Annotated in this window: 49 protein-coding genes and 5 pseudogenes (1 of these 54 cut by a window edge); 32 read left to right on the forward strand and 22 right to left on the reverse strand. The window is 58.3% G+C overall.

Annotated elements, in window-relative coordinates:
- Positions 1–158: 158 nt before the first annotated feature.
- Complete coding sequence (locus F8N21_RS08915) at positions 159–770, reverse strand: FMN-dependent NADH-azoreductase (RefSeq protein WP_150641774.1); 612 nt, start codon at positions 768–770, stop codon at positions 159–161.
- Positions 771–900: 130 nt separating this feature from the next.
- On the opposite strand from F8N21_RS08915, the gene F8N21_RS08920 reads away from it, so the two are divergent.
- On the forward strand, positions 901–1,809 hold the full coding sequence (locus F8N21_RS08920) for a LysR substrate-binding domain-containing protein (RefSeq protein WP_150641775.1): 909 nt from the start codon (positions 901–903) through the stop codon (positions 1,807–1,809).
- Positions 1,806–2,165, forward strand: coding sequence for an MmcQ/YjbR family DNA-binding protein (locus F8N21_RS08925; RefSeq protein ID WP_150641776.1), 360 nt, complete (start codon positions 1,806–1,808; stop codon positions 2,163–2,165). Before F8N21_RS08920 ends, F8N21_RS08925 begins: the two co-directional genes overlap by 4 nt.
- On the opposite strand, the gene F8N21_RS08930 is transcribed toward F8N21_RS08925, so the two are convergent.
- Both F8N21_RS08930 and F8N21_RS08935 read right to left on the reverse strand, forming a co-directional pair.
- Entirely contained in the window at positions 2,162–2,587 is a 426-nt protein-coding gene (locus F8N21_RS08930) for a DUF1294 domain-containing protein (RefSeq protein WP_412071625.1), read from the reverse strand. The two genes, F8N21_RS08925 and F8N21_RS08930, sit on opposite strands and share 4 nt — an antisense overlap.
- Complete coding sequence (locus tag F8N21_RS08935; RefSeq protein ID WP_150641778.1) at positions 2,587–3,417, reverse strand: undecaprenyl-diphosphate phosphatase; 831 nt, start codon at positions 3,415–3,417, stop codon at positions 2,587–2,589. The genes F8N21_RS08930 and F8N21_RS08935 overlap by 1 nt, the downstream gene beginning before the upstream one ends.
- Before the next feature lie 383 nt (positions 3,418–3,800).
- Here F8N21_RS08935 and F8N21_RS31435 point away from each other — a divergent pair.
- The 11 genes and pseudogenes from F8N21_RS31435 to F8N21_RS08985 form a co-directional block, all read left to right on the forward strand.
- Positions 3,801–4,490 (forward strand): annotated as a pseudogene (locus F8N21_RS31435) (cache domain-containing protein); the annotation flags it as partial.
- 270 nt (positions 4,491–4,760) lie between these two features.
- Positions 4,761–5,345: pseudogene (locus F8N21_RS31440) on the forward strand (methyl-accepting chemotaxis protein); the annotation flags it as partial.
- 219 nt (positions 5,346–5,564) lie between these two features.
- Positions 5,565–5,735 (forward strand): annotated as a pseudogene (locus F8N21_RS08945) (LysR family transcriptional regulator); the annotation flags it as partial.
- A 135-nt stretch (positions 5,736–5,870) separates the two neighbouring features.
- Positions 5,871–6,434, forward strand: coding sequence for a nicotinamide riboside transporter PnuC (gene pnuC, locus F8N21_RS08950; RefSeq protein ID WP_150641780.1), 564 nt, complete (start codon positions 5,871–5,873; stop codon positions 6,432–6,434).
- Positions 6,431–6,955 carry an AAA family ATPase gene (locus tag F8N21_RS08955; protein ID WP_150641781.1) on the forward strand — a complete coding sequence of 175 codons (525 nt, stop codon included), beginning with the start codon at positions 6,431–6,433 and terminating at the stop codon, positions 6,953–6,955. The genes pnuC and F8N21_RS08955 overlap by 4 nt, the downstream gene beginning before the upstream one ends.
- 331 nt (positions 6,956–7,286) lie before the next feature.
- On the forward strand, positions 7,287–7,724 hold the full coding sequence (locus tag F8N21_RS08960) for a hypothetical protein (protein ID WP_150641782.1): 438 nt from the start codon (positions 7,287–7,289) through the stop codon (positions 7,722–7,724).
- Between the two features lies 1 nt (position 7,725).
- Entirely contained in the window at positions 7,726–8,298 is a 573-nt protein-coding gene (locus F8N21_RS08965) for an adhesin (protein WP_150641783.1), read from the forward strand.
- Between the two features lie 52 nt (positions 8,299–8,350).
- Positions 8,351–9,655: a heme utilization protein gene (locus F8N21_RS08970; RefSeq protein WP_150641784.1), complete on the forward strand. Its 1,305-nt coding sequence runs from the start codon at positions 8,351–8,353 to the stop codon at positions 9,653–9,655.
- Between the two features lie 62 nt (positions 9,656–9,717).
- Positions 9,718–10,398, forward strand: coding sequence for a C39 family peptidase (locus tag F8N21_RS08975; protein ID WP_150641785.1), 681 nt, complete (start codon positions 9,718–9,720; stop codon positions 10,396–10,398).
- A 33-nt stretch (positions 10,399–10,431) separates the two neighbouring features.
- Positions 10,432–11,178: a hypothetical protein gene (locus F8N21_RS08980; protein ID WP_150641786.1), complete on the forward strand. Its 747-nt coding sequence runs from the start codon at positions 10,432–10,434 to the stop codon at positions 11,176–11,178.
- Between the two features lie 46 nt (positions 11,179–11,224).
- The gene (locus F8N21_RS08985) at positions 11,225–12,505 is read left to right on the forward strand and encodes a transporter (RefSeq protein WP_150641787.1); all 1,281 of its coding nucleotides are present in this window, start codon (positions 11,225–11,227) and stop codon (positions 12,503–12,505) included.
- 69 nt (positions 12,506–12,574) lie between these two features.
- Here F8N21_RS08985 and F8N21_RS08990 read toward each other — a convergent pair whose 3' ends face one another.
- Positions 12,575–13,900 (reverse strand): sigma-54 dependent transcriptional regulator, encoded by a 1,326-nt coding sequence (locus tag F8N21_RS08990; RefSeq protein WP_150641788.1) that lies wholly within the window; start codon positions 13,898–13,900, stop codon positions 12,575–12,577.
- A gap of 354 nt (positions 13,901–14,254) precedes the next feature.
- Here F8N21_RS08990 and F8N21_RS08995 point away from each other — a divergent pair, with 354 nt between their 5' ends.
- Positions 14,255–14,524 (forward strand): hypothetical protein, encoded by a 270-nt coding sequence (locus tag F8N21_RS08995; protein WP_150641789.1) that lies wholly within the window; start codon positions 14,255–14,257, stop codon positions 14,522–14,524.
- Between the two features lie 61 nt (positions 14,525–14,585).
- On the opposite strand, the gene F8N21_RS09000 is transcribed toward F8N21_RS08995, so the two are convergent.
- Complete coding sequence (locus tag F8N21_RS09000) at positions 14,586–19,763, reverse strand: dermonecrotic toxin domain-containing protein (RefSeq protein WP_150641790.1); 5,178 nt, start codon at positions 19,761–19,763, stop codon at positions 14,586–14,588.
- Positions 19,764–20,096: 333 nt separating this feature from the next.
- Here F8N21_RS09000 and nhaB point away from each other — a divergent pair, with 333 nt between their 5' ends.
- A complete protein-coding gene (gene nhaB / locus F8N21_RS09005; RefSeq protein WP_150641791.1) occupies positions 20,097–21,599 on the forward strand; it encodes a sodium/proton antiporter NhaB in 1,503 nt (500 codons plus the stop codon).
- Positions 21,600–21,709: 110 nt separating this feature from the next.
- Here the strand turns inward: nhaB and F8N21_RS09010 are convergent, their stop codons facing one another.
- From F8N21_RS09010 to gnd, 3 genes are read right to left on the reverse strand one after another with little or no spacing between them, the layout of a single operon-like run.
- Entirely contained in the window at positions 21,710–22,540 is an 831-nt protein-coding gene (locus tag F8N21_RS09010) for an HAD family hydrolase (protein ID WP_150641792.1), read from the reverse strand.
- Entirely contained in the window at positions 22,537–24,057 is a 1,521-nt protein-coding gene (zwf, locus tag F8N21_RS09015) for a glucose-6-phosphate dehydrogenase (protein WP_150641793.1), read from the reverse strand. Before zwf ends, F8N21_RS09010 begins: the two co-directional genes overlap by 4 nt.
- The gene (gene gnd, locus F8N21_RS09020) at positions 24,054–25,034 is read right to left on the reverse strand and encodes a phosphogluconate dehydrogenase (NAD(+)-dependent, decarboxylating) (RefSeq protein ID WP_150641794.1); all 981 of its coding nucleotides are present in this window, start codon (positions 25,032–25,034) and stop codon (positions 24,054–24,056) included. Before gnd ends, zwf begins: the two co-directional genes overlap by 4 nt.
- Before the next feature lie 274 nt (positions 25,035–25,308).
- Here gnd and F8N21_RS09025 point away from each other — a divergent pair, with 274 nt between their 5' ends.
- Positions 25,309–25,494 carry a DUF6026 family protein gene (locus F8N21_RS09025; RefSeq protein ID WP_150641795.1) on the forward strand — a complete coding sequence of 62 codons (186 nt, stop codon included), beginning with the start codon at positions 25,309–25,311 and terminating at the stop codon, positions 25,492–25,494.
- Positions 25,495–25,539: 45 nt separating this feature from the next.
- Here F8N21_RS09025 and F8N21_RS09030 read toward each other — a convergent pair whose 3' ends face one another.
- The 3 genes from F8N21_RS09030 to F8N21_RS09040 are packed head-to-tail and all read right to left on the reverse strand — an operon-like array spanning position 25,540 to position 28,568.
- Positions 25,540–26,457, reverse strand: coding sequence for a hypothetical protein (locus F8N21_RS09030; RefSeq protein WP_150641796.1), 918 nt, complete (start codon positions 26,455–26,457; stop codon positions 25,540–25,542).
- Positions 26,426–27,007: a hypothetical protein gene (locus tag F8N21_RS09035; protein WP_150641797.1), complete on the reverse strand. Its 582-nt coding sequence runs from the start codon at positions 27,005–27,007 to the stop codon at positions 26,426–26,428. The genes F8N21_RS09030 and F8N21_RS09035 overlap by 32 nt, the downstream gene beginning before the upstream one ends.
- On the reverse strand, positions 26,955–28,568 hold the full coding sequence (locus tag F8N21_RS09040) for a hypothetical protein (RefSeq protein ID WP_150641798.1): 1,614 nt from the start codon (positions 28,566–28,568) through the stop codon (positions 26,955–26,957). The genes F8N21_RS09035 and F8N21_RS09040 overlap by 53 nt, the downstream gene beginning before the upstream one ends.
- A 253-nt stretch (positions 28,569–28,821) precedes the next feature.
- Between F8N21_RS09040 and F8N21_RS09045 the strand changes: the two genes are divergently transcribed.
- Positions 28,822–30,576 carry a phosphoethanolamine transferase CptA gene (locus F8N21_RS09045; protein WP_150641799.1) on the forward strand — a complete coding sequence of 585 codons (1,755 nt, stop codon included), beginning with the start codon at positions 28,822–28,824 and terminating at the stop codon, positions 30,574–30,576.
- A gap of 36 nt (positions 30,577–30,612) precedes the next feature.
- Here the strand turns inward: F8N21_RS09045 and chrA are convergent, their stop codons facing one another.
- The 4 genes from chrA to zapE form a co-directional block, all read right to left on the reverse strand.
- Positions 30,613–31,830, reverse strand: a complete 1,218-nt coding sequence (gene chrA / locus F8N21_RS09050) for a chromate efflux transporter (RefSeq protein WP_150641800.1) — start codon at positions 31,828–31,830, stop codon at positions 30,613–30,615.
- A 15-nt stretch (positions 31,831–31,845) separates the two neighbouring features.
- Complete coding sequence (locus F8N21_RS09055; RefSeq protein WP_150641801.1) at positions 31,846–32,337, reverse strand: GNAT family N-acetyltransferase; 492 nt, start codon at positions 32,335–32,337, stop codon at positions 31,846–31,848.
- Positions 32,338–32,467: 130 nt separating this feature from the next.
- Positions 32,468–33,076 (reverse strand): DinB family protein, encoded by a 609-nt coding sequence (locus tag F8N21_RS09060; RefSeq protein ID WP_150641802.1) that lies wholly within the window; start codon positions 33,074–33,076, stop codon positions 32,468–32,470.
- 19 nt (positions 33,077–33,095) lie between these two features.
- On the reverse strand, positions 33,096–34,217 hold the full coding sequence (gene zapE, locus F8N21_RS09065) for a cell division protein ZapE (RefSeq protein WP_150641803.1): 1,122 nt from the start codon (positions 34,215–34,217) through the stop codon (positions 33,096–33,098).
- A 239-nt stretch (positions 34,218–34,456) separates the two neighbouring features.
- On the opposite strand from zapE, the gene F8N21_RS09070 reads away from it, so the two are divergent.
- Positions 34,457–34,678, forward strand: coding sequence for a hypothetical protein (locus tag F8N21_RS09070; RefSeq protein WP_150641804.1), 222 nt, complete (start codon positions 34,457–34,459; stop codon positions 34,676–34,678).
- A gap of 299 nt (positions 34,679–34,977) precedes the next feature.
- On the opposite strand, the pseudogene F8N21_RS09075 reads toward F8N21_RS09070, so the two are convergent.
- Positions 34,978–35,145: pseudogene (locus F8N21_RS09075) on the reverse strand (arginase family protein); the annotation flags it as partial.
- A gap of 130 nt (positions 35,146–35,275) precedes the next feature.
- On the opposite strand from F8N21_RS09075, the gene F8N21_RS09080 reads away from it, so the two are divergent.
- The gene (locus F8N21_RS09080; RefSeq protein WP_150641805.1) at positions 35,276–35,746 is read left to right on the forward strand and encodes an LEA type 2 family protein; all 471 of its coding nucleotides are present in this window, start codon (positions 35,276–35,278) and stop codon (positions 35,744–35,746) included.
- A 252-nt stretch (positions 35,747–35,998) separates the two neighbouring features.
- Here the strand turns inward: F8N21_RS09080 and F8N21_RS09085 are convergent, their stop codons facing one another.
- Positions 35,999–36,250, reverse strand: coding sequence for a hypothetical protein (locus F8N21_RS09085; RefSeq protein WP_150641806.1), 252 nt, complete (start codon positions 36,248–36,250; stop codon positions 35,999–36,001).
- A gap of 165 nt (positions 36,251–36,415) precedes the next feature.
- Here F8N21_RS09085 and F8N21_RS09090 point away from each other — a divergent pair, with 165 nt between their 5' ends.
- Positions 36,416–36,736, forward strand: coding sequence for a DUF883 family protein (locus tag F8N21_RS09090; protein WP_150641807.1), 321 nt, complete (start codon positions 36,416–36,418; stop codon positions 36,734–36,736).
- A gap of 191 nt (positions 36,737–36,927) precedes the next feature.
- Here F8N21_RS09090 and F8N21_RS09095 read toward each other — a convergent pair whose 3' ends face one another.
- Positions 36,928–37,965, reverse strand: a complete 1,038-nt coding sequence (locus F8N21_RS09095) for an Ldh family oxidoreductase (protein WP_150641808.1) — start codon at positions 37,963–37,965, stop codon at positions 36,928–36,930.
- Positions 37,966–38,218: 253 nt separating this feature from the next.
- Between F8N21_RS09095 and F8N21_RS09100 the strand changes: the two genes are divergently transcribed.
- From F8N21_RS09100 to F8N21_RS09110, 3 genes are all read left to right on the forward strand, one after another.
- A complete protein-coding gene (locus F8N21_RS09100; RefSeq protein ID WP_150641809.1) occupies positions 38,219–38,647 on the forward strand; it encodes a hypothetical protein in 429 nt (142 codons plus the stop codon).
- A gap of 257 nt (positions 38,648–38,904) precedes the next feature.
- Positions 38,905–43,134 carry a dermonecrotic toxin domain-containing protein gene (locus tag F8N21_RS09105; RefSeq protein WP_150641810.1) on the forward strand — a complete coding sequence of 1,410 codons (4,230 nt, stop codon included), beginning with the start codon at positions 38,905–38,907 and terminating at the stop codon, positions 43,132–43,134.
- 147 nt (positions 43,135–43,281) lie between these two features.
- Positions 43,282–44,283, forward strand: a complete 1,002-nt coding sequence (locus F8N21_RS09110; RefSeq protein WP_150641811.1) for a FecR family protein — start codon at positions 43,282–43,284, stop codon at positions 44,281–44,283.
- Between the two features lie 47 nt (positions 44,284–44,330).
- On the opposite strand, the pseudogene F8N21_RS09115 reads toward F8N21_RS09110, so the two are convergent.
- A pseudogene (locus F8N21_RS09115) lies at positions 44,331–44,525 on the reverse strand (penicillin acylase family protein); the annotation flags it as partial.
- 264 nt (positions 44,526–44,789) lie between these two features.
- Here F8N21_RS09115 and F8N21_RS09120 point away from each other — a divergent pair.
- Positions 44,790–45,170 (forward strand): fe2+ zn2+ uptake regulation protein, encoded by a 381-nt coding sequence (locus F8N21_RS09120; RefSeq protein ID WP_150641812.1) that lies wholly within the window; start codon positions 44,790–44,792, stop codon positions 45,168–45,170.
- A 17-nt stretch (positions 45,171–45,187) separates the two neighbouring features.
- Here F8N21_RS09120 and F8N21_RS09125 read toward each other — a convergent pair whose 3' ends face one another.
- On the reverse strand, positions 45,188–45,379 hold the full coding sequence (locus tag F8N21_RS09125; RefSeq protein WP_150641813.1) for a hypothetical protein: 192 nt from the start codon (positions 45,377–45,379) through the stop codon (positions 45,188–45,190).
- 224 nt (positions 45,380–45,603) lie between these two features.
- Between F8N21_RS09125 and F8N21_RS09130 the strand changes: the two genes are divergently transcribed.
- From F8N21_RS09130 to F8N21_RS09140, 3 genes are all read left to right on the forward strand, one after another.
- Positions 45,604–46,053 (forward strand): SRPBCC family protein, encoded by a 450-nt coding sequence (locus F8N21_RS09130; RefSeq protein ID WP_150641814.1) that lies wholly within the window; start codon positions 45,604–45,606, stop codon positions 46,051–46,053.
- A gap of 209 nt (positions 46,054–46,262) precedes the next feature.
- On the forward strand, positions 46,263–46,709 hold the full coding sequence (locus tag F8N21_RS09135) for a DUF411 domain-containing protein (RefSeq protein ID WP_150641815.1): 447 nt from the start codon (positions 46,263–46,265) through the stop codon (positions 46,707–46,709).
- Positions 46,709–47,140 (forward strand): YqaA family protein, encoded by a 432-nt coding sequence (locus F8N21_RS09140; RefSeq protein WP_150641816.1) that lies wholly within the window; start codon positions 46,709–46,711, stop codon positions 47,138–47,140. Before F8N21_RS09135 ends, F8N21_RS09140 begins: the two co-directional genes overlap by 1 nt.
- Positions 47,141–47,272: 132 nt before the next feature.
- Here F8N21_RS09140 and F8N21_RS09145 read toward each other — a convergent pair whose 3' ends face one another.
- Positions 47,273–47,770, reverse strand: a complete 498-nt coding sequence (locus tag F8N21_RS09145; RefSeq protein WP_150641817.1) for a polysaccharide deacetylase family protein — start codon at positions 47,768–47,770, stop codon at positions 47,273–47,275.
- Between the two features lie 42 nt (positions 47,771–47,812).
- Positions 47,813–48,241, reverse strand: a complete 429-nt coding sequence (locus F8N21_RS09150) for a hypothetical protein (RefSeq protein WP_150641818.1) — start codon at positions 48,239–48,241, stop codon at positions 47,813–47,815.
- 463 nt (positions 48,242–48,704) lie between these two features.
- Here F8N21_RS09150 and F8N21_RS09155 point away from each other — a divergent pair, with 463 nt between their 5' ends.
- The 5 genes from F8N21_RS09155 to F8N21_RS09175 form a co-directional block, all read left to right on the forward strand.
- Positions 48,705–49,724, forward strand: a complete 1,020-nt coding sequence (locus tag F8N21_RS09155) for an alpha/beta fold hydrolase (protein ID WP_150641819.1) — start codon at positions 48,705–48,707, stop codon at positions 49,722–49,724.
- Between the two features lie 581 nt (positions 49,725–50,305).
- Positions 50,306–51,874, forward strand: a complete 1,569-nt coding sequence (gene glgA / locus F8N21_RS09160) for a glycogen synthase GlgA (RefSeq protein WP_150641820.1) — start codon at positions 50,306–50,308, stop codon at positions 51,872–51,874.
- Positions 51,875–51,885: 11 nt separating this feature from the next.
- Positions 51,886–53,679: a malto-oligosyltrehalose trehalohydrolase gene (gene treZ, locus F8N21_RS09165; protein ID WP_150641821.1), complete on the forward strand. Its 1,794-nt coding sequence runs from the start codon at positions 51,886–51,888 to the stop codon at positions 53,677–53,679.
- Positions 53,676–55,757: a 4-alpha-glucanotransferase gene (gene malQ, locus F8N21_RS09170; protein ID WP_150641822.1), complete on the forward strand. Its 2,082-nt coding sequence runs from the start codon at positions 53,676–53,678 to the stop codon at positions 55,755–55,757. The genes treZ and malQ overlap by 4 nt, the downstream gene beginning before the upstream one ends.
- Positions 55,754–57,247, forward strand: the 5' portion of a protein-coding gene (locus tag F8N21_RS09175) for a malto-oligosyltrehalose synthase (protein ID WP_150641823.1). It continues 1,290 nt past the right edge of the window; the window shows 1,494 of its 2,784 coding nt (coding positions 1–1,494); it begins with the start codon at positions 55,754–55,756; its stop codon lies off the right edge, out of view. The genes malQ and F8N21_RS09175 overlap by 4 nt, the downstream gene beginning before the upstream one ends.

Below are 57,247 nucleotides of genomic sequence, written 5' to 3' on the forward strand. Positions count from 1 at the left end.
CATCGCGAGCAAGCTCGCTCCCACAATTAAAAGCCAGCTCGCATAACCCGGGCCAGGTACGCCAGAAACAAAAAACTCCGTACCCTGACCATCCTTCGATGAGCAGAATACAGAGTTTAGTGCTTGTTACTGGCGCTGATTACGCCTTTACACAAGCCTTACGCGGCAGCGAACAACTGTTCGCTGATCTGCGCCCGGGCATCGCTCATGGCTTTGACCCGAACTTCGTCACCATAGGCCAGGCCATGGGCACGGACGAACTCGATGTCGGTGATGCCCATGAAGCCGAGCATGACCTTCAAATACTCTTCGTGGCCGACGCCAGTGGCCTGACCGACATGCAAACCGCCGGAAGTCGAGACCACCACGACTTTCTTGTTACCGCACAGGCCTTCAGGGCCGGCTTCGGTGTAACGGAAGGTCTGGCCGGCGACGGCGATGCGGTCGATCCAGGCTTTCAGTTGAGTCGGGATGGTGAAGTTGTACATCGGCGCGGCGATGACCACGGCGTCCGCGGCCAGGAATTCGGCCAGGGCCTGCGCGCTCAGCTCGGCTTCGTGCTGTTGCGCGGCATCGCGCAGTTCAGCGGTAGTGCCGGCGGCAATCAGGGTGTTGGCGGAAAAATGACTGATGGCATCGCTCGCCAGATCGCGGTACGTCACCACGGCTTGGGGCTCTGCGGCCTGCCAGGCTTCAACGACGCTGCGGCTGAGCTGACGGGAAGCCGAGTTGTCGCCCAGGATGCTCGAATCGATATGCAGAAGTTTCATGTGAGATCTCCAAGTGAGGATCGCCACTGGGCGATCAAAGTGAGGACAATCCTACAGATGAAAGCAATGGCTGATTAGACGGCATAAATGCGATAGTTCGTCTCACTGATAGAACAGTCGAGTATTGACCATGCAAGACCTTAATGATCTCTACTATTTCGCCAAGGTCGTCGAAGCCGGTGGCTTCGCGGCCGCCGGGCGTTTGCTGGGCATTCCGAAGTCGCGCCTGTCGCGACGGGTTGCCGAGCTCGAGGAGCGGCTCAACGCGCGCCTGCTGCAGCGAACCACCCGGCAATTGAAGCTGACCGCGGTCGGTGAACGTTACCTGCGGCACTGCCAGGCGATGTTGCTGGAGGCGGAAATGGCCGACGAAGCAGTCGCCAGCATGTCCAGTGAACCCCGCGGGCGACTGCGGGTGTCTTGCCCGGTGGGTCTGGCCCACGGGTTGCTGGCCTCGGTGATCAGCTCATTTCTGGAGAAATTCCCTCAGGTGCAGCTTGAAGCGCTGCTGCTCAATCGCCGCGTCGACCTGGTAACCGAAGGGGTCGACGTCGCCTTGCGCGTGCGCGAACTCGGTGATGAAGACCCGCTGCTGGTCACCCGGCGCCTGCGCCAGGCCCAGACCGTGATGCTGGCCAGCCCGGCGTTCCTGCGCGAACGGGAAATCAACAGCCCCGAAGATTTGAAAAATGTCCCGGTGCTGGGGGCCCTGGAGGCTGATCGCCTGGTGCATTTGCGCATGCTCGATGAGCACGGAACAGTCTCTGATCTGACCCTTGAAGCTCGCCTGGGGATTGATGATTTCAATGTGCGCAAAACCTGCGCCCTGGCCGGTCTGGGTTTTACCATCCTGCCGATGATGTATTGCGAGGAGGAGCTGGAAAACGGCCAACTGGTCCAGCTATTGCCCCAGTGGTCGCTGCCTGGCGGCTGGCTGCAAGCGGTTTACCCTCATCGGCGCGGGGTGCTGCCGGCGGTGCGCGCCTGGATTGATCATTTGGCTGAATCATTCAAAAGCTGCGGAGATCGACTGCTATGAAAGCCAGGCCCATGACTGAAGAAGACGTGGCGAACTTCTGCCTGGCGCTCCCCGGCGCCAGGGAAGACTACAAATGGGGCGGTGTGCGAGTGTTCTCGATTGCCGGGAACAAGATGTTCGCCCTGCAAAACCTGCGCGGCGAGTCGCTGGCATTCAAGGTCGACAAGGATCTGTTTCTCGGTCATGTCGACCGCCCCGGCATCCACCCCGCGCCCTACCTGGCCAGGGCGCAGTGGATCATTATGGAAACGCCCTACCCGCTGGCTGCCGAAGAGCTACAAGGCTTGCTGCAACGCTCCCACCAATTGGTGGTCAGCAAATTGCCCAAACGCGTGCAGGTCGGTTTGCTGCTCTAGAACAAGGAAAACAGCGTGGCGCCGAGGAACAACTGATCGATCCAGAACACCTGGTGCACCAGGACGATCGCCCAGAACAACAGTTGATAGGACAGCTTGCGGGTTTTGTGCCGAAACAGTTGCTGGGCCAACAACGCGCCCGGCCAGCCGCCGGCCAGTTCCACGGCATGCAGGACGTTCTCGGGCGTGCGCCAACTGTCGGCACGGGCCTTGCGCTTGTCGTGCCAGTACAGGAAGAACGCCAGCAGGCTGACGACACCGTAGGCCGCCAGGGGAATACTGGAAATCCCCCGCAGCCACAACATCGCCGAGCCGAAAGCTGGCAAGGCGCACAACGCCAGAAAAACCAGGCCTTTGAAACGCGGATGCGCAATAGCAGCCCCGGGCGGTGGCCCGGAGTTGCCGCGCGGCCGAGGCTCGATCACGCTTTGGCCGCCGCCCAGTCGACCCAACCGAACTGCCAGGTCGCCAGGATCAGCAGGCCAAAGGCGATCCGATACCAGGCAAATACCGCATAGCTGTGGCTGGCGATAAACCGCAACAGCCCCCGGACCGAAAGCATGGCGAAGATGAATGCGGTGACGAAACCAATGGCGAAGACCGGGAAGTCCTCCGGTTTGAACAGGTCGCGGTATTTATAGCCGGAGTACACCGCGGCCCCGACCATGGTCGGCATCGCCAGGAAAAATGAAAACTCCGTCGCGGTTTTACGCGAAAGGCCAAACAGCAAGCCGCCAATGATGGTCGAACCGGAGCGCGAAGTGCCGGGAATCATCGCCAGGCACTGGGCGAAGCCGACTTTCAGGGCATCTTTCCAGGTCATTTCGTCGACGCTGTGGGCATGCACTTCATGTTCGCGACGCTCGGCCCAGAGCATGACTACCCCACCCACTACCAGCGCGCTGGCTACGGTAATCGGGTTGAACAGGTACTCGTGAATCAGGTCGGCAAAGATCACCCCCAACACCACGGCCGGCAAGAACGCGATCAGCAGATTGACGGTGAAGCGCTGGGCATTGGGTTGTGTCGGCAAGCCGACGACCACATCGAAGATTTTCCGGCGAAATTCCCAGACCACCGCCAGAATCGCCCCGAGCTGGATAATGATGTTGAAGGCCATGGCCCGCTCGCCATCAAAATGCAGCAAATCCGCGACAATGATCTGGTGTCCAGTACTGGAAATCGGCAGAAACTCGGTCAGCCCCTCTACAACCCCTAAAATAAATGCCTGAACGGCCGTCCAAAGATCCATCAATCCCCCATGAAGCGATGCCTGCGGGCATGCCTCGTTAATATTTTTCCGTAGCCTTGACTGCGGTAGCGTAGTTGAGTTCCAGCGCGCTCTGAATCAACCAAAACCAATAAAAAACCCGTGAAAAATCAAGCCAGGCTCAGGTTTTCCCGCGCGCGGCCGAAATCCTATCAGACATCCCCGATTAACGCTGTCGCGTTAGTAGACTTGGGTCGGATTGGCTCACCGCATAAAGGGTGTTTCGATGCTGGCAGGTAGTTAATTAGAAGAACAAGAATCTGGAGTAACAGGTTATGAATAGCTTGCGCAGTTTGTCGATCAGCCGTCGGTTGTGGCTCATCCTGATAGTGGCTGTGCTGATGCTGACGACCTTGGGCCTATTGATGCTCAAGCAGATTCACGATGGCCTCTATCAAGCCAAGTCCGAGAAAACCCAGCATGTGGTGCAGACCGCCAATGGGGTGCTGGAGTATTACCACAGCCTCGAAACCGCTGGTACCTTGAGCCGTGACGCCGCGCAGAAACAAGCATTGAGTGCAATCCGCGGTCTGCGTTATGACCAGAAAGAGTATTTCTGGGTCAACGATCTGAAGCCCGTGATGCTGATGCACCCGAGCAACCCGAAACTTGAAGGTCAGGACCTCTCCGCCATCAAGGATCCCGATGGTTTTGCGCTGTTCAACGAGATGGTGTCCATCGCCAAGTCCAAAGGCGCCGGGATCATCGACTATCGTTGGCCAAAACCGGGTGCCACGGACCCGGTGCAAAAAACTTCCTACGTGAAACTGTTCGAGCCCTGGGGCTGGGTCATCGGTTCCGGCGTGTACATCGATGACATGCAGGCCCAGTTCTATGGTCAGGTGTGGAAGGCCTCATTCATCGGACTGGCCATTGCGCTGATCATGACGCTGCTGGTGACCTTGATCGTCCGCAGTATCGTGCGGCCGCTGCAAGATGCGGTGCAGGCCATGGCCAATATCGCCAGCGGCGAAAGCGACCTGACCCGCAGCCTCGATACCCACGGGCACGACGAAGTCACCCAATTGGCCCATCACTTCAACGGTTTTACCGCCAAGTTGCGCGAGGTCATTTGCCAGTTGCAGGTCTGCGCCAGCGCCCTGGGTCAGTCCTCGGCCGATCTGGGCAGCAACGCGGCGCAGGCACAAGAGCGCAGCCAGCAACAATCCCAGCAAATGGAGCTGGTGGCCACGGCCATCAACGAAGTGACCTATGGGGTCCAGGACGTAGCGAAAAACGCCGAACATGCGGCCAGCGAAATGCGCGACGCTGAAGCCCAGGCCCGACAAGGCCAGGTGAATATCGATGGCAGCCTGCAGCAGATCGATCAGCTGTCGAGCACCATCGATCAAGCCGTCGAGGTGATCCGCACGCTGGCGGCGCAAAGCAACCAGATCGGCAGCGTACTGGAGGTGATCCGTTCGATCGCCGAGCAAACCAACCTGCTGGCGCTCAACGCGGCGATTGAAGCCGCCCGCGCCGGGGAACAAGGTCGCGGTTTTGCGGTGGTCGCCGATGAAGTCCGGCTGCTTGCCCAGCGCACGCAGAAATCCACCGCCGAGATCCAGTCGATGATCGAACGCCTGCAGAGCCATTCCGAGGCGGCGGTCAAAGTGATCAGCGACAGCAGTCGCGCCTCGCAATTGACCATCGAGCAAGCCGGTCTGGCGGGGGCCAGTCTGAGTGCCATCGGCCAGGCGTTGCGCAATCTCAACGGGCTGAATGCGTCGATCGCCAGTGCCACATTGCAACAGGCCCATGTGGTCGAGGACATCAACCAGAACGTCACCCAGGCCGCGGGCCTGTCCCAGAACACGGCCCTGGCCGCCGAGCAGTCCAGTGTCGCCAGCGTACACCTGAAACAACTGAGTGAGCAGTTGAATGGGCTGCTCAAGCAGTTCCGGGTGTAACCCGCCTTGTAGGAGCGAGCAAGCCCCAATCGTAGCAGCTGCCGAAGGCTGCGTCCGGCTGCGAAGCAGTCGTAAAATCAGGCACTGCGGTATCCAGAAAAATCGAGGAAACAGGATTTGCGACTGCTTCGCAGCCGGACGCAGGCTTCGCCAGCTGCTACGGTTCGCGTAACGTCGCTCCTACACCCCAACAGCAGCGGACCTTGCCACCTCAACGTGTATGCCGCGCAATGGGTCAAGACCGGCGACATGCAACAACTGGCGCCACTGAGCCTGCAACTGATGTCGCCGTTCGATGTCATCACCCGCCGAGGCATCGCCCCGTCGCCGATTCTGCGGGTGTTCCTTGAGGACCTGGCGGCTACTGCACGCAATGAAGTACAGGGGTGAATGGATGTGCGTTCGGCCGGGATTAACGGGTGGACTCCTGCGGCTTTGGTTGCGCCTGCACCTTCATGCCTTTACCCGGTCGGGTCGTACCCGGTTACAATCCGCCCCCTCTTCGACTTCCCCCAAGGAACCCCTATGTCCGGGCTTGAACTGTTCGCCGCTACTCTCGGCGTAATCGCCGTCTGGCTGACAGTCAAACAGAACCCCTGGTGCTGGCCGATCGGCCTGGTCATGGTGTTGCTCTACAGCTGGATCTTCTTTGAGGTAAAGCTGTACTCGGACATGCTCTTGCAAGTGATCTATGCCGCGTTGCAGCTCTATGGCTGGTGGCAATGGACGCGTGCCGGCGAGGCTCATCATGGACGGCAGGTCAGTCAATTGGACACTCGATCGATACTGCTCGGTCTTGCCGTCGGCGCCATCGGCAGCCTGCTGCTGGGGGCCGCCATGGCCAACTGGACAGATGCCGCACAGCCCTGGCTGGACGCCGCATTGACCGGTTTCAGCCTGGTCGCGCAGCTGTGGATGGCCCAGAAACGCGTGCAATGCTGGCCGCTGTGGATGGCGCTCGATGTGATTTTTGTCGGGCTGTTCATCTATAAAGGCATGTACCTGACCGCGACGCTCTACGGCCTGTTTACCCTGCTGGCGATACAGGGCTGGCGAGAGTGGCGCGCCGATCCGCTGTTGCGCACATGAAGGTGCTGGTCTTGAGCGGGCCCGAGTCCAGCGGCAAGAGCTGGCTGGCCGCCGAGTTGCAAGCGCGTTTCGGCGGGTTGCTGATGGGTGAGTACGTGCGTTGCTTCATCGAGCAGAACCCCCGTGACACCTGCCTGGCCGATATCCCGGACATCGCCGGCGGCCAGTTGGCCCGGGAGGACCAGGCACGCGCGCAGTTGCCGGCCCTGCTGATTCTCGATACCCATCTGCTGAGCAATATGCTCTGGAGCCAGACCCTGTTTGGTGAGTGCCCGGCCTGGGTCGAGCAGGCCTTGTTATCCCGGCATTACGACCTGCACCTGCTACTCAGCCCGGAGACGGTCGTCTGGACTGACGACGGGCAACGCTGTCAGCCGGATTTAGCCAATCGCCAGGCATTTTTCCAGGCCAGTCGCGATTGGCTCGACCGGCACCAGCAGACTTATCAAGTGCTGCGTGGCGACTGGGAACAGCGCAGGCGCGATGCATTCGAGGCGGTCAATCGGCTGCTGGGCGCCTGACTTCAGCACGCCCGCCCGGCAATGTGTCCATTCCTGAAACACCCTCCTCCCCACAAACCCACCAAATGAAGCGGCTCAAGCCTCGCCGGGAAAAAGTGTTAATCAACTGAAACAGTCGATCTACATAGTCCATGATGAGCAATGACGGACAGATAAACGGTGCAATGCCCGGACATCTGTCTCAGCTTCGTTACAACAAGTTTTTGACTCTCGCCACAAAGAATCGCAACCCACTGTTTTAACTATAAAAATCAAAAGCGGCACACCTTCTGCTCTCTTCCTCGCAACGCTGATAAGGGCCAGCGTTCCACTTACAGAAGGAATTGCCGTCGTGGGGAAATTTGATAAGAGCGTCTATAGCCTCCTGCTGATCGGATGCGCACTGGGCTCAAGTGTCTCCCTGCCTGTACAGGCTGACAACGGCATCATTGTTATCACACGTGATGTCCAACCGCGCAACGCAACGCGTGCGCCGGTGATTCCCGACCCTGACCCCACGACCGTCAATGCCAACCCGTCCAAACATATCCTCAGGCAAACGAACGAGTTGAGCGACGGCGACTTTGCCGGCGTCGCCAGTGGTGCAGGCATCTCCCGCCTGGTCACTCAAGGCACCAACAACCTGGGCGGCAATATCACCAACCAGACCCAGCTTTCCAACCTCCCCGCTGGACGTTCGGGAAATTCGGGCAACGGTATTGCCAACATGGTCAATTCAAACATCCAGCAAGGCCTGGGTGCTCTGAAAGTCATAACGGGAGACCGTTAAGATGAATCGTACGCTGCTGATTATCGCCATGTTTTGCAGTGCATCGACCTTTGCCCAACCTCCCGTCATCAATAACGCCGAAATCGACGGTTCGGGCATGCAGTACCAGGGCAACCTCTCGGTCAACCAGGCTGCGGGCGATCAGCAGCAACAGGCCAACGCCCGGGCCATCGCCATTGGCAACAATGCCAGTGCTACCACACAGATTCGCCAACGGCTGCGTACGCGGGTCGACCCCAGGATCGATGCTCGATCCAGCATTCAAGGCGACTCCTTCAGCCACGGCAACGGCGTACTGGGCGTCAACCAGAGCACTGGCGCCAGCAACCAGCAAGCCAATGCCCTGCGGATAAGCATCAGTACACAGCCGCAAAGTATCGACGACAGCGTCCTCAGGCAACAGAACGTGGCGCTGATCACCAACTCCGATCCAACTGACTCTGCACCAGGCTATCGCCAGGTCGCTACCAGCGATCAGGCCTTCACCGGTAGCCGTGGGGTGATCCAGTTGAATCAGAGCGCCGGGGTGGGAAACCGAACGGCCAACACCCTGAGCGTACGGGTCACGGATTGACCGAAACAGGTAAGAACAACACTTAACCTAAAATAAGGTACGGAGAATCACCATGAAACCTTCAATGGCAATCAAGCCTCTGGTTTTCGCAATCGCTGCGGTCATGGCTGTTGCTGTACAAGCTGGGGAACGGCGTGACAATGGCCACCACAATGGCCATCATAACAACGGTCACCACACCCCTCCTCCAACAAAGATCAATGTCTACGCGAATGCCCATGCGTGGGATTATCAGAGCAGTACCGGCAACTTCATCCTCAACGAAGGGACTCAGAACGAAGCCGAGATGAGCAGCTCTGCCGAAGGCACCAGCGGCAACGTCGGCGTCAACGTGGCTGCAGGCAACGGCAACCAACAAGACAACGCGGCCGCCATCGCAAACGCTGGCACCACCTCCGATCTCGATAACAGCTTCGTGTTCGGCCATGCCAATGCCAGCGCTAGCGTCGATCAATACAGCAACCGTAACAAGGTCATCAACTACGCCACCACAAACTCTGCCGTGATGAGCGGATCGGCCAATAGCGGCAGCGGCAATATGGGTATCAACATTGCTGCCGGCGACCTTAACCAACAGAAAAACACCATGGCAATTGCCAACGCCAATGCCCCGCTCGGTAACGCAACAGCCACCGCCTCTGCCGATCAAACCGGTCCTGGCCTGGTAGTGATTAACAACGCCGATCGGACGTACGTCGTGGATACGCTGTCGTTTACCAAAACGGCCACCGGTAGTTTCTCTAGAGATAAGTCTTCCGAGTTGCACATTGATAAGAGCAAGTCATCGAGCTTTGAGGTGAGTGGTGCCAAGAGCTTTGATGTAAGCGGTTCCAAGAGCTTTGATGTGAGCGGCTCCAGGATCTCTGATTCGAGCTCTACCAAGACTGCGTCTTTGAGCGTTGATTTGAACGCTGAGTTGGAAGCTTCCAAGACCGTTAGTTGGGATTATGGCCGTCGCGACGGCAGCCGCACTGTGGCTGTCGACGCATCGATTGAGGCATCGCTCGACGCATCGATCGAAAAAACGCGCACAAAATCGTCCGACTCGTCGTTCGCAAAATCGTTGGATAAATCGTTCACAAAATCGTTCGACTCCTCGTTCGAAAAATCGGGCAGTAAAGCGTCCGAATCTTCGTTCGACAAATCGAAAAGCTACAGTGAGAGCAGTTCATTTGATTTGAGCAACACCTATACCTATCAAGTGCTGACTCCAACTGGCTGGGCAAACCCTGTGACCAACACGGCGACCCTGAGCGGTTCGGTTAATGGCGGCAGTGGCAACCTGGGCGTCAACGTGGCTGCCGGTGTGGGTAACCAACAAAGCAACTCGCTGTCCATTGCCAACCAATCGTTCTAATTGCTGTCTCTGAGGGCCCCCTTATGGGGGCCTTTTTCAACACAACCAGAAGGCGTCCCACCATGCGCATTATCGCCTTGGCATTTTTGCTTTGCGTGGCCAGTGTGAGCGAGGCTGCACAACTGCCGCTTTCCGTCCTGCCGGGCGGCGCGTTGGTGTATAAGCCGATCCAGAGCGTACGCGAGCGTAAATTTGCCGACCTGGTGCCACAGAAAACCGACTTCAGTTGCGGCGCAGCTGCGCTGGCGACCATATTGCGCCAGGCCTATTGGCTGGACGTGAATGAAGAACAGATCATCGAAGGCATGCTGGCACACTCCGATCAAGATCTTGTCCGCGTCCAGGGCTTCTCCATGCTCGACATGAAGCGCTACGTGGAAAGTATCGGCATGCGCGCCCGTGGCTACCGGGTAGCGCAGGAAACGTTGAGCGAAATCAGAATTCCGGTTGTGGTACTCCTGGATATCCGTGGCTACAAACATTTTGTGGTCATGCAAAGAGTCCATAACGGCTGGGTATATATCGGAGATCCGGTACTCGGTCATAAACGTTACAAAGTCGACGACTTTGTCAAAGGCTGGAACGGCATCGTCTTTGCCGTCATCGGCCAGGGGTACGACAAAACCAATGCGTTGCTCGCCCCCCCCCTGCCACTGACCGCCAAGAACCGCATCAACACCTTCACCCCGGTGCAAGACGCAGAGTTGATGGATTTCGGATTCATCCAAAGCGACTTCTTCTAATAACAAGGGAGCACGACGCTCCGGGAGTATCCAATGAAGACTCCAATCTGGCTGGCCGTGGTTTGCCTGGCCGCCAGCCTGCCGACTCAGGCACAGACGTTCAAACCCATTGAACTGAAGGATCAGGAATTGGCGACCCTGCGAGGTCGCTATGTCATGCCGGGACGGATCATCAGTTTCGGCATTGTCATGACCAGCGCTTGGCAAAATGCCAACGGTGACGTGATCGGGGCAACTTCCTCGATGCAAATTCAACAATCGACCATCAAGCCACAGTTCTATGTGTCGATGATCGACGAAAAAGGTAATGGCTCAGCGCGTCCGCAAGGCACCGGCACCGGTACCGTCACTGGCGGCAGCGGCCTCAACAGCACCGAAGGCGTCACTCAAGTCGTGCGTGCTGCCGGCGACCATAACACTGCCTACAACAACGTTGATATCAACGTCACAAAGGCTAGCCAAGCGCCAGCAACGCAACAGCAGGGCCAGGCATTGGCCGCAGGCTCGACGTTGGTCGGCGCCAATGGCGCGGGCTCGCTGAGCGTTTCCTCGACCGGTACTGGTGTGCAACTCAACATCGTGGCCAACAACAACCAGGGCAGCACTGAACAACGCCTGGCCCAGGGTGGGCTGATGCAGAACACGACGTTGCTCGGCGGTGGCAACCAGGTCCGCAACCTCACGTCCCTCAATGTCGTGCTGCGTGACAACGTGCCGACAGCCGGGTCGCTGAACGGCAACCTGGACCAGCTCAAAGGTCTTCGCACTATCGGATTCTGATCTACGCTCAGTCTCATCAGATGTACTCAGAAGGGACGGCTAACCCATGCACCGATCGTTAACGTTCAGAGTTATCGTTTGTTTGAGTAGCCTGGCCCCGGCCACACTGCTATACGCAGCACCGGACCCCCAGGTCGAAATACTAAAACAAGAACTCATGGAGTTGAAAAAGCGTTACGAAGCACAACAGAACGCGCTGATGGTACTCGAGCAACGCGTTCGCCAAGTCGAAGAAACACCTGCGACACCTGCTCCCAAACGCCTGACCAAATCCCCCGCCGAAACGTCCAGGGGTGGCCAGACAGTGGCCGCCGGTGCGCCGGGAACCACAGGCAGTTCATACGGCCAATCGCTCAAGGATGATTCGGAGCCTGCGCAAAGCGTTTCCAACCTGTATGACGAAGCCAGCGGCTTCTTCGGTGGCGGCAAGTTCAGCCTTGAAACCGGCCTGACCTACACGCACTACGATACCCGTGCATTGACACTCAACGGCTTCCTGGCACTGGACTCGATTTTCCTCGGTAACATCAACCTCGACCGTATCAAGGCCGACAACTGGACCCTGGACCTGACCGCCCGCTACAACACGGGACAACGCTGGCAGTTCGACATTAACGTCCCCGTGGTTTATCGCGAATCAACGTACTCCTCCGGTGGCGCCGGTGGCGCTGGCCCGGTGACGTCGGACGCAACCGTTACCCGCGACCCGACCATCGGCGATGTGAACGTTGGCGTTGCTTACAAGTTTCTGGATGAGTCGGCCAACCTGCCCGACGCGGTCGTTACACTGCGCGTCAAGGCGCCGACCGGTGATGACCCTTACGGCATCAAGCTGGTCAATGACCCGAGCAACGATAACCTCTCGGTACCCGACGACTTGCCTACCGGCAATGGTGTCTGGTCGATCACCCCGGGTATCTCGCTGGTCAAGACCTTCGACCCGGCCGTGCTGTTCGGCAGCCTGGCCTACACCTACAACATGGAAGACTCTTTCAGCGACATCAGCCCTCAGATCAACTCCAAGGTGCCCGGGGACGTGAAACTGGGCGATTCCTGGCAGATCGGCGCCGGTATTGCATTCGCCTTGAACGAGAAGATGAGTATGTCGTTCTCGTTCACCGATCAGTTCGCCCGCAAGAGCAAGATCAAGCCGGACGGTGGCGATTGGCAATCGATTTCCAACAGCGATTACAACTCGGCCAACTTCAACATCGGCATGACCCTGGCAGCAACCGATAACCTGACGATCGTTCCCAACCTGGCCATCGGCCTGACCGACGACTCGCCAGACTTTTCCTTCAGCCTGAAATTCCCGTACTACTTTTGACCGGCTCCACCCAATGGAAAAGGCCCGCTGCGATGCAAATCGCAGCGGGCCTCTTCGTTTCGCCCCGCCCTAACGGATCTGATGTTTGTGCAGCAACCGATAAAAAGTCGGCCGCGAGACGCCTAATACCCTGGCGGCAACGCTCAGGTTATCGCTGTGGCGATTCAGTACGTCGCACAGTGCCTGGCGTTCGGCACGGTGCTTGTAGTCTTCAAGGGTGCCCATGGGCGCCGCGATGGCGTGTTGACTGAGCAAGCCCAGATCCCGCGCCTCGATCTGCCGCCCTTCGGCCAGCACCAGCCCGCGGCGAACCCGATTGGCCAGTTCGCGTACATTGCCCGGCCAATCATGTTTACCCATGGCCACCAGTGCGTCCTCACTGAAACTGCGCGGACGTCGACCGGTTTCCTGGCTGTAGAAGTGGGAAAAGTGGTTGGCCAGCATCGACAGGTCGCCATGGCGTTCACGCAGTGGCGCAGTGACGACTTGCAATACGTTCAAGCGGTAATACAAATCTTCGCGGAAGCGTTTTTTCTCGATGGCCGCTTCCAGATCGACGTGGGTCGCCGCCAATACCCGTACATCGACTGGTATCGGCTGGCTGCCACCGACCCGTTCGATGTGTTTTTCCTGCAGAAACCGCAACAGGTTGGCTTGCAGCTCCAACGGCAGGTCACCGATTTCGTCGAGGAACAGCGTGCCACCGTGAGCCGCTTCGATACGCCCGACCTTGCGCTGGTGAGCGCCAGTGAAAGCGCCCTTTTCATGGCCAAAGAGTTCGGACTGAATCAAGTGTTCGGGGATCGCACCGCAGTTGATCGCCACGAACGGCTTGCTGTGGCGTTGCGATTGCCGGTGCAGGGTCCTTGCCACCAACTCCTTGCCGGTGCCGCTCTCGCCGCGAATCAACACCGGCGATTCGGTAGGTGCCAGTTTGCTCAAGAGCTTGCGCAATTCGCGAATCAGCCGGCTATCGCCGAGCAACTCATGTTCCGGCTGGTCGACGTGAATCGAGCCTTGTCCACGCAATCGCGCCATGCCGAAGGCCCGCCCCAGAGTCACCTGGACCCGGGAGACGTCGAACGGCAAGGTGTGAAAATCAAAAAACCATTCGCAAACAAAATCGCCCACATTCTGTAATCGCAGAACGTCCGGGCTCAGCACAGCGATCCACTCCGTGCCGCTGTGGCTGATCAACTCCTTGACCGCCTCCGGTCGCTCCAGATGAAACGGCTGCAGACGCAGCAGACCGACATCGCAAGGATGGTCGGCGGCAGACTCCAGGGTGCAGCTGTCGACGTCCCAGCCGACCGTGCGTAAACCGGGCAGCAGTCGGTGACAATCGTCACAGGGATCGACCACTAGCAATCTTCGTAGGGCAGGCGGTTGGATCATGACTGTTCCTTGGCGCCAAATATAAGAAATGTTATTAGAAACAATCATTTGACAGACCTGGATGTAACATTAGCAAGAACTTGACACGACCTTGTACCGATTGATTATAGGGCTAATACCTAACGACCCTGACTTCGTTATAAGAAGTAACTTTGTTAGTTCCCTAACGAACTAAAAGCGCTCATCCAGCCTTCAAAAACCTTCATATGGATAGGCAGTGAAAAAAGTTAAAAATATTCTGTTTTTGCGTGTGACCTAAGTGACCGGCGAGTCATCAATACAAGTAACCAGCCGGACGGTAGGAAGCCCACGGACGGCACATCATTTGTTTGGGCCTCGAGAGAAAAAACAACCATGAACGCCCCGCTCCGTTGCAACGAAGCACTTTTGATTGCCGGCCACGCCTTCAAGCCACTTCAATGCGTCGCCTGGGCTCCGCAAGACGGTACCGGCGAGCTCAGCCTGACCGTCATCGACCGGACCTGCACCCCCATTATTGGTCACAAACAGATTCCTAGCAGTGCCTATACCGATCCAGCGCAACTGAAACATTTGCTGGAACAAGCCCGCGCCGAGTTGAGCGAGGAAGGCTATGAACTGCAATCCTGGAAAATGCCGCAGTAAGTGAACATTGCGGATCACCTGGCGTGATCCGCAAATCGCTTTGATGAGGGGCAAGGAGTGCCTACGCCGATACTTGCGATAGGAACTCCAACCTTCGGAAAAAAATCACCCAATCAGTCGGTACTTGCGTCTCTACCTTGTGCAAGGTGCCACCATTGGCTTTTCTGGGCTGCACCCCGGCAACCATCCTGATGATTTTATTGTTACGGTAAGCCACCGCAAGATCCCCCACCAACGGATGGTCCTTTGCCGGATACATTCCAAGTAATCGTTCTATCCAGCCGTTCGACAAAACAAGATAGTCTTTGCCATACAGTTTCATCGTCGTATACCGCGCGTGCCTTACCACTATGCAGTAAATAGTCTCACTGCCCGGGAGCCTGGCCAGCAGAGCATTGCTTGCCCCTGAACTGCTGGGACCTACCAGGCTTTCATGAACGAATCCCAGCTCCGTCAGTTTCTCTTGAACAACGGTACTTGCCCGGGCGTTTTTACCCTGTGCGGGCAGGCCCTTCCACTGTGTCCCGGTAAACCTCGCCGCTCTCCCTGCATCCAGTCTGAAATCAATGCCCTCAAGTTCTCCATAGGGAATCGGCTTGAGCTGTCTGATCGACATGTGCTTCCCCGTGACCGTAATGGCATCGAGGTTTTCCAGAAGGTTGAGCGGTGTTATCTCGATCGCCGAACCCCGGTTCCAGCTCCTTTGCGCCTGCCAGTAATTTGCCAGCTTGTTTCCGGTGATTGCGCCACTTGACGGGTCCTGACGGGCGACCAGCCAGGCCTCGATGGCTTTGCTGGTGTCTTGTGTCAGCGTCGGGAGCGCTCTATGGATCGCCTCGTGAAGGTGCTTGCCCTGCTCTAGCAAAGGATCGAGCGGAAACCATTTTTTTCCCGGGCTGGAAAAATACGCCGGCAGAGGCTGCTCGGACACTGGGCCGTCGACCCAATGGTGTAAATCCAGAATATCCCAGGCTGATAATGTTCCCGGGGATTTCACAAAAACCAGTGAGGGATCAGAGGTTAAAAGCACCTCATAATGAAACGGGCCTATTTTTATCGCCTGGAACTGACGATACCGGCCTGTAACCGTGTAAGTCTCAATCGGACCGGGGTTACGGATGAGCTGGTCGAACTCCTTGAGTCTCCAATCTGCAGGAAGAGGCTCAACCCGTAATTGCTGTTCAAAAATAGCCTCGACCAAGGCCTGATCAAGTGGTTTTGACACTGGACTCCCACCTTCGGTCGTCCTGACAACGGGCCCCCGAGAGGCAGGTGTGTTGCCTCGACTCGGCCCTGGCTGCGGCGAACCCGGTCGCTTGCGCGGCCCGCGGCCACTGCCTCCGGCCAGACCGTGAGCGGCCTGAAACTGCCACTCTGCGAACTCATCGAGCTTTACCGCTCGCTCAACCTGACGCTTGGCGGTTTTCTTCAGAACCAGAACGCCCGCTCCTCTGTAAACCTCGTGAGTACGGCCGTTCCTGGGAATCAGCTGCACGCCATTCTTCATATAGCTGCCTTGGTCGACGGGCCCGGTGAGAGCCACAGCGCCGTCCAGGGAAATCCCGGATTCATAGCCATCAAAGGAGGTCATGACATAGTGCTTCTTGCCGCGGGTTGCCTGACGCAATGCGGCTCGACCATTGGTCTTGAGAAGTTGTTGACGCTTGAGGCTGCTCAACGAGGTCTTCAATGCGCCGACTTTAGCTGCCCCCCACGAAACCGGTATGAGACTGATCAGGATTTCAAGGGATGACAGCACAACGGTTTCGACATTTTCAAGGATTTGCTCCTGGCTGCCGCCTCGATATAGACGACCGATAGCTTGAAACAACTCATGGAAACTCACGCCTGTCTGCGCCACCGGCACCAGTGCAAGCCCCATTCTGATATAGCCCCAGTTCCGGGTGGAGTCCTCCTGCTGGCGCAGAGCATCGAGATCGGTCTTGGAGCGGCCGAGCAAACCCGCCCTGTCCAGCAGCCGATAAACATAAAAATGGGCCAGTATCAGCACCAGTTCACAGAGTTCAAGTCTGACGGAGGTCAGCCAACGCTGTGGATGGTGATTCACGGTGCTGTCGATGACCTTTTGTAGCGCATTGAAGTCGATGTCGGGATCAATTTTTTTCGCCCAGGGTTTGAATCTGACCGGATCTCTGATCAAGCTCATCAGATAGTCTTCGGCAGCTTGCAGCCGGTCGTGCTCGATCAGGCATTGGCCGCTGTCGAACGTACTGATATAGAGCAAGGTCTTGCCGGTTACCTTGTCATGAATCAGCACAATAGCGTTCAGATAAGTCTGATGAATCCAGGCTCCAACGTGCGCCAGCACCGGGGCACGCAACTCAATATCAAAGTTGTTCTTCTGCAGGTCACTGGCTTCTCGGGCAGCAAGGGCCGTCTCGAACAAACCAATCGCGGCAGGCGACAGCCCTTTCAGGCGAGCCAGCAGCAACTCCAGCTCAGCCCTCTGCCGGTAAGGTCGGGTCATGAGCTGCGCCGCGACCGACTCCGTCTGGGTAGTGGCCGGGCCGGGCTTGCCGTAGCAGGTCTGAAAAATCAGTTTCTCGTACTGCCCGAGAACATCCAGGCCACTGATGGTTGTCACCAGGTAATGTCCATTCAGCTGCGCTTCCCAACGCTTATCGAGTACCCGCACCTGACCCATGCGCAACGAGTTGAGCGACTGCCGATCGATGTTCTCCAGGGCCAGTTGCAGCAGACTGTAGTCCTGCCGTGTTTTGCTGACGAGGATGTCTTCGCGCAGCCCGAGGTATAACAAAATCTTGTCGGTGAACCTGCCGGAGATCAGCGTTGCCGAGGCGTGATCGGGGATATCGAGCAGCGGCGCCTCAATGTCCAGATCCGCAAGGCCATCCTTTTCCAGCTGTTCCTTGAGCCTGTCTCGGGCGAAATCCAGCAATGTCGGCATGGTCTGCAGTTTCACCGCCAGGATGTTGCTGCTTTGAGCGTATTGAGCCAACAACGCCACATATTCCTCGTGCACCTTGGGCGCCACTTTCAACAACCACTCATGCTCTTTTTCAATCACCGACAGACTCAGGCGCGCCATGGCGATATTGTCGAACGCCTGATCCCTGGCCGCATGCTCAGGCACCCGCAGATTGCGCTCCAACGCTTGACCGACCTCTGCAAGGGCGAGTGGATCAGCTGCCACCTCGAGCAGGCTCCGCCGGTAACTGGCCAGCTGGCGGCGTACGCCGTGCTCCATTGCCGGCCCCTTGATTGCCGCTAACGACAAGGGGGCTGGCGTGGCAACCGGCAGAATGTTCAGCAGATCGCTGACGGCCTGCTGATCGGCAACACTGATATAGCTCCAGAGGTACGCACCGTACTGACCCCGCAAGGCACACCCGAGGCGAAGCTTCAACGCCGCCAATGAGTGGAATTTCTCCAGGCCTCCATTCGTTCCCGGCAGGTAGAGCAAGGACGAATGAGCAGCATCGGGGTTTCGCATGGCGCTCCAGCTGGTCACCACCAGCGCGCCGGCCAACTCGTACCCACCATCATGCGGGCCGATCGAGATACTCAGGACCTGAGTTTCACTCTGCTGCGGATCAAGCTCGGCACTGGCATGCAGCACCGTACCCAGCCGCGCGACATCGACTTCGTCCAGCTGGCCCTCCACCAGCTGGAAATCCGCCTCCTCATAGAGTGCGGCTGTTCGCCAGAAAGCTATTTCCTCCTGGCGATCGCGCCCTGTCTGCTCCAGCCGCTGCGTCCAGAATGCCGGGCTGGTCAGATTTTCCCCGAGCCCCTCCAGAACCTGCTGCGCATTCAAGCGGTTGGCTTGCAACGCTGCCTGGCGTTTGAGGCATTGGCTGAATGGCGAAGTGTCCTTTTCCGAGCCGTACTCTTCCAGCAGGACGAGCACGTTGCGTTCGTGTCGCTCGATTTTTTTCCTGCGCATAGCCACGGCCAGCTCGGGCGCCAGGCTACCGAAAGACAGATCGTCGTCAGCTCGTTCGATACCGAGGGCAATCTGTTGGCCAATGGCCAAGGAGATGGCCCGAGATACGGATGCAGTCGCAATACCCGCCCGGTAGCCCTGGAGACGGTCAGTAATCTGCAGGCCCCCCTGTTTACTGAGTGCCGGCTCAGGTTCCATGAACAACAGGAGCAGATTGTCCTCCCACGCGCTTTTGAACTCATTGCGAGCTTGCGTACGGATGCTTTGGATCATGCTGTGATTAAGGGCATGGCCGGTCACTGGCCGGTGGTCCAGTACAAACGGCAGTAGCCGTTGCTCTGTGGAAAAACCGAAAAGCAACTGCCGTCGCCGCTCAAGTGGCAGCATCTGCCAGAGCAGATGTCTTTGCGGGGAGTTCAACAAGGCCCTGACCCTGTCCTCAAGGGCACTGCGGTTCAAGGTATCAACAAAGGGTTGTTCCAGACCTGGCATGAACAGTACTTGTCGCCCCGGCTGACTGATCAACAAACATCCGCTGAACGGCACAGGTGTTTGATCCAGGCCCTTGAGACACAGCTCGAATACTTCAAGGCGCGCCAGTTCTGCACCGGCATCCCTGCGCTGGTCGGGTGTCGGCGCATCGAATACCGCCTGCACCATGCTCAGACCCTCAGCCGACAATTCGCCAATGCCGTGTGCCAGATCTGCCTGGGCCCTGAACAGTTCAGCACGCAATTGACCAGCCTGCGCCTCACGGGATAACGCCGAACCATCCGCCAGCCCTTTCCAATAAAGGTTCAAGGCCTTTTTCAGGGCACCAGCAAGGTCGACTGCAGCCACCTCAGTCAACAGTTCCTGTGCTGTGAGTCTGAATGCCTGGTTGATCGCGGGTCCCGTCACCCGTGTATCAAACCCGCTGGCGACCAGGCCTGCACGCAGGGAGTTCGCCGCTACTTGGGTCAATGTATAGACCACAGGTCTGGCGTCGGGCGGCTCTCTGAAGGTCAGCAATAGCTGATCCGGATCAACGCCCCAGGCTCCAGCCAGTTGCCCATGGACCACCGAGCGCAACCCTGGCATCCGGGTGAGAAGTGCGCGCAAGGCGTTACTGGCCAGTCTTGCACTACTGATCGCCGCTTCCAGGCGGTTCAATGCAAGATCGGGCTGACTGCCGGCTTCAAGAAAAGCCGCCAGACCGGCTGCTGTCCGGGAAGCCGCTGTCGGCTCCGGGGCAGAGGCCGGTCGGCTGGTGGAGAGATCGAGTCGCCCCGCCACAGGCGGGTCACTGGGGAGTAATACGTTGTTGTCCATCACATGCTGCCTTTCATCCCTGGAAAGAGAACAGCTAACGGCACTTATGGTTCAAGCGGGCACTACATAGTTACCTCCCGGCGCAAATTGCGATCTTTCCCGTGCCAACCGAAGCTGAAGATCAAAAGATCGCAGCCTGCGGCAGCGCCTGCGAAGAGACCGCGTGAGCCCCACAGTTGATCTGTGTACCTACTCAGGAGACAGGCCGGCAACAGAGTATCTACGAGGGATTTATGTACACCCACGAAACCGCGGGCGTACGGGATCGCCACACACTTGATCTTCCCCTTCGCTTACGGCACCTTGCGCGCTTCTCAATGCAAGGAGTTGTCGATGTCCGGTTCAATGGTCCAGGCGTTCACGCACAATTTTCTCGGGCACTCGCCACGCTGGTACAAGGCAAGCATTGTCGCGTTCCTGATCCTCAACCCGCTGGTGCTCTGGACCGTCGGCCCGGTGGCCGCCGGTTGGCTGCTGGTGGTGGAGTTCATTTTCACCCTGGCCATGGCGCTCAAGTGCTACCCGCTGTTGCCCGGCGGACTGTTGCTGGTCGAAGCCTTGCTGCTGCGCATGACTACGCCCCAGGCGCTGTATGACGAACTGCTGCACAACTTCCCGGTGATCCTGCTGCTGATGTTCATGGTGGCCGGCATCTACTTCATGAAAGACCTGCTGCTGTTCCTGTTCTCGCGCCTGTTGCTGGGAGTGCGCTCCAAGGCGCTGCTGGCATTGATGTTCTGCTTCCTGTCAGCGTTTCTGTCGGCGTTTCTCGATGCCTTGACCGTAACCGCCGTGATCATCAGCGCCGGGGTGGGGTTTTACTCGGTCTATCACCGCGTGGCCTCGGGCAATGATCCGCGGCAGGACAGCGAGTTCAGCGATGATCGGCACCTGCCGAAGCTGCACTACGAAGACCTCGAACAATTCCGCGCTTTCCTGCGCAGCCTGCTGATGCATGGCGCGGTGGGTACGGCGTTGGGCGGTGTGTGCACACTGGTGGGCGAACCGCAGAACCTGCTGATCGGCCATGAGATGGGCTGGCACTTCGCCGAATTCTTCCTGAAGATCGCTCCGGTCTCGCTGCCGGTGCTGGTGGCAGGCCTGGTGACCTGCGTGCTGCTGGAGAAGCTGCGCTGGTTCGGTTACGGCACCTTGCTGCCGGACAACGTCCGCGCGGTACTGGCCAACTATGCCGCTGAAGACAACGCCGAACGCACCCAACGCCAACGAGCGGCACTGCTGGTCCAGGGCCTGGCGGCATTGATTCTGATTGGCGGGCTGGCGTTTCACATCGCTGAGGTTGGTTTGATCGGCTTGATGGTGATCGTGCTGATCACCTCGTTCACCGGCATCACCGAGGAGCACCGAATCGGCAATGCCTTCAGGGATGCAATGCCGTTTACCGCGTTGCTGGTGGTGTTTTTCGCGGTGGTCGCGGTGATTCACGATCAACAGTTGTTCACCCCGTTGATTCAGTGGGTGCTGGCCCTGCCGCCAGAGCAGCAACCCGGCATGCTGTTTATCGCCAACGGCCTGCTGTCGGCCATCAGCGATAACGTGTTCGTGGCGACGATTTACATCACTGAGGTCAAGCAGGCGTTCCTTTCCGGTCATATGAGCCGCGAACACTTCGAAACCCTGGCGATCGCCATCAACACCGGCACCAACCTGCCCAGCGTGGCGACCCCGAATGGGCAAGCGGCCTTTCTGTTTCTGCTGACGTCGGCGATTGCGCCGTTGATTCGTCTTTCGTACGGGCGGATGGTCTGGATGGCGCTGCCGTATACCGTGGTGATGGGGGTGTTGGGGTGGTATGCGGTGAGTTATTGGCTCTGAGGTAATTGCACCGACTGTAGGAGCGAGCTTGCTCGCGATGGACTCAAGGACGACGCGTTTATTCAGAAAACACGCGTTATCGTTAACGTCCATCGCGAGCAAGCTCGCTCCTACATGAGTGGATCTGCGCCCAGAATAAACCGCTCGATGGCCTCTGCCGCGCCATCCTCGATATTGCTGCCGGTGACCACGTCGGCCTGATGTTTCACCTCCTCCTCCGCCTGCCCCATGGCAATCGACAACCCGGCGCGATGAAACATCGGCGGGTCGTTGCCGCCATCGCCGATGGCCGCTGTCTGCGCCAGTGTCACACCCAGGAATTCGGCCAGGGTGGCCAGCGCATGCCCTTTGGTCGCTTGCATCGCGGTCACGTCCAGATAGATCGGTTGCGAACGCGAAACCTGGGCCTGCCCCTCGATTTCGGATTGCAGCCGAGCTTCCAGCTCAATCAACAATTGCCCGTTGGCGCTGGCGGCGACGATTTTGTCGATGCGCTCCAGATAGGGTTCGAAACTCTCGACCGTCACGGGCGGATAACCCAGGCTGTGCTGTTCACGAGCAACCATCGGGCCGTTCTCACGCAGCAGCCAGGCGCCGTCGGCGAAAACCCAGACCTCCACCTCCGGCTGCGTGGAAAATAGCTCCAGGCTGGTGATTGCAGCGTCACGTGGCAGGTGATGGGCGACCAGAAAGCTGCCATCCGGGTGAACGATGGTGCCGCCATTGAACGCCGCCGTCGGCAGATCGACGCCCAAGGCTTCGATCTGCTGCAGCATGGCCCTGGGCGGTCGGCCGGTCGCCAGGCTGAAGAACACCCCGGCCTCACGCAGCGCCCGAACCGCCGAGAGGGTGCGCTGACTGAGGCTGTGGTCAGGAAGCAACAAGGTGCCGTCCATGTCACTGAGCAAAAACTGGATGGGCTGTAGGGTTAACTCACTCATCCGAGGCCGTGCCAGACGCGACAGTCACGGGTCAGCAGTTCCTCTGCCGAGGCCGGACCGTCTTCACCTGCCGGGTAGGTCTGAACGTTGGAGTCTTCTTTCCAGGCATCGAGGAACGGTTGCACGGCGCGCCAGCCATTCTCGATGTTGTCGGCACGCTGGAACAGCGTCTGGTCACCTGTCAGGCAGTCGTAGATCAGCGTCTCGTAACCGGTGGACGGTTGCATCTCGAAGAAGTCCTTGTAGGCGAACCCCAGCTCGATGTTGGCCATGTCCAGGGCCGGCCCGGGGCGTTTTGCCAGCAGGTCGAACCACATCCCTTCGTTGGGCTGGATCTGGATCCGCAGATAGGTCGGTTGCAACTCATCGACTTCGGTATCGCGGAACGGGGCATAGGGCGCAGGCTTGAAGCAGATGCAGATTTCCGTATCGCGCACGCTCATGCGTTTGCCGGTGCGCAGGTAAAAAGGCACCCCGACCCAACGCCAGTTATCGATCATGACCTTGAGGGCTACATAGGTTTCTATACTGCTGTCGGGCGCCACTTTCGGCTCATCGCGGTAACCGGCCACCGGCTCGCCGTCGAGTTCGCCCGCCGCGTACTGGCCGCGCACGGAATTGGCTCGTGCCTCCTCGGTGGACCAAGGGCGGATCGCGCCGATAACCTTGGCTTTTTCCCCACGCACCGCATCGGCGCCAAACGCCGCCGGCGGCTCCATCGCGACCATCGCCAACAACTGGAACAAGTGGTTGGGCACCATGTCGCGCAACGCGCCGGTGGTTTCGTAGAAACTGCCGCGAGTCTCGACTCCGACGGTTTCCGCCGCGGTAATTTGCACGTGGTCGATGTAATGGTTGTTCCAGAAGGCCTCGAACAGGCTGTTGGAGAACCGGCTGACGAGAATGTTCTGGACCGTTTCCTTGCCCAGGTAGTGATCGATCCGGAAGATCTGCTTCTCGGTCATGACCTTGAGCAGGCAGGCGTTCAGCGCTTCGGCGGTTTGCAGGTCGGAGCCGAAGGGTTTTTCTACCACCACCCGGCGAAAGGCTTCCGGGGTTTCTTCGAGCAGGCCGCAAGAGCCCAGACGACGCACCACTTCGCTGAAAAAGCGCGGCGCGGTCGCCAGGTAGAACACTGCGTTACCAGTGCCACTGGCGGCGATTTTCGCCGCCAGGGCCTGGTAGGTGCTGTCGTCGAGGAAGTCGCCCTGTACATAGCTGATGTTCTTCGCCAGCCTGGCCCACAACGCGGGGTCCAGAGTCTCCTCGCCTTTGCCGACTTTGTTAGCCACCTCGGTACGAATGAAGTCTTCGAGCTTCTTGGCGAAGTCCGCATCGCTGATAGCGTTGTGGTCGACTCCGACGATGCGCAAGCCATCGCTGAGCAAACCGTCACGGCTGAGGTTGTACAGCGCCGGCATCAGCAGACGCTTGACCAGGTCACCGTGGGCGCCGAACAGGAACAGCGTGGTCGGCGGTGCAGGTTGGGCCTTGTTCTTTTTTCGCCGTGCCGTCATTTTTTCGGGGTCTCGACATGGCCGCCAAAGCCGAAGCGCATGGCCGACAGCAGTTTGTCACCGTAGGTGCTTTGTTGCCGCGAGCGGAAGCGCGCGAACAGCGAGTTGGACAGCACCGGCACCGGCACCGATTGCTCCATGGCGGCTTCAATGGTCCAGCGCCCCTCCCCACTGTCAGCCACCGCGCCGGAGTAACCGTCGAGCTTCGGATCGCTGGCCAGGGCGTCAGCGGTCAGGTCCAGCAACCAGGACGACACCACGCTGCCGCGACGCCAGACTTCGGCGATGTCGGCGACATTCAAGTCGAAACGCTGGTCTTCCGGCAGGTTTTCCGAAGACTTGGTCTTGAGGATGTCGAAACCTTCGGCGAAGGCCTGCATCATGCCGTACTCGATGCCGTTGTGAATCATCTTCACGAAGTGCCCCGAGCCCGCGGGTCCGGCGTGGATGTAACCGCGTTCGGCGCGATCATCCTCGGCGACCCGGTCCCTGGTTCGCGGAATGTCGCCCAGGCCCGGTGCCAGGCTGTCGAACAGCGGATCAAGGCGTTTGACCACGTCGCTATCGCCGCCGATCATCATGCAGTAACCGCGCTCCAGGCCCCAGACGCCACCGGAGGTGCCGACGTCGATGTAACGAATGCCTTTTTCCGACAACGCCTTGGCGCGACGGATGTCGTCCTTATAGAAGGTGTTGCCGCCGTCGATGATCACATCGTCGGCATCGAGCAATTGGCTCAGGGTGTCGATGGTCTCTTCGGTCGGTGCGCCGGCCGGCAGCATCACCCAGACTGCCCGAGGTTTTTCCAGGGCGCCGACCAGTGCCGGCAAGTCCACGACGCCAGTAGCCCCCTCTTCACTCAAGGCGCTGACGAACGCAGTGTTGCGGTCGTAGACCACGGTGGTGTGCCCATCGAGCATCAAGCGTCGCGCAATATTGCCGCCCATGCGGCCCAGTCCAATAATCCCCAGTTGCATGTGCCGATGCTCCCAACTACAAATAAATACGTGAAAAAGGTTATAGCTCAAGGAGGCTAATGAGGGTTAGTCCAGAGCGTCTGGACATAGTTTCCCATCAAACGGCCCAATACGCCGGATAACGTCAGAAATCATGCCGAAGACACACGAACAATAAAAAATAAAAAAGTTCCCTTTATGAGAAAAAGAAATCAGAATCTGCCCCGATGGTGGTCCGACCCTCAGACTCGAGCGGCGGAACCACAGTTGTGACACACCATTTGCGAGGTGAGCAATGGGTACCGTACTTTCCGCACGTCCTGCACAAACTCTTTACGTCACCATTCGTCGTGACGAACTGCGCCAAATCAAAGACGAACGCGAGCAATTGATCTACCAGGTGGCGCAACTGCGCCAGCAATTGCAGGCCCTGGGGTTTGAAGATCTGACGCCTCGTACCCTGGTTCGCTCGCCGGATTGATTGATCTGCGGGCCCTGCCCCTGGGAGCAAGACCCGCCACGACCATTAATTGCCGGTCTTGAAAAAGTACTGATCGGCAAATTTCTGGCTGAGGTCCCCGGCCTTGATGGCTCGGACCTGCTCACCGTTGCGTGCCTCGTTCAACTGGTCCTGATAGGTCTTGAATCTCAAGGCCTTCAGCTTCAAGTGGCCTTTGTTGATGAAACGGGTACTTCTGGCCGGGCAGTGAAAATGCGCGTACCACAACACCTCCTTCTCCCCTCTCGCATTGATTTTTTTCTCGTCGAGGATGGCGTACTCCAGCAGGAAGTCCGCTTCCCTGGCGGTGCTTTTGTCCGTCCAGAGCGGCTCGGCAACGCTGACTTCTCCCTGCTCCAACAGATACTGAAAGCGCCCTGCACTCGGAGGCAATTCCCTGGACGCCTTGATACGCAGCAACCTGGCCTCCAGCGTCAACCTCGCGCTTTGCTGACTTAGTCGGGTTTGCACCTCAGTAGTGGCCGGCAAGCGTTCCTGCTCGCTGTGCGCCGCCAGGCCCTGACCGATCTCACTGGCCGTTTTCTCCAGCTCTCTGGCCCGGTTCTCCAGCATTTCTTGCAGACTGACAGGCTCCGGCGCGCTGTTCGTTGGTCTTTTCACCCATTCGATGAAGGTATCCACATCGGCGAGCTGTTGCCTTCCCTTAGCCGTCAGACCGGCTAAGCCTGGACCGGGCCTCACAGGCGCTGCCGGCTGTTCGACTCGTGCTTGCCAATTCTCCTGGCCTTCAGCTTTGTAATAGCTGATCGGTTGCCCCCCCAGCGGGTCACTCATGCTCACTTCCTGCGGCTCACCTGCTTGCCCCCCAGAAAAATCGCCGACCAGCGTCTGCTGGTTGCGGCTTTTGAACACTTTTTTATTCGGTTTTTTAGCAGGCTTGACGACCGGTTTCCTATGCGGGAGTGGCGGCGCCTCCACGTACACGAAATTCCGGTGCTATATCCCAAAGATCCTGGCCATTGTTTTTCAGCTCCAGCCAATTGATCGGCATCCCTAGGTTATCAAGCACCACGACATTCCCGCCTTGGGCAGGAGACACCCGCGCCCAACCGTGACCACTGATACGCCCCGGTACTTTTGCGTACCAGCGCCCTTCAACCACCTCAATCCCTCTGGGCGCTGGCGCGGTAATGACCGGACCGACGGCCTCCTGATTGATACTGATAAAACGTTCAAGCAATTGACGTGAATTGGCGGAAACCGGCGTGGAGAAATCCAGCACGCTGTCGGTAATGGCTCCCGCCGCTCCCGGTCCGATAGCAGGTCTGATCATCACTTCGACTTCGCTCGATCGAGGCAAAGTCGCATGGGGTTCGAAAGGCGTGATCGACCCTTGCGAATCAGAGGTCAAACGGTGAGTCAGTAAAACGGCGGCCAGCGGAATCAGCAGATTGAACGCAAATTCTTTTATCGGCTCATTGTCACCGTCTTCCCGCGATTTGGACTCGCTGCTGGTCGGCGTAGAGCTTTTCACGGCCTGGTCTGCGCTCGAGATCCTCAAGCAAGACTTTCCTGACTTCTTCGGGGTAGTGTCGGCCAATGTCGACGTCGGCGATCAAGCTGCGCAAATTGTCCTCGGTTACCCACGCGGGAAGTGCATTTCCATCTGCAGACTTGATCGTCGTCTTGAAATGCAGCAGCCCCGCCAGACCTTTCATGGCACGGCGTGTAAGACTGTCAGTCTCGGTGATTGCGCTTCCGGTGGGAGCCCCCGGTGCATCGGCAATGTATCGGGTCTGAGTGATCTTGAGCGTATCCGGGTCCAGGGTTTCACCATATTTGGCCATCCCCGCCAACAGGGCGTCTTTGGCGAACTGCTCGGTCGCGCGAAGCCCGTCGGTGTATACCTTGCCTTTTGTCGCTTGCTGGAGGACTCCAAACCGAAACATGCAACGACTGTATTCCTGAGTCTCGGCAGGGGTTGCAAGATCTATCCAGTCGGGCAACTGGCTTTTGACTTCGCCATACAGTTTCTGCTCGTAAGGATCGGGATTGTGTTTGAGCAGATAGGGAGCCGGATCCGTCAGGCGCGCAGTTCGATCTTCCAGGGCCTTGAGATCCTGCCCTTCGAACGCTCCCAAGGAACTCAGGCTCTCAAGTTGATTGTTGAGCAAGGCCTGCGCCTGGGTCACAAAGACATCGCCCATCGACTCGTAAGGCTGCAGCTCAAGTACCGTGAGCTCCATCCTGCGTCCCCATTTAATCCCCTGTGCATGGGCGAAAGCCTGCAACGAGTCATAGGTTTCGACGGCGCCGTGAGGTTCAAAGCGTAATACAATCTCCCGATCCTCGATTTTGCGCGTCACCACCACAGCGTAAGACAGGCTCGCACTCGTGGTACGCCCTGTTCGGGCCAGGTAGTCGAACAGAAACGCCTGTGCACACGCCTGCCCATAATGAATGGAGCGTTCCAGTTTGGTCGGGTAATGGATCACCTGCAAAAGTGTGTCGATCTGTTCCTGATCCAGGGTCGTCGCCCCGCCACCCTCCTGTTCGATCCTGGCCAGCAGTGCCGTTTTGAGTACGTCGCTGAACCATTGCCAGCGACTGGTTCCTTCTACGGCAGGCTCACTCCAGTATTCCGTCAAGGCTTGCTGCAGAGCCGGAACCATTACCTTGGGTAATCTGCGCAACAGATCTTCGACTTCGCGTAGATCGACCTCCATGCGCTTGTTGTTCGCATCGCTCAGAAAGTGCTCGCTGGTGAAATACAATTGCGCTTTTGCACAAATGCTTTGGATCATCAACTCCAGCAGCGGAGTTGTGGTATAGCCATCGATCCAGGTAGCTTCGCCCGCGACCAGGCCGCTACCATCATCGGCGCCCTCAGTGATCCTTATGCCGCTGACCCAATTGGGTGTGTTGAGGGTTGTCGTCAACACATTGATGTTCAGTTCGGGGTATTTGTTGTTCAGTGCCGCGCTGAATTGTTTCAACGCCGCCGTTATCACAATCGGTCGGCCCTTGAACTCCTGGTAGACCGCCTGTGCCAATATGTCGGAGGCTTTTTCCTGTGTTGCCGTGGTGTCTGTCATTTCAACATCCTGTCGTCATGTATTGAGCCGCGGGCCTGCCTGGCCTGCTTCAACAGGATGTAACGCGCTTTCGCGGGGCCCTGTGCGGTAACTAAATACCCCCCCATGCGCCCGCCCAGCCCGACTCACAAAACTTTCACACTGGATTGGCGATACTTACTAGCACTATGGCCGCTCATTCTTTCGAGCGTTTTTTGTCGCTGGCGCGTAGAAATCTCCAGCGGTTGAAGTCTTTAATCGGCTGGAGCCCTGAATGGCATTGTTTAAACGCAGCAACACGTCTGCGAAAAAATTTGATTGGGCGGGCCTCGGCTGGCTGTTTCTGTTCTTCTGGTATTTTTCCGGCATTACCCAACTGCTGATCCTGCTGACCGGCACCTCCGGCTTCGCCGGATTCCGTCAAGCCTTCTTGATGAGTGCCGTGTGGCTGGCGCCGATGCTGTTGTTCCCGGCCCGCACCCGTTTGCTGGCGGCGCTGATCGGTGTGGTGTTGTGGGCCTGTTCGATGGCGAGCCTGGGCTACTTCTTCGTCTATCAGCAAGAGTTCTCGCAAAGCGTCATCTTCATCATGTTCGAATCGAACATCTCCGAAGCCGGCGAGTACGCAACCCAATACTTTGCCTGGTGGATCATCCTGGGGTTCCTTGCCCACAGCGCCTTGGCGATATTTCTCTGGACCCGCTTGCGCCCGGTGTATCTGCCCCGTGGCCAGGCCCTTGTCGCGGCCATGGCGATTCTGGTCACCGTGATCGGCTATCCATTGGTCAGGCAGGTGATCAAGAACGACACCCTGGCCGGCGCCATCGAGAAATTCGAAACCCGGGTTGAACCCGCTGTGCCGTGGCAGATGGTCGTTGCCTGGCGCCGCTACTCCCAGCAACTGGAAAACATGCAAGGCATGCTCGACAACGTCAGCAAGATCCCGCCATTGCATAACCTCAAGGACGCCATGGCCAACCAGCCGGCGACTCTGGTGCTGGTGATTGGCGAATCGACCAACCGTCAGCGCATGAGCCTGTATGGCTACCCTCGGGAAACCACCCCGGAACTGGACAAGCTCAAGGACCAGTTGACGGTTTTCGATAACGTCATCACTCCGCGCCCCTATACCATCGAAGCCTTGCAGCAGGTATTGACCTTCGCCGACGAAGAAAACCCGGACCTGTACCTCAAGACCCCGTCGCTGGTCAGCATGATGAAACAGGCAGGTTACAAGACTTACTGGATCACCAACCAGCAGACCATGACCAAGCGCAACACCATGCTCACGACCTTCTCCGAACAGGCCGACGAGCAGGTGTACCTCAATAACAATCGCAACCAGAATGCCCGCCAGTACGACGGCGATGTGCTGGAACCGTTCTCCAAGGCATTGGCCGACGGCGCACCGCGCAAACTCATCATCGTGCACCTGTTGGGCACGCACATGAGCTACCAGTACCGTTACCCACCGACCTTCGACACGTTCACCGATCGCAAAGGCGTACCGGCCGGCGTGCGCGACGACCAGTTGCCGACCTACAACAGCTATGACAACGCCGTGCGGTACAACGACTTTGTGGTGTCGAGCCTGATCAAGGACTACGCCAAGACCGACCCGAACGGCTTCTTGCTGTACCTTTCCGATCATGGCGAAGACGTATTCGACTCCCCAGGCCACAGCACCCTGGGGCGCAACGAGGGCAAGCCGACCGCGCCGATGTACACCATTCCGTTCATGGCCTGGGCTTCACCGAAATGGCGTGAAAGCCACGATTGGGATTTCACCGGTGACCTGTCCCGCCCTTACAGCAGTTCGCACTTCATCCATACCTGGGCCGACCTGGCCGGATTGAGCTTTGACGAACTGGATCACAGCAAAAGCCTGGTCCACGACAACTTCAAAGAGCGCCCGTTGCTGATCGGCAACCCGTATGAAAGTAAAAAGAAGGCCTTGATCGACTTCAGCCTGATGAAGCCCAAGCGCACGCCGCAAACTCCCGCGGATGCGGCGGTCGTGCTCAAGTAATCCTTTTCGGGGGCTGATTCCAGCCCCCCGTTCGCTTCAAGCCCCGATCACGGCGCCACACAAACCGCCCGCCAGCACCACCAGCCAGGGCGGCCATTTCCAGACCATCAGTGCCAGCAAAGCCAGTACCGCAAGGACGAAGTCCAGTGGTTGAAGAATCGAACTGGTCCACAATGGCTGATACAGTGCGGCCAACAGCAAACCGACCACCGCGGCATTGACCCCGGCCAGGGCCGCCTGCATACGGCGGTTATGGCGCAATGACTCCCAGAACGGCAGCACGCCCACCACCAGCAGCAGCGATGGCGCAAAGATCGCCAGGACACAGAGCACAGCGCCGCTCCAGCCGCTGATAGCCCCACCGAGAAAGGCGGCAAAGGTGAACAGTGGTCCGGGAACGGCTTGCGCGGCCGCGTAGCCGGCCAGGAACATATCGTTGCTCACCCAGCCGGGGTTCACCACTTCGCTCTGCAGCAATGGCAAAATCACATGCCCGCCGCCAAACACCAGCGCACCGGTCCGGTAAAACCCATCGATCAAGGCGACGACCTGGCTCGGCCAGAACCGGGCAAGCAGTGGCAATCCCGCCAGTAACAGCACAAACAGCCCCAGGACCAGACAAGCGGCGGGACGGCTGACGCGGATCGACAATCCGTCTTGCTGAACATTCACGCCTGGCTTGAGCAACCCCACACCCAAGGCCGCTGCCAATAGCATCACGCCGACCTGAACCAGGGCGGTCGGCCACAGCAGCACACAACAGGTGGCGATGCCGGCAATGCACATGCGTATCGGTCCGACACAGAGCATGCGCGCCATCCCCCAGACCGCCTGGGCGACCACGGCGACGGCAATGATTTTCAGCCCATGCAAAAACCCTGCGGGGAGTGTCCAGCCGCCGTTTGCGATGCCCACGGCCAACAGCGTCAGGACGATGGCCGAAGGCAAGGTAAAACCGGCCCAGGCAGCCAGCGCCCCAGGGTAACCGGCCCGGGACAGCCCCAGCGCCATCCCCACCTGACTGCTGGCCGGGCCTGGCAAGAACTGGCACAGCGCGATCAATTCGGCGTACGCCGACTCGCTCAGCCAGCGACGACGCTGGACGAACTCGGTTCGAAAGTAGCCCAGATGAGCCACCGGCCCACCAAAGGAGGTCAACCCCAGGCGCAGGAAAATCAGAAAAACGGCCCATGCTCTGTCTGGAGCATGGGCCGATTCCGGAAGCTGTTCATCGAGGCTGGTATGCTCAGTCATATACGCCTGATCTTCCTACAAAGATTTGGTCCAGAACAACATGCGGCCGTGGGCCGGGTCGAACTTCCCTGGGGCGAAACCGAACTTACCGTAGGAGGCCTGAGCCACTGCATTGCCTTCGAGGACTTCCAGGGTGATTTTGCAGCAACCCCGCTGACGGGCGATATCCTCGACCTTTTGCAGCATTTTCTGACTCAAGCCAAGGCCGCGGTATTTCTTCATCACCGCCACGTCATGCACATTGACCAATGGACGGTAGGCGAAGGTCGAGAAGCCTTCGAAACAGTTCACCAGCCCGGCCGGCTCGCCTCCGACGAAAGCCAGCACACTGAACGCATAAGGACGCTTGGCCAGCTCGCCGGCCAGGTTATGCAACACATCGAGCGACAACGGCTTGCCACCGCCCATGGGGTCTTCGGCATAGTGGTTCAGGACCAGACTGATCGCCTCGGCATGCACCGGGTTGGTATAGCTGGCCTGTAGTACCAGAATTTCAGCGGATTCCATTTCCATCCTCGATCGCATAGTGATTTACCCTTCCCCAACACGTCCCCAGACGGTTGAAAGAGCCAGAGGACCTTATCGCGGCCGGACCCGCTCCGACAATACCTGTATGAAGTTGCCGTAGTCTTTAGGGTTATTCCGTCAGCGTCTGGGTTGATGTCCTACATCCCCAAATCTGCTCTTCGGTCCAGCCCAGTTCAGCAAAGTCTTCAGCACGCAACGCCGCTTCACCGGCGCAGAAGAACTCGTCCAGTTGCGGCGGCTTGACCGAAGTCCCGCTGAGCATGGCGTGGACCTGACCACGGTGATGCAGCTGGTGTTCGAACAAATGGGCGAGCATACGCAAGCGGCTATCGCGCTGCGGATGAGCGCGGGCAATGGTCACCACACGGTCCAGGTCCGCGTCCTGCAGCGGTTCGCAGTAGGCGATCAAACGTCGGTCCACCAGGGACTGTTCGCGCTTGAGGTCGACGCTGGTGTCGAATGGTTCGTCTTGGGTGAAGAACACATAACAATCGGGATGCGGCGACTCTCCTCGCAGTTCTCGCTCCAGGGCATCCACATAAAACCAGTCGCAGGTCAGGATGTGATTGAGGGTGGCCTTGATGCTCGGAAAGAAGCTGACACGCTGTGCAACAAACTCAGCCTGGCTCAACTGTCCGCAGGCCTTGGCCAAACGGTGATTGGCCCAGGCATTCTGATAGGCCATGGTCAGCAAATGGTGGGACAGAGGCTGGTCCACGGTGGCACCTCCCAGGGTTCTAATGCACTGCGCCAAAACGCTGCAATTGCATTTCCCGCAACCGACTGAGGGTGCGGCGAAACGGAAATTCCAGGTAACCCTCGGTGTACAAGGATTCCATGGGCACCTGCGCCTCAATGTACAGCGGCACCTTACGGTCGTAACACTCATCGACCAAGGCGATGAAGCGCCGCACGCTATCGTCATGCACCGATAACTGCGGCAACTCCCGGTCGCCAGCGTCGACTCGCTCGACCCCGTCTTCCGTACCGCGGGCAATCCGCCCGGGGCGTTTTCGGGCGCTGAGATTGGGCACTTCACTTAAAAGAATAGCGCTGAATCTGTCGCACAAAACCATGAAATCCATTGCCGCAAAGGGTTGTTCACACAGGTCGGCATAACGGCACCAAAGCACTGTGACGCTGGACTGCATGACCGTGACAGCGCGATAACCGATGCTCACCGCTTCACTGGAAACCGCTTGCCCGACAGTCAGCCCCTTGAACACCTCGCCAGTGGGGCCTGGCTGGCCCGAGCTATTGATCCAATAACGCTGGATCCCGACACCCGGATGCAAACGATGGTCTTCTGCGCCATCCACCGCCAGCACCTGCATATGAGTGTTGATCGCGGCAATCGCCGGTAGAAATCGGTCACGGTTGAAGCCATCGGCATAGAGGTGTTCCGGCGGCTGATTGGACGTGGAGACTATGACCACCCCCTCCTCGAACATCACCTGGAACAGTCGCCCGAGGATGATCGCGTCGCCGATGTCATTCACGAACAACTCATCGAAACACAGCACCCGCACCTGTGCGCTGAGCTCGCGGGCCAGCGCCTGCAAGGGGTCGGCAGTGCCGGTCAGCTGGAACGAGCGCTGATGCACCCAGCCCATGAAATGGTGAAAGTGCTGACGGCGGGCCGGGATGCGCAGACTTTGATAGAACTGGTCCATCAACCAGGTCTTGCCCCGCCCGACCGGACCCCACAGGTAAACCCCGGTGACTTTCGTCTGATGCTGATGCAAAGCGCCATGGCAACGCTCAAGCGCCTGCACCACTTTCCATTGCGCATCGTCCTGGACGAAGCCCTGTTGTTCAATGGCATGTCGATAGGCGCTGAGAGGGGAATCGAAGGTCATACAGGCAGGCTGGTCCGGGGCTGAAGCCGGCCAGTATGCCATGCCCCGCATCGTACTTGCGGCACAACGTCGGTTTCCAACAGCGTTTTGCGGATGATCCACGGACATTACTTGTCAAGTATGTAATCTTCGCGCCACGCTGGCGTTAACTCCCACTTAATAGAATGACCACAGACTGCACCCGTGACTTCATATCACGTCCGAAACGGACGCCACATACGTTTGAGGGGAAACCCGGCATGAAACTTTCAACTCTGATCCTCGCTGGCCTGATGACCGTTAGTTCTGCCACAGTCTTCGCCGAAGGGGGTGCTGAACGAATAAGGCAACATTGGGACAACTTTAAGTTGAGTCAGCAACACGTCCACGGTAAAGCCGATAGCATGGCGTCCGTCGACACAGTTAAAACCGCACCTGCCAATGATTATCAGGTAGTAAAAGAACAACAGCCCAGCACCTGACCCCAGGCAACAATCTATTAAACTCTGGCACTACCGCCCCATTGGCAGAGATTAGTTTTGGCGTCCTTTTGGACGCCATGTTTATAACTTGCCCATAAGCAAACTGACCGATAATTACAAATACGTTATTACACAGCATTGAACTTTTCAGTGTATTTCCGCGCGATACACATTAACCGCCAAAAGATCGCAGCCTGCGGCAGCTCCTACATCGATCGGTTTTTTGCAGGTGTACACAAATCCTGTAGGAGCTGCCGCAGGCTGCGATCTTTTGATCTTCAATCCACCCTAAATCCACCCTACCGATCCACCTTATGCCGCGCCGCATACAAACACAGCATCTCCATCGCCAGGGTCGCTGCCGCCAGTGAGGTGATATCCGCGTTGTCATAGGCCGGTGCGACTTCCACCACATCCATGCCCACCAGATTGATCCCGCGCAAGCCGCCGAGAATTTCCAGCGCACCTGGTCCGAAATCGAGCCCAGGTGCCGGGGGATGCACAGCGGGCATTCGAGGAGGATTTGCTGACGGCGTTTTCCCTGAACCCGCTTGCGCAAGCGCGCTAAAGTGAGCCAATCAACCAGAGAACATGTCCATGCGCAGATTCATCGGTTTATCCCTCGTCCTGCTCTTGCTCAGTCTCAGCGCCTGCGCCCTGTTCCCCCATCGGGATCCGCTGAACATCAATATGGTGGGCATCGAGCCGCTGCAGAGCCAGGATCTGGAAGTGCGCTTCGCGGTGAAGATTCGCCTGCAAAACCCCAATGAAACGCCGATTGACTACAACGGAGTAGCGCTGAATCTTGAAGTCAACGGGCAGCCGCTGGCCACTGGCGTGAGCGATCAAAAAGGCTCCATCCCGCGCTTCTCCGAAACCATCCTGACGGTGCCGGTCAGTGTCTCGGCGTTTTCCGTGTTGCGCCAGACACTGGGTCTGGGCAAAACCCAAAGCCTCGACAACCTGCCCTATGTGCTGCGCGGCAAACTCGCGGGTGGACTGTTCGGTACCATGCGTTTTGTCGATCACGGCAATCTCAGCCTGCCGGGTTCGACCGCAGCCTGGTGAGCGGTACATTCTCCGTAGCATTTGCCGAGCCTGCGAGGCTGCGTTCGAGCCGGGGTCGCGCTCGACCGAAGTCCTCGCAAATATCTCAATCCTTCACAAACCGCACGCCCGGCCTGGCCCGTTCATCCACGCGATCTTTTGATCTTCGGCGGCCTTCAAAATCGCCAAAAGATCGCAGGCTTCGCCAGCTCCTACGCCGACCGTGTATACCCGCGATTGCCCGTAGGCTGCGATCTTTTGATCTTGGCCCGTCTATTTCGCTGCCATCAACCGATTGACTTCACTGCGCACCATGTTGGCGAACTCCGGTGGAGACAGGGTATCGAGCTCCGAACGCACCCATTCCGCCCATTTGCCCTTGCGCTTGGAGCGCTCGCCGAACAAGCGCGCGCCCTCGCCTTTGGCCTTGCCCAGGTTGCTCTGCCAAAGGTCGAACAGACGGGACTTTTCATCTTCGAGCGCCGCGCGCTCGGCAAGGGGCTGGTTAGCCAGATTGAAGCTCATGGGAGTTACCTGCTGCGTAAAATAGGCGACATCTTACACTGTAGAAAGAAATGTCTCGGCCTGGATTTCTTGTCGACTGTCAGCTCAGGTACAAAATGGCTGCAACTTTTTCCCCTGTAGCCGACTCCATTGTTGACTGCCCATTCACCTGCAAGGAGTCCCCCAATGGCCCGGAAAAATGCCGCGCAAATGGCCGAAGATCAGATCAAGGATCAAACCTTCAGCGAGCTGCAGACCCTGATCGAAGAGTCGGAAACCTTACTCAAAAACAGTGCTTCGCTGGTGGGCGAGGAAGCTGAAGGTCTGCGTCAACAAGTCGCGCTGAAACTCAAGCAGGCACGGGACGCCGTATCGAACGTGCGCGACCGCAGTAAACCTGTGGTCGATGCCACGCAACTCTATATCGGCGGCCACCCTTGGCAAACCGTAGCGATTTCCGCCGGGTTTGGTCTGGTGGTGGGCCTTTTGCTGGGACGTCGCAACTAAGTCATGAGGGGGGACTTGCGCCCCCCTTAACTATGTACCGCAGCCCCCCACGCATTCGTTCTAACGTCCCGCCATGAAGATCCGTCTGCATTCGGACAGATCAGGACGAGCGCTCCCTCCATGGCAATTATTCCGCTTTCCCAAAAATCGCAGCCTGGGGCAGCTCCTGCAGTCGGCATGAGCCTGGCACCTCAACCTCCAGCCAACACACGCAGATTCGCCAGCTCATCCACCGCAATGGCAATCCCTTGGTCCTGAGTCTTGGCTCGCTCACGATGACGACGATCCCCCGGCAAACGCTTGAGCCCTACCCCGTGCATCTGCCGCACCAATTCCTGGCTGCGCTCGGCGAAGTTCTGCCCGGCGGCTTTGCCGGGGTCGATCAGGATGATCAACTGACCGGTCCAGGGCGTTTTCGCCCCCGGGTGATTGGACCAGTCGAACTCGAACGAGAAGTTACCACCCGTCAAGGCCGCCGCCAGCAACTCGACCATCATCGACAACGCCGAGCCCTTGTGCCCGCCAAACGGCAACAACGCACCGCCTTCGAGGATCGCTTTCGGGTCCTGGGTCGGCTGGCCCAGGCTGTCCACGCCCATACCCGCCGGCAGGCGCTCGCCCTTGCGCGCAGCGATCTGCACATCACCGTGGGCAATGGCGCTGGTCGCCAGATCGAAGATGATCGGATCACCGTCGGCCCTCGGCGCGGCGAAGGCAATCGGGTTGGTGCCAAACAGCGGCCGATCGGCACCGTGGGGCACCACGCACGTCATGCTGTTGACCATGCTCAACGCCACCAGCCCTTCATAGGCAAAGGGTTCGACATCCGGCCAGAGAGCCCCGAAGTGATGGGAGTTGCGAATCGCCAATACCGCGATCCCGGCACTGCGGGCCTTTTCCACCAGCAACGCCCGGGCAGCCGCCAGCGCCGGTTGAGCGAAACCGTTGGCCGCATCGACCCGAACAAACCCTGACGCAACGTCTTCAACGATCGGCAGCGCCTTGCCATCAACCCAGCCGCTGGCCAGCGTCGACACATAACCGGGGATCCGGAACACACCGTGACTATGGGCACCATCGCGCTCGGCGCTGGCGCAGTTATCAGCCAGCACGGCGGCCACTTCGGCCGAGGTGCCATGGCGCAGGAAAATTCGCTCCAGCAACGCCACCAACTGGGCGTAGGTGAGGTGTTCCGAGGGAGTTTCGACAACCAAAGGTGATGCAGACATCTGAAGCTCCAGTTTAATTATTGGAGGGGGCAACAGCGTATGAAGGTCCGACATCCGATTAAACAACGCTTGGCGAGCGTCCTGTCAACTCTTGTCGATGGCCAGTGCGAGCGTGGTCATCGTGAGGCCTGTATCTGCCACGCATAGGCATTAACTATTTACCGCTCTGCAACAGTGCTCACGCCTCAGGATTACCGCCTCCCCAACGCGCTGGCGGTTACAGATAGCTGCCTGCAAAGTCCCGAGGTAGACCATGGACGACGCTACGCTGCCGTATTTTTTTCCCGAGGCCCTGCTGCCTGTCACCCGCAAGCAACCGAGCGAGCGTGAACGTGCCCGCCACTTCACCGTTAAAGACCTCGACTGGCTGAAGAACCTGCTGCTCGTCAGCCATGCCGAGCGCTCAACCCCATCAGATCCGATGAAGGTCGACCGTTTTTTGCTGAACACACCGGGCAACCCCACGCCGTTGATGCTTGCCGGTGCCTTCATGATGGGGCCGACCCCCGATGAGAAAAAAGTCTTTCTCTACACCCCCTATGGAGGCCTGGAAAAATTCGACAATGCCGGCACGCTGATGGCCGAACTGACCGAGCGGCTGAACACCCCGGCGCAACGGATCGAGTTCATGCCCAAGGGAACAACGAACCTGTACGCCGTTGGGTCGATTCCCTGCCCTTGAGCGAAGCCCTGTTGAGCTTCTATCAGAAACAAGCCTGGCCCCTGGGACGAACCCGGGAATTCTTCAACCCCAAAAAAATCGATGACCCCAAGCGCGCGGCAACGGATAAGCAGCATTGGGAAAAGGCAGTGAAAGACATTGCCGGCAGCCTGACCCTGTCGCTGAGCTTTCATCTCGAGAGTTTCTGGAACACTGAAGTCAACCCGGGACAATCACGACTGGCGTTTTTTGCCCAAGCCATGAGCGACAAGTCACGGATGGACCTGCTGTTCAAGCGCCAGGATAAAATCATTACCGCGCAACAGAGCCAGCAATTAGCGACACTCTATTTACCGGACAGCACCTTGCGCAAAAAACACCAGGACCCACTTCACATCGAAAAAGTCCGTATCTGGGAGCACTACCCACACTACGTCGAATTGGCCAGCACGTTGATGATCAGTAACTCCGGCGCTTACCTTTATACGCAAGCCGAAGGTCTGCAACTGCTTGAAAGCTACTCGGACTTGCGCAAAACCTTGCAGGCCATGGCCACCGCCGCGGGCCATGAAGATGAACTCTACGCCTCACTGGCACTGGAAGAGCGCCATCGATTTATCGGTTTCGAACATCCGCAAATCTCCGGGGCACCCGTGCTGGGCGCCGTGTTCCCGGAAATCATCGAGGATATCGTCGACAAGCAGCAGCAAAACCTCGAGTACGCCTTCGGAATCTATCGCCGCAGCGAAGGCATCGTCGATATCGATGCGTTGCTCGACCATGCGCTCGACATACGCTCCATGCTCGACAACCGCTTGCTGACACTGGATGCCAAGGGCCGCTGGAGCACCCGTCCGGTTGCCAGCGACAAGCAACGACCTTCTACAGTACAGGCGGAAAAGGCCAAAAGACACGAACAGACCTGCAAAACCATCGAGGACTCTCTCGCCAGGGAAATCGAAACCCATCCGACCCTTTACAGCATGGCCACGATGGCGCTCGAAACCACCTTGAAAATCCTGAAACTCGATGAACCTTTACCGAAAGATATCTACATCAGGCGCTCCTCGGCCATCGCCCACAAAGACAAGGAATATCAATCGACGGAATCGCACAACCTGGTCGACTATTTTATCGATCAATTGACCTCGCCGGCCGGGTCCATTCCCGACTCATCCGCAACCGGTGTCTACAGGGAACGTCCAGCTGACAGTTCATCGAAGCTGGCAAACTTGCCTGCCGAGACGATGAACAGCCTCATTCAGACCGCCCTGGCGTACTTCAAGGGTCATGATCTGAACGATATCCCGAAAAACGCCCTTGAAGAGATGAAGCCCAGACTGGCCCACGCCATGTCCGTGGGAATACGCGGGGAAGCTGAACTCAGGGTTCTGAACAAAACCCTGAGGCCCCAGGATCAGGCGATTATCCAGACCGTACTCAATCCTGACAGCCCGGACCGAGGGGCGCGGCAAGGGTTGAACGGATTCCGGCCGGATGCTTACTCCTTGACGCTGGAGCGCACCGGGCAGCGCTCCCTACTGCCCCTGGCCCATTGTTTGTTACTGAGCGAGCGCGGTGGTATTGACCCTGAGCATTCGGGGCGAGTGGTCTTGTGGACACCGGCGCTGGGCCTGGAAGTCTTCAACTCAGTCAACAGCGTGCGCAGTGAATTGGCCAGGCGTTTACTGAGTGCGCAAGAGCGCCTGTCACTGCTGGAAAACCTCAAGGCGACCGAACGACAATTTCATCAAAACTACTCGCTTGGCCCTTTCAGACTGATCGAGCGCAATGTAGCGCAAGACCGGCAACAGTCGAATATCGAGCAGTATCTTGCAGAGCGCGCGCAAACCCTCGCACTCAAACTGCCCGCCAAACAATTGCTGAGTCGTCTCGACGAGCTGAAAACAACCCCAGCCCCGCTCAATCTGCAACGAGCCACACAGGTGGCGCAGGCGATCTTTCTACAACAATCATTGCCGGTCTGGCTGGGAATGGCCTCGGCACAAGAACAGCAACTGCATGCCGAATTGCTCGAACAGTATCGTAATAACGTAGACGCCGACCGCGACTATCTTCACGGCATCCAGTCCCTGCGCGATTACGCTCAGGGACAACTGACAGACCTGCTCAAACGCCGTTACCCGGAACATACGCTTAACCCGTCTGAAGTGTCGATTACGCCTCGTCTCGCATTGGCCGGGAGCAAGCAGGCACTGACTGATTTCGCGTTGAACCACTTCGATGGCCTGGACGACAGCGATTTCACTGTTGCATCCGAAACGGCCAAAGCGCTCCCGGCGAAACTGGACCCGGTTTCGGTGAGGCAACTGGTGCGTCAACTGGATATCAAGACGCACTACCAGTCACTGGTTAAAACCCACCTCACTCCCGGCAATGCAGGTGCCACGGATCGCCAGCAACGCTTTATCCAACAACTGCCCTGGCAGGTCCTGCAATACGCTCATGGGCTGAAACTCCAGGAGCGGCTTTCCGACGCCGCCTACGCATTGATTCAGCAAGTCATGGACATGCCCGACGCGATGGCTCGTTCAACCGTTTCCGGCGCCAAAGCCCTGATCCGCCCACTGGAGTTGATCGCCACTGAAGGCGCCGCGGTGGTCAAAGGGCTCGGCCTTTACCTGATCGGCCCTGAATCGGCAAACAAGGGGCCGCAGGTTCTTTACTCGCCTTACTACCAAAACCATGTATTGAAAGAGTATGAAGATGAAGCGAGTTTTTTAAACGAACTGCGCACGCCAGGCGCGCTGCAAAGCTGGGTGCTCAATCTTCTCCCCGATACCCAGCAGGCCACTTACAAAAACTTGCTGGCAGAGACCAACAAGCAAAGTGCGGATATCAAGCTGGCCTCAAGCCCGATAAATGGAAATCTGCTCAAGCAGTTGTTTGACGACAACACAGATCTGCTGCTGAAGCTGCTCGGCAGTCAGTCCCAAGCCAAGCAACACGCCGAATGGGAAACAGTGAAAGACCTGTTCGGGACCAGTGTGCAACAGGCCATTCAGTTCCTGGCCGGGAAACTGGCTTACCCGCTAGTCGTCTGGCAGAGCTATCAGTACTTCAAGGAATCAGCCGAAGACCTTCAGGAGCATAAGTGGGGATCCGCGCTCAAGGCCTTCATAAACGGTGTGGCGCAGCTTGCGACGATAAGGAACGCCATGGAGACGCCCCCATCGACGTCGGTATCACCTGTTGCAAAAGAAGTGGTGGCCACCGAGCAGCCCCTGGAGCCATCCGAGGTCGTCACCACTTGGGCCAACATGGACTTGACAGCCCCTCAGCGAACTCGCCTGCAACCTTATGAGGTCATGGACGTCGCCCTCAAGGATCTGAAAAAGAGCACCACGCAGCACGGGGTTTACCTGAACGCAGCGACTAACCGCCAATTCATACCGTTTGCAGGAAAGGTCTATCGCGTAGAGAAAAGCGGGCATTACTGGCAGATCATCAGTGATCGACACAAAGGCCCCTTTGTTCGCAAAACCGACGCACAACACTGGATATTCGACGCTCGCCAGCACCTCCCCCGCTTTGGCGGAGCGTTGACAAGGTTAAACAATAAATACCGAACCTGGTCGAGCGTTCGCCGCGGCATGAACATAGAAGCCGTCGGTATGAAGAACATTCGCCGGCTCTACCCGGAAAAAGCCCGGATGATTCGAGAGGCCCTGGATCTTGCCTTGTTCTATACCAATAACTGCAAGCACAACCTGCGTCTGTTAGCCCCCTCTGTTCAACCGGTCACTCGAGTGCATCGATTCCTCAAAACGTTTTTCGGGGTGCCCACGATAGAATCAAATCTGGTGCAGAAACTGACAGCCGTTGTCGACAAGATCCTCTTGGCCCTGGTGGATTCGTCTCTTGTATCCCGCAACTCAAAGCGGTTTGTAACAGGTTTTCATCGCAATCATGCAAATACCCATATAGCCTTTACCATCCCGGCCGATATCGAACAAAAACTATTCCTGGGGGATCGTTTCTTCGACTTTGGATATGACCTGTATCAGCCACACCTGATTGTTCCTTTCGATATCGATGCACATGCAAGAGCAACAACCGTCATTCATGAATTGACGCATATAGAGTGTGCTACCGAGGATATCGCTTACCTGGAGTCCGCTCGGCCATTCCCAGACCTATTGGCCGTCGCAACGGGGAAAAGATTAAAGGACGCCCTGCACGAGGTTCAGACCACATCACTGTCCATGCTGACCCCGGTTGCCGAACTGTTCCAGGTCCTGGATGAAGAAACGGGCACTTGGGTGGATCCGGGCACCATCGCTGACACGGAGCACATCGAGTATCACATATTGAACCTGACCGGAGGCACTGACCTGGCAGATGCACGTCGAATCTTTTATGCGGACCCGCTGAAACGAATCGACACCCTGTTAGGCAATGCCGACTCCGTTGCCTGCCTCATCACCCAACTGGGTCGTCAACTGGATCCCGTTCCATCCAGCCGGCCGGTATCGCCAATTCCCTGAACTTCTGGATGAAGTGCGCAGGCGGCGTCTATCGTGTTTTCAGGGCTTGGACGGAAAAATAAGTCAGACGTTGATGTGCTTTTGCCATGACGACGGTTCTCGTCGACCACCTGGGAAGGTTAGAATGTAGGAAACCAGGAAGAGTCAATGAGCGAAAAGCCCCTCTCGGAAGCCGAATACGACGCCGTCACCGATGCTGCTGCGCATTGGTGCATGCGGCTGCACGCGTTTGACTGCACGGCAACTGAACGCCAGGCTTTCGAGCAATGGCGCGCTGCTCATCCGCTACACGCCTTCGAATACGAGGCGATGCTCGAGATCTGGGATGTCTCGGAGCATCTGCCTCGCGCACCAGCCCCGTCGATGGCACCTGCGCCAGCCCCCTTCAATCGATGGCGAACCTACGGTCTGGCCGCGGCAGTCAGCCTGCTGGTCCTGCCACTGGCGGCGTATACCGGCTGGAGCCTGGGCTGGTTGCCGAATTCCTACGAACACTTCCAGGCTGAAAACGCTGTGCGAAAAATCACCTTGGCCGATGGCAGCCAGGTCGAACTGAACCTGGGCAGCGAACTGACCTACAGCAACTACAAGAATCAGCGCCGGGTCACCCTGAACAAAGGTGAGGCCTTCTTCAATGTCAGCCATGACAGCGCGCACCCCTTCGTGGTCAAGGCCGCGGACGGGCGCATTCGTGTCACCGGCACCCGGTTCAACGTGTGGATGTACGACGATCAGGTTCGAGTGACGCTGCTGGAAGGTTCGGTACTGGTCAGCAGTCATGCCGCTCAGCCTGGTGACGGCCTGCGCCTGGACCCGGGCATGCAGGCTCGCTACAAGGCCGGCGACTATTCGCCGCAGCTCAGCCAGACCTATGCCGGGGATACTTCTCTGGCCTGGCGCGGTGGCAAGTTGATTCTCGACAACCTGGCACTGGTCGATGCCCTGCCCCTGATCAATCGCTACCTGAGCAAGCCGCTCATGCTGGCGGACAACGCCACCGGCGCGATTCGCATCGGCGGCATCTACAACACCAGCGAGGTCAAGGGCCTCGTGACCTCGCTGCCCAGAGTGCTGCCGGTCTACCTGACCCGGAACAACGACGGCAACCCGGTGCTCAACTCGATCCCGCGCCATGCGCCGAAAAAATGAAAGGCCGCAACCCAGTGGGATGCGGCCTTGATTTTTCCTGCGCCAAGCTACTGCGCAGCCACCGTCCCTGATCGATCGTCCTGTTCACTGATGACCTGCAACTGATACTGCGGATCGTCCTTGATCTGCTGTTCAGTGAAAGGCAACGCACTCCACTGTTTCTTCGAGAACGCTTCGGTCTGGTCTCGTGAGTGCCTGGAGGCCGGATCACTCGACAGTGAAAACGCCAGCAAGCCCTGGGCTTGAAGGTCGCACCCACAACAGCGCAGCCAACCTGGAAAAGACCGCACTCCCAGGCTTGACCCGGAAGGTGTCTCCTCCTGAAGACGAAGCAGACGCAAAAAATTTAGCCCCGGGAAACCTGTCTATCCGGGCATTTGACAGGTCATCGACTGGATACCGACAAATTTTCTACATCTGGCGCTTCATTATTGGGCTCCCTCGTACGTCTTATAACTGAGAGCACCCATCATTTTCCTGATCAGGCTCGGAAAAGGAGTTTTTGCATGTACAACCAGCAACTGCCAACGGATGGTAACCAGTCCCTGCACAGCCCTTCGCGGGGCAGCAGCACCGATGCTTTCGAGAAAACTCTCGAGCGCCACGGCAATGACCGGATCCGCCTTGTGCTCAAAAGCTACGGCCTGCGCACCAGCCTGATTCGCCTGAAGGTCATCGACGCACTGGTGAAAGCCGCCGAGCGCGAGCATTCGCTGGGTGTGCGCGGCGTGCACAGCCATTTGCTGGAACTGGGCATTCCGTTGTCCTTTCTCAGCGTGCGCGAAGTGCTCAAGCGTCTGTGCAGCGAAGGCGTGATCACGCTCAACCCCGACAAAAGCTACAGCCTGGATCAACAGGCTGCCGCGCTACTCCACGGCAAGGCCTGATGCCCTGGCGCGCTCGATCAGGGTTTGATGACCTTGCGGCGCATCACGCCATTGATTACGACCACTATCACCGCCACCGCAATGGCGATGTACTGGAACATTTTCTCGGTAATCATTCCGGCGTTCTGCAGGTAAGAGAGGCCAAACATGATTCCCAGTACCACCAGGGAAATCAGAATCGAATATTTCAAACGTTGCGACTGGGTCATTGCGGGTTCCTGAGCCGGAAAAGGTGTATCCAGATGCGTACCAGGTTCCGACTTTCGTGCGGGCCGGGCGATTGCAAACGGCGTCATATGTTACCGCCGATGGAGGGTTTTGGCTTCATTCTCCGGGGTACTCAAAACCATTGGGCTCCCGGAGCCGCCGAATGACTCCCGCGTCCCATGCCTGAGCAGCTACGCTTGACGCTCCACCCACAAGGAGGTGCGTCATGGGTCAGCATCAGATAGCAGTGGAGCAGATCTGCAACCAACTCTATATCGACGCGGCGATCGATACCGTCTATGACTACGTCACCCAGCCGGATCGCTGGCACGAGTGGCACCCTACTTCGCTCCGTGCCGAGACCGGCATCGGCGGCTCCTTGCCGACAGGCCACCGGTTTACCGAAGTGATCGACCTGTTGGGCCTGCAAATCCCCATGAGCTATCGCGTGCTGATCGCCCATCGGCCAAACGAATTCAAGACCGTATTCAGCTCTGCACCGGTAGACGGCAGTGTTCGCTACCAACTTCATCGATGTGGCAGCGGCACGCTGTTCAAGCGCACCCTGCTGTACTCGACACAGATGAAACTCGGCGGCCTGCGCCAGCGGATGGTCGAGTGCTCGAACACCGCCATGGGCAACCTCAAGAAAAGACTGGAAAGCGCCTCTGCCTGACAAACCTGTAATGCCCGCCTCAGTTGGCTGACAGCCCGGACGGATTACAGTCTCGAACAGTCCGAGGCGTCGGCCGCGACGGAATCTCCGTATAATTTTGAAACACAAGCAACCCTCCTGGTCGATGAAAAAGGTCAGAATGCCCTGCGGCTGGAGGGTACGTAGGGTTCCGGGCCCCATTGCATACACTGATCGACAAGAGATAACCGATGAAAACTACACTGCGTCTGGCAGCCCTTTGCGCCCTGCTCATCAGCTCGCTGGCCCAGGCTGCCGAGCTGATTCCGATCGATGTACACCGTGATGCCAACTGCGGTTGCTGCAAAAAGTGGATCGCTCATCTGGAGGCTAACGGTTTCAAGGTCAACGACCAGGTTGAAACCAACATGAGCGAAGTCAAACAGCGTCTCGGCGTGCCGCCGCGCCTGGCTTCGTGCCACACCGGCGTGATCAACGGCAAATTCGTCGAAGGCCACGTGCCTGCCGAGCAAGTACTGGCCTTGAGCAAACGCTCGGACCTGCTCGGCATCGCCGCGCCAGGCATGCCCATGGGCTCGCCGGGAATGGAAATGGAGGGCATGGCCGATGCGTATCAGGTCATTGGCCTGAGCAAAAACGGCACCGATGAAGTGATCGCCGACTACCCGGCACATTAATGCTCGCAGGTTACCTCGGGCTGTTCCTCGCGGCGTTCGGCGCCGCCACTTTGCTGCCGTTGCAATCCGAGGCGGTGCTGGTCGGCCTGTTGCTCAGCGGCAAGTATCAGGTCTGGTTGCTGTTGAGCATCGCCATCAGCGGGAATGTACTGGGCTCACTGGTGAACTGGTGGCTGGGGCGCGGCGTTGAGCGTTTCCGGGACAAACGCTGGTTTCCGGTCAGCCCGCAAGCAATGGAAAAGGCTCAACGGCATTATCAGCGTTATGGCCACTGGTCATTGCTGCTCAGCTGGGTGCCGGTCATCGGCGATCCTCTGACATTGATCGCCGGGGTGCTGGGGGAGCCGTTCTGGCGCTTTATGCTGATCGTGACCCTGGCCAAGTCCGGTCGTTATCTGATATTGACCTGGGTGACTCTGGGACTGGCTTGAACTTGATCCTTTCAGCGGAACAAAACGGCAGAAACAATCGTTAGCTCGGTAAACAAGGCGAAGCTGGGCGCGAAAAAATAGATTTCTTTACTGACAGAAAACCAGGCAGTAGCACAAGCCAAAAAATGACCACTATGTTTTTGGTAAATCCAGAGCGTACTTCAAATCTAACCACTGCCAATCATCAAGAATTTGTAAACCATCCTCTATTCCTTTGGGTTCGTTACCATTAGCATGTACGAGCACAATACTACTATTTTTGGGCTCCTGACCTTTAGCGAGCCACGCATCCGCCCCTAAAGGGATCAGACCAAGTTGCTGTGCCTGAGTCACAGTTTTTTCATTTGAAACAAGTCCTGGCATACGGACAAACACTGACGGGGTCTCACCGTACTTTATGAGTAGCTGTTCGACTTTGAGGAATTCATCCTCTATACGAGTGTCTTTCCAGTTTAGAAAATTTTCAGAGAAGTCTAAATCCGAGAAATACAGATGACTGTATGAGTGGTTGATCCAGGTGATGTTTATTTTTTTGTCTTTCCGTTGCTGGACTAACCAGTCAAATTCAGGCTTGTGTGCTAGCAGCCATAAGCCGCTAATGCTGATGCCAACAGGAACCCCCCCTCGCAATTTTGATGTTGCAATTAACTCGTCAAAAAAAGACTGATCGAATTATTTTACCGATGGACACAGATCTATAGTTAAGAAAGCACTTCTATCGAACTGCTGCTCACCATGCGTCAGGCCATGATTATCTAGAAGGAAGGGGGGGCTTGTATATGATTTTAAAGCTCGCGCATAAGGTGTTGATTGTATTTCGGCATTACTAATATAGCCATTATCCTGGTCGTTTGGCTTTCGAAACTTCAGGCCAGTGCTTTCAACAATATAAGTTTCAAGAGTTTCCGAGTTGACTATAAGAAAACTGGTGTTTTGTTTGCCGTCCTCGAATGCGCGTATAGCAAGATAAAGTGTATCTTCCTGTTGCTTGTAGACGGGAATAAATACGGAGCGGTAATTTTGCACGCTCTTGGCGGCGACATGCGCACTTGTCAATAGCAACATTAACGCCCATGCACATAAAGTGAGTATTGGCTTCATCGATGATGTCCTATAATAGTAACACAGAGTGTACGATCCCGATTCTCAATCCGTATGAAACAATAACTGAGCATGGCTTTCTGCGTAATGCCTTTACTATTGCAAATAATTAAAAAATGGGAAACCGAAAAAACGGAGTGCAACACCTGCCCCAGGTGTTGCGATGTCCTATAACGAACTCCGTTTTGTTGCGAGAGCGTTTTTTTCCCGAACAAATTCTGGCAAGCTACGCAGCATGAAAAGCAAACTCTTTGAATACCTTTGTGTGTCGCGAAACAATTTATTTGGATGCTATTTATAAATCAGGGTGTGGGACATTTGAGCTAGGAGATTGCCATCAGCCGGGTCTGGGCGCGACCCTGAGCTGGATGCAGTGAACATTTTGATTCAAAGAACTGTCACTGATTAATCCCGACTTAATCGCGCCTTCGCAGCCTCGACGGTTTCCCAATGGAGTTCGCCCATGATCCGCTCACCCGCCCTCTGGCTGTCCGGCCTGCTGCTGACCTCCGCCCTGCCCGCTCTCGCCGCTGAGAGCCCGGCCTATGGGCCAGAACTGCAAGGCTTCGAATACCCCTACCCGGTCCGGCACTTCGCCTTCGAGTCCCAGGGCCAATCCCTGCAAATGGGCTACATGGACGTACCGGCCAGCGGCAAGGCCAACGGTCGCAGCGTGGTGCTGATGCACGGCAAGAATTTCTGCGGTGCTACCTGGGACACATCGATCAAAACCCTGAGTGAGGCTGGCTACCGGGTTATCGCCCCGGACCAGATCGGCTTCTGCACCTCCAGCAAGCCGGAGCATTACCAGTACAGCTTCCAGCAACTGGCAAGCAACACCCATGAGCTTCTGGCCAAACTCGGCATCCAGCAAACCAGCGTGCTCGGCCACTCCACCGGCGGCATGCTCGCGACCCGCTATGCCTTGCTCTATCCGGAACAGGTCGAACGCCTGGCGCTGGTCAACCCCATCGGCCTGGAAGACTGGAAAGCCCTCGGCGTGCCCCATCGCAGCGTCGATCAGTGGTATGCGCGGGAACTGAAGGTGACCGCCGATGACATCCGTAACTACGAGCGCAGCACTTATTACGCCGGACGCTGGAAACCCGAGTTCGACCGCTGGGTCGATATGCTCGCCGGGCTGAACAAGGGACCGGGGCATCTCCAGGTGGCTTGGAACTCGGCGCTTATTTACGACATGATCTTCACTCAGCCGGTGTTCTACGAATTCAAGGACCTGAAGATGCCGACCCTGCTGCTGATCGGCACCGATGACACCACCGCCATCAACAAGGACCTTGCCCCACCAGCGGTCAAGGCGAAAATCGGCAACTATCATGTGCTTGGCAAAGATGCGGCCAAACTCATTCCACAGTCGACGCTGGTGGAATTCCCTGGCCTGGGCCATGCACCGCAGATGGAAGAACCGGCGAAATTCCACAAGGCCTTGCTCGGCTGGCTCGACACCCCACCCACCCGTTGATTGCGCTAATCGATGACTGGCAGAACGTCGCCAGCCGCAGGGTGGACTGGTTGATTGACGATATCCAGGCCTGGCGAAGGGACAGCCGATCCGCCCTTTGAACTGATCCGCCCATCGACAGACCGCACGCACCGTACCGGTGCAAACAACTTATCTTCCCGCCCCTCCATCTGGCAGTCCCTCAGCTTTATCGTGCATCGAACGCAAAAAAAACATCCATCGTCAGTGCGCACGTAAACCTTTTATGGTAGGCAATCGCCGCCTTGGACACTTTGTCGGACAATTTTGCCAAACGGGCCTCCCCCGCTCTAAGTTCTGGCCTAGACTCAGTTTCTCGGACGAAAACCAATCGGCGAGCTACCTAAAAAAAGTCGAAACTTTCTGCCCGGACGAAAGGTCAGGTTAAAGGTAGGCCGGAATGTTTGGTGCAATCCTTGCAACGGCCCACCCACTCTTCATTGCTTCAGCGTACTCGGTGCCATTCGCCCGTTTGCGTAGCGCTTATGCGCGTGGCCACAGGAGTTGGCCAACCCTATCTCTGGTGATTCGCCAGGAACAATTCAAAAAAAGGGGAAAGACAGATGATCAGTGCCGCTGTAGATACCCAAGGAGAACTTTCTCATCAGCAAGTCGCTGAATCGGCGTCAACGCCGGTTCTCGCCACAGGTGGCAGGACGCTGCAGCCAGCGCTCAGGCACAATCCCAATCGAAAGAAAGTACTGTTCGTCACTTCGGAAATCGCCGATCTGGTGAAAACCGGCGGCCTGGGCGACGTCTCTGCGGCGCTGCCCAGGGCCATGGCTCAATTGCATGATGTGCGGGTGCTGATCCCCGGCTACCCGCAGGTACTCGACAGCGAAAACCCGATCCACATCATCGGCGAGCTGGGCGGTCACGCCGCGCTGCCACCCTGCCGGATCGGGCGCATGGACATGCCTGACGGCCTGGTCATTTATGTGCTGATCTGCCCGGAGTTGTACGAACGCGAGGGCACTCCCTACGGCGCCAACAACGGGCGTGACTGGCCGGACAATCACATTCGCTTCGCGCGCCTGGGCCTGGCCGCCGCCGATATCGCCGCCAACATGGCGCAGATCCATTGGCACCCTGACCTGGTGCATGCCCACGACTGGCCTGCCGGCCTGGCACCGGCCTATATGCACTGGCGCGGTCAGCGCACACCGACCCTGTTTACCATCCATAACCTGGCCTACCAGGGCGTGATCAGCCTCGCCTCCTGCCCCGAACTCGGCATTCCGGCCCATGCCCTGCAACAGGACGGCATGGAGTTCTACGGCAAGATGTCGTTCCTCAAGGCCGGGATGGCCTATTCGAGCCATATCACCACCGTCAGCGCCACCTACGCGCAGGAAATTACCACGCCGGCTTTCGGCTGTGGTCTCGATGGCTTTCTCGCCAGCAAGACCCAGCAAGGCCTGCTCAGCGGCATCCCCAACGGCATCGATGAAAGCTGGGAATCGGCCACCGATCCGCATCTGCTCTGCCCGTTCAGCATCGGCGACTGGGAAGGCAAGGCGGTCAACGCTGCCCATGTTCGCGAACTGTTTGGCCTAGAGGAAAGCGAAGGCCCATTGTTCGCCGTGGTTTCGCGTCTGGTGTACCAAAAAGGCCTGGATCTGACCGAAGGCGTGGCCGAATTCATCGTCGCCTCGGGCGGCCAGATTGCGATCATCGGCCGCGGCGAGCCGGAAGAAGAACAAGCCATGCGTGCCCTCGCCCTGCGCTTCCCCGGGCAGATCGGTGTGCGGATCGGCTTCAACGAAACCGATGCCCGTCGCATGTTCGCCGGCAGCGATTTCCTGCTGATGCCCTCGCGCTACGAGCCGTGCGGCCTGAGTCAGATGTATGCCCAGCGCTTCGGTTCCTTGCCAGTGGCACGTAACACCGGCGGCCTGGCCGATACCATCGAAAACGGCGTGACCGGTTTTCTGTTCGACGAATCCACCGTGCCCAGCTATCAAGAAGCACTGCAACGGGCGTTCAAGGTATTCGCCTACCCCGACCTGCTCAACGCCATGCGTTGCCGGGCCATGGCCGCGCCATTCAACTGGTGCAAGGCGGTCGAACCCTACGCCGAACTTTACGAACAACTGGTGGTTAAAGCGTTGGGTAAATCGGGCACATATTGAGGTCTTCATAGATGCCGTTACGGACTCTGGAAACCTGGCCCCACGGCGCAATCATGCTGGATGCAGAGCACACCCGCTTTGCCTTGTGGGCGCCAGATGCGTTTTATGTGAGTGTTGAACTGGAGGGCGGCCAGTCGCTGCCGCTGTTACCCCAAGCCGACGGCTGGTTCGTGATTCAAACCCGCTGCCCCGCCGGCACCCGTTACCGTTTCAACATCGATGGCGAAATTGAGGTGCCGGACCCCGCAGCCCGGGCTCAAGCCGGCGACGTGAGTTCCCCCAGCGTGGTGGTCGACCCTCTCGCCTACTCCTGGCAGCACAGCGCATGGCAAGGCCGCCCGTGGCATGAGGCGGTGATCTATGAGCTGCATGTCGGCGTGCTGGGTGGTTACAGCGAAGTCGAGAAACACTTGCCGCGCCTCGCCGCGCTGGGTATCACCGCGATCGAACTGATGCCTCTGGCGCAGTTCCCCGGTGACCGCAACTGGGGCTATGACGGGGTTTTCCCCTATGCACCCCAAGCTTCCTACGGTACGCCCGAACAGCTCAAGCGGCTGATCGACTGCGCCCACGGCCTGGGCCTGGCAGTGATTCTCGACGTGGTCTACAACCATTTCGGCCCGGACGGCAACTACCTGCATCGCTACGCCAAAAGCTTCTTTCGCGAAGACAAGCACACCCCCTGGGGAGCGGCGATCGACTTTCGCCGCCGCGAAGTGCGCGACTTCTTCATCGACAACGCGCTGATGTGGATTCTCGAATACCGCTTCGACGGCCTGCGCCTGGACGCGGTGCATGCCATCGATGACCCGGATTTCCTCCAGGAACTGGCACAGCGCGTGCGGCAACAGATCGACCCGCCGCGACATGTCTGGCTGACCCTGGAAAACGAGTTCAATCAGGCCAGCCTGTTGGAGCAAGGCTTCGACGCCCAATGGAATGATGACGGGCATAACGCTCTGCACGTGCTGTTGACCGGTGAAACCGATGCCTACTACGCCGATTTCGCCGAGCACCCCACCGAGAAGCTTGCCCGCTGCCTGAGCCAGGGCTTTGTCTTCCAGGGTCATACCACCCGCCATGGCACCGCCCGCGGCGAATCCAGCGGGCACCTGCCACCCAGCGCCTTCGTATTGTTCCTGCAAAACCACGACCAGATCGGCAACCGCGCACTGGGTGAACGCCTGAGCCACCTGGCACCGCCGCAAGCGCTGCACGCCGCCACGGTGTTGTTGCTGCTGGCGCCGATGATCCCCTTGATGTTCATGGGCGATGAAGACGCGGTCAGCGAACCGTTTCTGTTTTTCACCAGCCACCACGGTGAGTTGGCCGAGGCTGTCCGGCAGGGTCGGCGCAATGAGTTCGCCGCCTTCAGCGCTTTCGCCGATCCGCACAAACGCGAGCAGATCCCCGATCCGAATGCCCCTGAAACCTTTCACGCTTCGCGTCCGGACCTGACTCGCGCGACTGCCGAGACGCAACGCGCGACCCAGGCGCTGTACCGGCAACTGCTGGAGATCCGCCATCGGGAGATCATCCCACGCCTGCCCGGTGCCCAGGCAATGGGTGCCGAGGTCCTGGCCGAGGGTGCGCTCAGCGCGCGCTGGCGGCTGGGCGACGGCAGCCTGCTGCGAATAGATCTGAACCTCAGTGCACAACCCCTGGTCCATTCACCACAGGACCTGGCACAGGCCCTTTTCGAATACCCGCAACAGGCATTCCGTCTGCTGCAGCAGGGCACCCTCGCCCCGTACAGCGCGCTGGTCAGTCTGACAGCGCCATCCCTGACTGGAGAGCGCCCATGAGCGATACGCAACTGGAAACACTCGCCAGCCGAGCGGGCCTGGCAGTCGACTGGATCGATGCTAATGGCCAACCACAAAAAGTCTCTCCCGCCGTACTGCGGGCAGTCCTTACCGGACTCGGTCATCCTGCCTCCACGACCCAGGAAATCGACGCCAGCCTGCTGCAACTGCAACAGGTCCAACAGACCAAACACCTGCCACCCCTGTTGACCGCAGACTTCGGTAAAGGGCTGGACCTGGCGCACTACTTTGCCCCGCAAACACCCTGTGAGATTCACCTGGAAGACGGCGCCGTGCTCAACCTGAAGCTGGACGCCGAGGCGGTCCTGCCGGGTTTGGTTCCAGTCGGTTATCAAAGCGTCAACATTGCCGGGCAACACTTTACCCTGGCTGTGGCGCCCAGCCATTGCTACAGCGTCGGCGATGCCGTCGACAGCTCGAAGCCACGCGTCTGGGGCCTGGGCGTGCAGCTGTATTCCCTCAGACGTCCTGGTGATGGAGGCTTCGGCGACACCCAGGCGCTGGAGAACCTCGCCCGGGTCGCCGGCGAACGCGGCGCCGATGCCTTGGCCATCAGCCCATTGCACGCCATGTTCAGCAGTGACACTCAGCGTTACAGCCCCTACTCCCCCTCCAGCCGGCTGTTTCTCAACAGCCTGTATGCCGCGCCCGGAGCGATTCTCGGTGAACGTGCCCTGCGCACTGCGATTGACGCCACGGGCCTGGCCGAAGAGTTGCACCGACTGGAGCAGCAGCCCCTGATCGACTGGCCGGCCGCGGCCGCCGCCAAACAACGGCTGCTGCGGGCGCTGTATGACGGCTTCTGCCAGGGCGAGCATCCCCTGCATGAAGACTTCAGCAGCTTTCGTCACAGTGCTGGCGAAGCGCTGGAAAACCATTGCCGGTTCGAGGCCCTGCAAGCCGAGCGCGCAGCCCGCGGCGAAAGCCTCGACTGGCGCGAGTGGCCGCCACAGTGGCGTGACCCTGGCAGTGCGGCACTGGCCGAGTTCGCCGAACAAAACGCCGGGGACATCGGCTTCTTCGCCTTCTGCCAATGGCTGATCGCCCGTTGTCTGGAGCGCGCGCAAACGGCGGCGCGCAGCAGCGGCATGGGCATCGGCTTGATCGCCGACCTTGCGGTGGGTGCCGATGGCGGCGGCAGCCAGGCCTGGAGTCGCCAGGACGAACTGCTCGCGGAGCTGACGGTCGGCGCGCCTCCGGACATCCTCAACCGTACCGGTCAGGGCTGGGGTATTTCGGCATTCAGTCCCGAAGGACTGGTGCGCAACGGGTTTCGCGCGTTCATCGAAATGCTCCGGGCCAACTTCGCTCACGCCGGCGGGCTGCGAATCGACCACGTGATGGGCCTGCAGCGCCTGTGGGTGATCCCTCGGGACGCACCACCCAGTGATGGCGCCTACCTGTATTACCCGGTGGACGACCTGCTCCGTCTGCTGGCGCTGGAGTCATTCCGGCATCAGGCGATCGTCCTTGGCGAAGACCTCGGCACCGTACCGGACGGTCTGCAGGAAAAACTCATCGCCCGCTCGATGCTCGGCATGCGCGTGCTGCTCTTCGAGCAGGACCAGAATGCCCGCTTCAAATCGATTCTCGAGTGGCCGGACAACGCCTTGGCCACCACCAGCACCCATGATCTGCCAACCCTCAACGGCTGGTGGCATGGCCGCGATATCGAATGGAATGTCCGCCTCGGGCTGTCAGATGCCCCCGCCGAATCCCACTGGCGCGCCCATCGCCAACGCGAACGTGTCGGTTTGCGCCGGGTCTTGGGCGAAGACCCACAGAACTTTCGCGAAGAGTCCCACGAAACCGACCAGATCCTCGACGCCAGTATTCGCTTCCTCGGTCACACCCGTGCGCCACTGGTCTTGCTGCCGCTGGAAGATGCCCTGGGCATCGACGAACAGCCCAACCTGCCCGGCACCACCGACAGCCATCCCAATTGGCGTCGGCGCTTGTCCGGCGACAGTGAAGCGTTGCTCGATGACCCGGATGCCGCACGACGTCTGGAAATACTCGCCTGCGCTCGCCTGCAAGCTTTCGAGCGTGACCGATGAACGACCAGGACCCTGCGCTGCGAGCCACCGTGCGCCTGCAATTTCACCGGGGCTTCAGCCTGGATGACGCGGTGCCGTTGTTGCCGTACTTCGCCCGCCTCGGCATCAGCCATATCTACGCCTCGCCGCTGCTCAGTGCCCGCGCCGGCTCAATGCACGGCTATGACGTGGTCGACCCGACCACGGTGAATCCCGAGTTGGGTGGAGAAGCGGCCTTGCGACGTCTGGTCGGCGCCCTGCGGCAACAGCGCATGGGCCTGATCCTCGACATCGTCTCCAACCACATGGCGGTCGGCGGCGCCGACAACCCCTGGTGGCTGGATTTGCTGGAGTGGGGGCGACGCAGTCCCTACGGCGAGTTCTTCGATATTCAGTGGCACTCCCCCGACCCCTTGCTCGAAGGCCAGTTACTCCTGCCGTTTCTGGGCAGTGACTACGGCGTTGCGCTACAGGACGGGACTATTCCCCTGCGCTTCGATCCGGGACGCGGGGCCTTTTATGTCGAACACTACGACCACCGCTTCCCGATCTGCCCTACCGACTACGGTGAACTGCTCAATCCCGGCGATCAACCTGATCCCGAAACCGCGCAACAGCTCAAGGTCCTGGCTGACCGTTTCAGCGCCCTTCATTACCTGTCCGACGCACACTCCCTGGCGGTGCCTTTGCACCAGGACCTGCTCGAACTGGCCCGCCAGCCAGCGATCCTACAGGCGATCGAACACCGTCTGAGCTTGTACGACTCCCGTCAACCCGAAGGTCTCGAGCGTCTGCACAATCTGCTGGAGCGGCAAAGCTATCGCCTGGCCAGTTGGCGCACCGCGGCCGACGATATCAATTGGCGGCGCTTTTTCGACATCAACGAACTCGGCGGTCTGCGGGTCGAGCGCCCGGTGGTGTTCGAAGCCACCCACGCGAAGATTTTCCAGCTGATCAGCGAAGGCCTGGTGGACGGTTTGCGCATCGACCATATCGACGGGCTCGCCGACCCGCGAGGTTACTGCCGCAAATTGCGCCGACGGATCGATGCCCTGTCGCCTGCGCGGCACTTGCCGATTTACGTCGAGAAGATCCTCGGCCTGGGTGAAACCCTGCACACCGACTGGAAGGTGGACGGCACCACCGGTTACGAGTTCATGGATCAGGTGTCGCTGCTGCAACACGACCCTCAGGGCGCCGAACCCCTCGCCGAACTGTGGAGCCGCCACAGCGAACGCCCCGCCGAATTCCTCCAGGAAGCACGGCTGGCCCGTCAACAGATACTCAACGGTTCCCTGGCCGGGGATTTCGAAAGCGTCGCCCAGGCCTTGTTGCAGATTGCCCGCGATGACCTGATGAGCCGCGACCTCACCCTGGGGGCGATTCGCCGGGCGCTGCAGGAGTTGATCGTGCACTTCCCGGTGTACCGCACTTATGTCAGTGCGCGTGGGCGGGCCGCAGAAGACAATGTGTTCTTTGAGCAGGCCATGGCCGGCGCCCGAAGCACCCTG

The sequence above is a fragment of the Pseudomonas fluorescens genome, assembly GCF_902497895.1.
GTDB classification, from domain to species: domain Bacteria; phylum Pseudomonadota; class Gammaproteobacteria; order Pseudomonadales; family Pseudomonadaceae; genus Aquipseudomonas; species Aquipseudomonas fluorescens_BP.

What these genes read in the sequence shown, in the direction of transcription:
- F8N21_RS08915 (WP_150641774.1), bottom strand. Translation starts at nt 770, where the DNA reads ATGAAACTTCTGCATATCGATTCGAGCATCCTGGGCGACAACTCGGCT.
- F8N21_RS08920 (WP_150641775.1), top strand. Translation starts at nt 901, where the DNA reads ATGCAAGACCTTAATGATCTCTACTATTTCGCCAAGGTCGTCGAAGCC.
- F8N21_RS08925 (WP_150641776.1), top strand. Translation starts at nt 1,806, where the DNA reads ATGAAAGCCAGGCCCATGACTGAAGAAGACGTGGCGAACTTCTGCCTG.
- F8N21_RS08935 (WP_150641778.1), bottom strand. Translation starts at nt 3,417, where the DNA reads ATGGATCTTTGGACGGCCGTTCAGGCATTTATTTTAGGGGTTGTAGAG.
- pnuC (WP_150641780.1), top strand. Translation starts at nt 5,871, where the DNA reads ATGTCCGGGCTTGAACTGTTCGCCGCTACTCTCGGCGTAATCGCCGTC.
- F8N21_RS08955 (WP_150641781.1), top strand. Translation starts at nt 6,431, where the DNA reads ATGAAGGTGCTGGTCTTGAGCGGGCCCGAGTCCAGCGGCAAGAGCTGG.
- F8N21_RS08965 (WP_150641783.1), top strand. Translation starts at nt 7,726, where the DNA reads ATGAATCGTACGCTGCTGATTATCGCCATGTTTTGCAGTGCATCGACC.
- F8N21_RS08970 (WP_150641784.1), top strand. Translation starts at nt 8,351, where the DNA reads ATGAAACCTTCAATGGCAATCAAGCCTCTGGTTTTCGCAATCGCTGCG.
- F8N21_RS08975 (WP_150641785.1), top strand. Translation starts at nt 9,718, where the DNA reads ATGCGCATTATCGCCTTGGCATTTTTGCTTTGCGTGGCCAGTGTGAGC.
- F8N21_RS08980 (WP_150641786.1), top strand. Translation starts at nt 10,432, where the DNA reads ATGAAGACTCCAATCTGGCTGGCCGTGGTTTGCCTGGCCGCCAGCCTG.
- F8N21_RS08985 (WP_150641787.1), top strand. Translation starts at nt 11,225, where the DNA reads ATGCACCGATCGTTAACGTTCAGAGTTATCGTTTGTTTGAGTAGCCTG.
- F8N21_RS08990 (WP_150641788.1), bottom strand. Translation starts at nt 13,900, where the DNA reads ATGATCCAACCGCCTGCCCTACGAAGATTGCTAGTGGTCGATCCCTGT.
- F8N21_RS08995 (WP_150641789.1), top strand. Translation starts at nt 14,255, where the DNA reads ATGAACGCCCCGCTCCGTTGCAACGAAGCACTTTTGATTGCCGGCCAC.
- F8N21_RS09000 (WP_150641790.1), bottom strand. Translation starts at nt 19,763, where the DNA reads ATGGACAACAACGTATTACTCCCCAGTGACCCGCCTGTGGCGGGGCGA.
- nhaB (WP_150641791.1), top strand. Translation starts at nt 20,097, where the DNA reads ATGTCCGGTTCAATGGTCCAGGCGTTCACGCACAATTTTCTCGGGCAC.
- F8N21_RS09010 (WP_150641792.1), bottom strand. Translation starts at nt 22,540, where the DNA reads ATGAGTGAGTTAACCCTACAGCCCATCCAGTTTTTGCTCAGTGACATG.
- zwf (WP_150641793.1), bottom strand. Translation starts at nt 24,057, where the DNA reads ATGACGGCACGGCGAAAAAAGAACAAGGCCCAACCTGCACCGCCGACC.
- gnd (WP_150641794.1), bottom strand. Translation starts at nt 25,034, where the DNA reads ATGCAACTGGGGATTATTGGACTGGGCCGCATGGGCGGCAATATTGCG.
- F8N21_RS09025 (WP_150641795.1), top strand. Translation starts at nt 25,309, where the DNA reads ATGGGTACCGTACTTTCCGCACGTCCTGCACAAACTCTTTACGTCACC.
- F8N21_RS09040 (WP_150641798.1), bottom strand. Translation starts at nt 28,568, where the DNA reads ATGACAGACACCACGGCAACACAGGAAAAAGCCTCCGACATATTGGCA.
- F8N21_RS09045 (WP_150641799.1), top strand. Translation starts at nt 28,822, where the DNA reads ATGGCATTGTTTAAACGCAGCAACACGTCTGCGAAAAAATTTGATTGG.
- chrA (WP_150641800.1), bottom strand. Translation starts at nt 31,830, where the DNA reads ATGACTGAGCATACCAGCCTCGATGAACAGCTTCCGGAATCGGCCCAT.
- F8N21_RS09055 (WP_150641801.1), bottom strand. Translation starts at nt 32,337, where the DNA reads ATGGAATCCGCTGAAATTCTGGTACTACAGGCCAGCTATACCAACCCG.
- zapE (WP_150641803.1), bottom strand. Translation starts at nt 34,217, where the DNA reads ATGACCTTCGATTCCCCTCTCAGCGCCTATCGACATGCCATTGAACAA.
- F8N21_RS09070 (WP_150641804.1), top strand. Translation starts at nt 34,457, where the DNA reads ATGAAACTTTCAACTCTGATCCTCGCTGGCCTGATGACCGTTAGTTCT.
- F8N21_RS09080 (WP_150641805.1), top strand. Translation starts at nt 35,276, where the DNA reads ATGCGCAGATTCATCGGTTTATCCCTCGTCCTGCTCTTGCTCAGTCTC.
- F8N21_RS09085 (WP_150641806.1), bottom strand. Translation starts at nt 36,250, where the DNA reads ATGAGCTTCAATCTGGCTAACCAGCCCCTTGCCGAGCGCGCGGCGCTC.
- F8N21_RS09090 (WP_150641807.1), top strand. Translation starts at nt 36,416, where the DNA reads ATGGCCCGGAAAAATGCCGCGCAAATGGCCGAAGATCAGATCAAGGAT.
- F8N21_RS09095 (WP_150641808.1), bottom strand. Translation starts at nt 37,965, where the DNA reads ATGTCTGCATCACCTTTGGTTGTCGAAACTCCCTCGGAACACCTCACC.
- F8N21_RS09100 (WP_150641809.1), top strand. Translation starts at nt 38,219, where the DNA reads ATGGACGACGCTACGCTGCCGTATTTTTTTCCCGAGGCCCTGCTGCCT.
- F8N21_RS09105 (WP_150641810.1), top strand. Translation starts at nt 38,905, where the DNA reads ATGGACCTGCTGTTCAAGCGCCAGGATAAAATCATTACCGCGCAACAG.
- F8N21_RS09110 (WP_150641811.1), top strand. Translation starts at nt 43,282, where the DNA reads ATGAGCGAAAAGCCCCTCTCGGAAGCCGAATACGACGCCGTCACCGAT.
- F8N21_RS09120 (WP_150641812.1), top strand. Translation starts at nt 44,790, where the DNA reads ATGTACAACCAGCAACTGCCAACGGATGGTAACCAGTCCCTGCACAGC.
- F8N21_RS09125 (WP_150641813.1), bottom strand. Translation starts at nt 45,379, where the DNA reads ATGACCCAGTCGCAACGTTTGAAATATTCGATTCTGATTTCCCTGGTG.
- F8N21_RS09130 (WP_150641814.1), top strand. Translation starts at nt 45,604, where the DNA reads ATGGGTCAGCATCAGATAGCAGTGGAGCAGATCTGCAACCAACTCTAT.
- F8N21_RS09135 (WP_150641815.1), top strand. Translation starts at nt 46,263, where the DNA reads ATGAAAACTACACTGCGTCTGGCAGCCCTTTGCGCCCTGCTCATCAGC.
- F8N21_RS09140 (WP_150641816.1), top strand. Translation starts at nt 46,709, where the DNA reads ATGCTCGCAGGTTACCTCGGGCTGTTCCTCGCGGCGTTCGGCGCCGCC.
- F8N21_RS09150 (WP_150641818.1), bottom strand. Translation starts at nt 48,241, where the DNA reads ATGAAGCCAATACTCACTTTATGTGCATGGGCGTTAATGTTGCTATTG.
- F8N21_RS09155 (WP_150641819.1), top strand. Translation starts at nt 48,705, where the DNA reads ATGATCCGCTCACCCGCCCTCTGGCTGTCCGGCCTGCTGCTGACCTCC.
- glgA (WP_150641820.1), top strand. Translation starts at nt 50,306, where the DNA reads ATGATCAGTGCCGCTGTAGATACCCAAGGAGAACTTTCTCATCAGCAA.
- treZ (WP_150641821.1), top strand. Translation starts at nt 51,886, where the DNA reads ATGCCGTTACGGACTCTGGAAACCTGGCCCCACGGCGCAATCATGCTG.
- malQ (WP_150641822.1), top strand. Translation starts at nt 53,676, where the DNA reads ATGAGCGATACGCAACTGGAAACACTCGCCAGCCGAGCGGGCCTGGCA.